Annotated in this window: 41 protein-coding genes and 1 tRNA gene (1 of these 42 cut by a window edge); 21 read left to right on the top strand and 21 right to left on the bottom strand. The window is 66.7% G+C overall.

Translation table 11 applies throughout. The features are described 5' to 3' along the window. Positions 1–229: 229 nt before the first annotated feature. The 4 genes from AC3WLD_RS04080 to AC3WLD_RS04065 form a co-directional block, all read right to left on the bottom strand. Positions 230–2,143 carry a DUF262 domain-containing protein gene (locus AC3WLD_RS04080; protein WP_492555642.1) on the bottom strand — a complete coding sequence of 638 codons (1,914 nt, stop codon included), beginning with the start codon at positions 2,141–2,143 and terminating at the stop codon, positions 230–232. Between the two features lie 292 nt (positions 2,144–2,435). Further along, positions 2,436–3,266 carry a protein NO VEIN domain-containing protein gene (locus tag AC3WLD_RS04075; RefSeq protein ID WP_492555641.1) on the bottom strand — a complete coding sequence of 277 codons (831 nt, stop codon included), beginning with the start codon at positions 3,264–3,266 and terminating at the stop codon, positions 2,436–2,438. Between the two features lie 55 nt (positions 3,267–3,321). Further along, positions 3,322–4,632 (bottom strand): type II toxin-antitoxin system HipA family toxin, encoded by a 1,311-nt coding sequence (locus AC3WLD_RS04070; protein WP_492555640.1) that lies wholly within the window; start codon positions 4,630–4,632, stop codon positions 3,322–3,324. Positions 4,633–4,634: 2 nt separating this feature from the next. Next, entirely contained in the window at positions 4,635–4,898 is a 264-nt protein-coding gene (locus AC3WLD_RS04065; protein ID WP_492555639.1) for a helix-turn-helix domain-containing protein, read from the bottom strand. 139 nt (positions 4,899–5,037) lie between these two features. Here AC3WLD_RS04065 and AC3WLD_RS04060 point away from each other — a divergent pair, with 139 nt between their 5' ends. Next, positions 5,038–5,355, top strand: a complete 318-nt coding sequence (locus AC3WLD_RS04060) for an MbcA/ParS/Xre antitoxin family protein (RefSeq protein ID WP_492555638.1) — start codon at positions 5,038–5,040, stop codon at positions 5,353–5,355. 37 nt (positions 5,356–5,392) lie between these two features. On the opposite strand, the gene AC3WLD_RS04055 is transcribed toward AC3WLD_RS04060, so the two are convergent. Continuing rightward, a complete protein-coding gene (locus tag AC3WLD_RS04055; RefSeq protein WP_492555637.1) occupies positions 5,393–6,637 on the bottom strand; it encodes a tyrosine-type recombinase/integrase in 1,245 nt (414 codons plus the stop codon). A gap of 157 nt (positions 6,638–6,794) precedes the next feature. Further along, a tRNA-Leu gene (locus AC3WLD_RS04050) sits at positions 6,795–6,881 on the bottom strand. A 186-nt stretch (positions 6,882–7,067) separates the two neighbouring features. Here AC3WLD_RS04050 and AC3WLD_RS04045 point away from each other — a divergent pair. After that, positions 7,068–7,688 (top strand): TetR/AcrR family transcriptional regulator, encoded by a 621-nt coding sequence (locus tag AC3WLD_RS04045; protein ID WP_492555636.1) that lies wholly within the window; start codon positions 7,068–7,070, stop codon positions 7,686–7,688. A 3-nt stretch (positions 7,689–7,691) separates the two neighbouring features. Here AC3WLD_RS04045 and AC3WLD_RS04040 read toward each other — a convergent pair whose 3' ends face one another. The 3 genes from AC3WLD_RS04040 to AC3WLD_RS04030 form a co-directional block, all read right to left on the bottom strand. Next, positions 7,692–9,299, bottom strand: coding sequence for an acyl-CoA synthetase (locus tag AC3WLD_RS04040; RefSeq protein WP_492555635.1), 1,608 nt, complete (start codon positions 9,297–9,299; stop codon positions 7,692–7,694). A gap of 70 nt (positions 9,300–9,369) precedes the next feature. Then, the gene (locus tag AC3WLD_RS04035; RefSeq protein WP_492555634.1) at positions 9,370–10,803 is read right to left on the bottom strand and encodes an aldehyde dehydrogenase family protein; all 1,434 of its coding nucleotides are present in this window, start codon (positions 10,801–10,803) and stop codon (positions 9,370–9,372) included. A 52-nt stretch (positions 10,804–10,855) separates the two neighbouring features. Continuing rightward, positions 10,856–11,968: an NAD(P)-dependent alcohol dehydrogenase gene (locus tag AC3WLD_RS04030; protein ID WP_492555633.1), complete on the bottom strand. Its 1,113-nt coding sequence runs from the start codon at positions 11,966–11,968 to the stop codon at positions 10,856–10,858. Positions 11,969–12,164: 196 nt separating this feature from the next. Here AC3WLD_RS04030 and AC3WLD_RS04025 point away from each other — a divergent pair, with 196 nt between their 5' ends. Then, positions 12,165–13,691, top strand: a complete 1,527-nt coding sequence (locus tag AC3WLD_RS04025) for an acetyl-CoA acetyltransferase (RefSeq protein WP_492555632.1) — start codon at positions 12,165–12,167, stop codon at positions 13,689–13,691. A gap of 24 nt (positions 13,692–13,715) precedes the next feature. Here AC3WLD_RS04025 and AC3WLD_RS04020 read toward each other — a convergent pair whose 3' ends face one another. Both AC3WLD_RS04020 and AC3WLD_RS04015 read right to left on the bottom strand, forming a co-directional pair. Next, positions 13,716–14,108: an acyl-CoA thioesterase gene (locus AC3WLD_RS04020; protein ID WP_492555631.1), complete on the bottom strand. Its 393-nt coding sequence runs from the start codon at positions 14,106–14,108 to the stop codon at positions 13,716–13,718. 37 nt (positions 14,109–14,145) lie between these two features. Next, a complete protein-coding gene (locus AC3WLD_RS04015; RefSeq protein ID WP_492555630.1) occupies positions 14,146–16,209 on the bottom strand; it encodes a S9 family peptidase in 2,064 nt (687 codons plus the stop codon). Between the two features lie 64 nt (positions 16,210–16,273). Here AC3WLD_RS04015 and AC3WLD_RS04010 point away from each other — a divergent pair, with 64 nt between their 5' ends. From AC3WLD_RS04010 to AC3WLD_RS03980, 7 genes are all read left to right on the top strand, one after another. Beyond that, entirely contained in the window at positions 16,274–18,073 is a 1,800-nt protein-coding gene (locus tag AC3WLD_RS04010; RefSeq protein WP_492555654.1) for an aminopeptidase P family protein, read from the top strand. 54 nt (positions 18,074–18,127) lie between these two features. After that, positions 18,128–18,496: a VOC family protein gene (locus AC3WLD_RS04005; RefSeq protein ID WP_492555629.1), complete on the top strand. Its 369-nt coding sequence runs from the start codon at positions 18,128–18,130 to the stop codon at positions 18,494–18,496. Positions 18,497–18,500: 4 nt separating this feature from the next. Further along, positions 18,501–18,890, top strand: a complete 390-nt coding sequence (locus AC3WLD_RS04000) for a cupin (protein ID WP_492555628.1) — start codon at positions 18,501–18,503, stop codon at positions 18,888–18,890. A 243-nt stretch (positions 18,891–19,133) separates the two neighbouring features. Beyond that, on the top strand, positions 19,134–19,721 hold the full coding sequence (locus tag AC3WLD_RS03995; protein WP_492555627.1) for an EF-hand domain-containing protein: 588 nt from the start codon (positions 19,134–19,136) through the stop codon (positions 19,719–19,721). Positions 19,722–19,756: 35 nt separating this feature from the next. Further along, positions 19,757–20,485, top strand: a complete 729-nt coding sequence (locus tag AC3WLD_RS03990) for a response regulator (RefSeq protein ID WP_492555626.1) — start codon at positions 19,757–19,759, stop codon at positions 20,483–20,485. A 1-nt stretch (position 20,486) separates the two neighbouring features. Beyond that, positions 20,487–21,899, top strand: a complete 1,413-nt coding sequence (locus tag AC3WLD_RS03985; protein WP_492555625.1) for a sensor histidine kinase — start codon at positions 20,487–20,489, stop codon at positions 21,897–21,899. Between the two features lie 120 nt (positions 21,900–22,019). Continuing rightward, a complete protein-coding gene (locus AC3WLD_RS03980) occupies positions 22,020–24,689 on the top strand; it encodes a M1 family metallopeptidase (RefSeq protein WP_492555624.1) in 2,670 nt (889 codons plus the stop codon). Between the two features lie 45 nt (positions 24,690–24,734). Here the strand turns inward: AC3WLD_RS03980 and AC3WLD_RS03975 are convergent, their stop codons facing one another. Beyond that, positions 24,735–26,321, bottom strand: a complete 1,587-nt coding sequence (locus AC3WLD_RS03975; protein WP_492555653.1) for a helicase HerA-like domain-containing protein — start codon at positions 26,319–26,321, stop codon at positions 24,735–24,737. 175 nt (positions 26,322–26,496) lie between these two features. Here AC3WLD_RS03975 and pabB point away from each other — a divergent pair, with 175 nt between their 5' ends. From pabB to arfB, 4 genes are read left to right on the top strand one after another with little or no spacing between them, the layout of a single operon-like run. Further along, the gene (gene pabB, locus AC3WLD_RS03970; protein ID WP_492555623.1) at positions 26,497–28,266 is read left to right on the top strand and encodes an aminodeoxychorismate synthase component I; all 1,770 of its coding nucleotides are present in this window, start codon (positions 26,497–26,499) and stop codon (positions 28,264–28,266) included. After that, positions 28,263–29,429 carry a pyridoxal phosphate-dependent aminotransferase gene (locus AC3WLD_RS03965; protein ID WP_492555622.1) on the top strand — a complete coding sequence of 389 codons (1,167 nt, stop codon included), beginning with the start codon at positions 28,263–28,265 and terminating at the stop codon, positions 29,427–29,429. The genes pabB and AC3WLD_RS03965 overlap by 4 nt, the downstream gene beginning before the upstream one ends. Further along, entirely contained in the window at positions 29,426–30,082 is a 657-nt protein-coding gene (locus AC3WLD_RS03960) for an RluA family pseudouridine synthase (protein ID WP_492555621.1), read from the top strand. Before AC3WLD_RS03965 ends, AC3WLD_RS03960 begins: the two co-directional genes overlap by 4 nt. Continuing rightward, complete coding sequence (gene arfB, locus AC3WLD_RS03955) at positions 30,075–30,494, top strand: alternative ribosome rescue aminoacyl-tRNA hydrolase ArfB (protein ID WP_492555620.1); 420 nt, start codon at positions 30,075–30,077, stop codon at positions 30,492–30,494. Before AC3WLD_RS03960 ends, arfB begins: the two co-directional genes overlap by 8 nt. Positions 30,495–30,532: 38 nt before the next feature. On the opposite strand, the gene AC3WLD_RS03950 is transcribed toward arfB, so the two are convergent. From AC3WLD_RS03950 to AC3WLD_RS03925, 6 genes are read right to left on the bottom strand one after another with little or no spacing between them, the layout of a single operon-like run. Continuing rightward, positions 30,533–31,396, bottom strand: coding sequence for an HTD2 family dehydratase (locus tag AC3WLD_RS03950; RefSeq protein ID WP_492555619.1), 864 nt, complete (start codon positions 31,394–31,396; stop codon positions 30,533–30,535). Beyond that, on the bottom strand, positions 31,396–32,991 hold the full coding sequence (locus tag AC3WLD_RS03945) for an acyl-CoA dehydrogenase family protein (protein ID WP_492555618.1): 1,596 nt from the start codon (positions 32,989–32,991) through the stop codon (positions 31,396–31,398). Before AC3WLD_RS03945 ends, AC3WLD_RS03950 begins: the two co-directional genes overlap by 1 nt. Positions 32,992–32,996: 5 nt before the next feature. Beyond that, the gene (locus AC3WLD_RS03940) at positions 32,997–34,208 is read right to left on the bottom strand and encodes an acetyl-CoA C-acetyltransferase (protein WP_492555617.1); all 1,212 of its coding nucleotides are present in this window, start codon (positions 34,206–34,208) and stop codon (positions 32,997–32,999) included. 4 nt (positions 34,209–34,212) lie between these two features. Continuing rightward, entirely contained in the window at positions 34,213–35,418 is a 1,206-nt protein-coding gene (locus AC3WLD_RS03935; protein WP_492555616.1) for a CoA transferase, read from the bottom strand. Beyond that, positions 35,418–36,584 (bottom strand): acyl-CoA dehydrogenase family protein, encoded by a 1,167-nt coding sequence (locus tag AC3WLD_RS03930; RefSeq protein ID WP_492555615.1) that lies wholly within the window; start codon positions 36,582–36,584, stop codon positions 35,418–35,420. Before AC3WLD_RS03930 ends, AC3WLD_RS03935 begins: the two co-directional genes overlap by 1 nt. Before the next feature lie 11 nt (positions 36,585–36,595). After that, positions 36,596–37,504, bottom strand: a complete 909-nt coding sequence (locus AC3WLD_RS03925; protein WP_492555652.1) for an SDR family NAD(P)-dependent oxidoreductase — start codon at positions 37,502–37,504, stop codon at positions 36,596–36,598. A gap of 108 nt (positions 37,505–37,612) precedes the next feature. Between AC3WLD_RS03925 and AC3WLD_RS03920 the strand changes: the two genes are divergently transcribed. After that, the gene (locus tag AC3WLD_RS03920; RefSeq protein ID WP_492555614.1) at positions 37,613–38,359 is read left to right on the top strand and encodes an IclR family transcriptional regulator; all 747 of its coding nucleotides are present in this window, start codon (positions 37,613–37,615) and stop codon (positions 38,357–38,359) included. On the opposite strand, the gene AC3WLD_RS03915 is transcribed toward AC3WLD_RS03920, so the two are convergent. Both AC3WLD_RS03915 and AC3WLD_RS03910 read right to left on the bottom strand, forming a co-directional pair. Then, a complete protein-coding gene (locus tag AC3WLD_RS03915; protein WP_492555613.1) occupies positions 38,356–38,568 on the bottom strand; it encodes a hypothetical protein in 213 nt (70 codons plus the stop codon). The two genes, AC3WLD_RS03920 and AC3WLD_RS03915, sit on opposite strands and share 4 nt — an antisense overlap. Positions 38,569–38,640: 72 nt before the next feature. Continuing rightward, the gene (locus AC3WLD_RS03910; protein ID WP_492555612.1) at positions 38,641–38,979 is read right to left on the bottom strand and encodes a hypothetical protein; all 339 of its coding nucleotides are present in this window, start codon (positions 38,977–38,979) and stop codon (positions 38,641–38,643) included. 158 nt (positions 38,980–39,137) lie between these two features. Here AC3WLD_RS03910 and AC3WLD_RS03905 point away from each other — a divergent pair, with 158 nt between their 5' ends. From AC3WLD_RS03905 to metH, 4 genes are all read left to right on the top strand, one after another. After that, positions 39,138–40,145, top strand: a complete 1,008-nt coding sequence (locus AC3WLD_RS03905) for an ArsR/SmtB family transcription factor (protein WP_492555651.1) — start codon at positions 39,138–39,140, stop codon at positions 40,143–40,145. Next, positions 40,142–41,023, top strand: a complete 882-nt coding sequence (metF, locus tag AC3WLD_RS03900) for a methylenetetrahydrofolate reductase [NAD(P)H] (RefSeq protein WP_492555611.1) — start codon at positions 40,142–40,144, stop codon at positions 41,021–41,023. Before AC3WLD_RS03905 ends, metF begins: the two co-directional genes overlap by 4 nt. After that, on the top strand, positions 41,020–42,066 hold the full coding sequence (locus tag AC3WLD_RS03895; protein WP_492555610.1) for a homocysteine S-methyltransferase family protein: 1,047 nt from the start codon (positions 41,020–41,022) through the stop codon (positions 42,064–42,066). The genes metF and AC3WLD_RS03895 overlap by 4 nt, the downstream gene beginning before the upstream one ends. Positions 42,067–42,182: 116 nt before the next feature. Further along, the gene (gene metH, locus AC3WLD_RS03890; protein WP_492555609.1) at positions 42,183–44,819 is read left to right on the top strand and encodes a methionine synthase; all 2,637 of its coding nucleotides are present in this window, start codon (positions 42,183–42,185) and stop codon (positions 44,817–44,819) included. Between the two features lie 32 nt (positions 44,820–44,851). On the opposite strand, the gene AC3WLD_RS03885 is transcribed toward metH, so the two are convergent. Then, on the bottom strand, positions 44,852–45,157 hold the full coding sequence (locus AC3WLD_RS03885) for a hypothetical protein (RefSeq protein WP_492555608.1): 306 nt from the start codon (positions 45,155–45,157) through the stop codon (positions 44,852–44,854). An 87-nt stretch (positions 45,158–45,244) separates the two neighbouring features. Between AC3WLD_RS03885 and AC3WLD_RS03880 the strand changes: the two genes are divergently transcribed. After that, entirely contained in the window at positions 45,245–45,697 is a 453-nt protein-coding gene (locus AC3WLD_RS03880; RefSeq protein WP_492555607.1) for a DUF2231 domain-containing protein, read from the top strand. After that, positions 45,694–46,264, top strand: partial view of a PQQ-dependent sugar dehydrogenase gene (locus AC3WLD_RS03875; protein ID WP_492555606.1) — the 5' portion only. Its footprint extends 737 nt past the window's final position; 571 of the gene's 1,308 nt are visible here — the first part of the coding sequence; its start codon is at positions 45,694–45,696; its stop codon lies beyond the right edge, outside the window. The genes AC3WLD_RS03880 and AC3WLD_RS03875 overlap by 4 nt, the downstream gene beginning before the upstream one ends.

Below are 46,264 nucleotides of genomic sequence, written 5' to 3'. Positions count from 1 at the left end.
TAAACCATCGAAATGAGGGGTCCCTTTTAGACGCCGATCACCCCGCTAACGGGGTCCTTTTTGCACGCCGATCCACACAATAGGAGAACATATAGTGATCAAATTATTCTATGGCGTGGTGGCGTCAAGGGTAGTTTCGTCCGCTCTCAAAGGAGCATCAATCTCGAGTCCGGATTGTCGGCAAGTTATGGATTGAGATGAAAGATCGGGATGGAGCTCGTAGGCAGCTTCAGATGATGCTCACATCATCGCCCTCGGCTGCGGGGCGCGGATAGAGCCTGCAGAAGAGCTCGGCCAATTCCCGACTTCGCCTCCCTATGGCCGCCTCGTCCCATTGCTGGACCTTGTCGAAGTAGCGGTTCAAGCGCAGCACGGAGTGGCCGTATTCCGCCAGCTTCAAGTTGAACGGCCCGTTGCTGGCGGCGGGGTTGGCATATTTGTTCAGCAAGCTGAGGTTGCCGAGGGTCTGGGCAGCCGCAGAACGCGCGCGGGCGGCTTCCACCAGCGGCTTTTCCTCTTCCGTCGGCGTAATCCACCAATCCGAAATGTCGCGCTTCAGGGTCTGGCCATCGAGCGGCCAGTGCGTCCACCACTTTTGCGGCATGACATGCTCGATTTGCAATCCGTCCGCCATCTCCTCGTCTTCGCTCTTCTTGCCCCGCAAGCCGAGCTCAAGCCGTTCCAGGACCAGCCGCAGGGCAGGCTGCTTCATGTCCTTGTAGATCGGCTTTCGCATGGCGGCTTCATTCACCCGCTTGTCTGAAGGCCAGGCGCGCGTGGTACCGCGTCCCAACAACAACTTTGCGGTCAGGGCCGGGAGCACGTCGGCACCGCGTCGCGTCGCAATATCGCCGATCACCTCAAGGAACATCTTGTTGTATTCCTTGGTCTCCTCCCCGAGAAACGCCCGCCGCACGATATAGGATTGCATCACGCTCAGGCATTCTTCCAACTGCTCGGGGGTCAGCCCTGCTTCAAGCCGCAGGAAAAGGAGCAACGGGATCGCCGTCGAAACGTCGAAGTCACGGATGACGCGAACGATACTGGTGCTCTTTAGCTTCTGGCCTGTGGCGCTTTCGCATTCCTGGAACACGTCTGCGTATCGGCTGAAGTCTGCCAGCTCATCCCGAACCGAAGCGTAGCGCGGCGGATTAACCCCGATCCAGCGCTTATATTCTTCGTTCACGCGCCGGGCGTCTACCAGTTCGGCTTTCTTGACCGAGAGGAAATGACGGAGAGCAAGGTCGAGGCGGGAATATGTTCTGCCGCCTCGTTTGACCTCGAAGCTCCAGAAGCCGGTTTCGAACTTGCCCCAGAAGTCAGCGAAAAGCTTATCGCGGTCGGCCTGTTCTTTCTCGGCCCGCATAAAGATTAAGCTGCGCAGCAAGTCGGATTGCGAGAGTGGTCGCCCTTGCGAATTCAGGGAATAGAAAATCTCCTGGCTGTCGTCGCCGTCCGACAGAGAAATTTCGACGACACAAAAATCCTGCTTAATGGCCTGTAACAGGGAGAACGCGCAGTCTTCCTCGGATTTCGGCTCACGCTTTGCTGCCTCGGCGGCGATCCAGTTCGAAACCTCGCGGTAGAAGTACAGATATCCTTCAACGAGGTTTGAGCGTGGTTCCGGCTTTCGCTTTCGCGGTAAGCGGATCAGCGGGTATTTCTTCTCAACTTCAGCTTTGCTACCTGCCTTGATGATATCAGAAAATACCTCCCGATTGAGCTGGGTCGGCCAGAGTTTGAAAACCTCCTCGTCCGGTTTTTCCATGACATCGGCGTCGGCGTTTTCGAGATATCGCGTGGTTGTACGGTCGAGCGTTTTCCATTCCTTGCTGCGCGCAAAATCCCGGAAAGCACAGAGCATTAGCTGCAATGTGGTCAGTCGCTGCTGCCCATCGATGACGAGGAGACGTTTCACCTCTCTGGAGGAAGTCGGCTTGACCCCTTCGATAATCAATGCGCCAAGGTAGTGAGCATTGGTCTTGGTCCCGTCCAGTTGGAGGCATGCCTTTTCGGCGATGTCCTCCCACAGGGTTTTCCATTGAGGGTCCTCGTTCCAAACGTAGAGGCGCTGGAACATGGGCACGATGTACCGCGACTGTGCATTGAATAGATCATCGATTGTACGCGGATTTGCTTGCATGCCCCACACTCCGTAACTTCTCGCAACTATGCTGAAATTGTTCTGTCAGGGGAAGGAGCAGATTGAAATTCTATCCAAGCGGTACCGGCCGCAACACGTGGTCGACGCGGACTACGGCCGCAGGGGATGACGTAGATCACCATCGTGCTTGGGCTAAGATGATCGGCTCAGTCCTGGCTCACCCTTTCGTAAACCTTTAGTTTGGCGCGAGAGCCTGAGCCAGCACTGAAACGTTTCGAAGCAGCAATGTCGATCGCTTGGTTTACGAGGAAATGCCAGTCTGAACCGTCGGCTATCTGAGCGCCGCAAGAAAGCTTGTTGGCGTCAGTTCGATGTGCGCCGATAGTGGGGGGCGAAGGCTGAAGGCTTTTGGGCGGCGAGCAAAATTCCATACCCTTACGAGGTGCCATTCATCACGGCGGGTTTCTGCGACCGCGATTTCATTCTGGCTGATGTGAAAAGGAGTGCGTTCCCAACCGTTGGTCGTCTTCACTTCGATCAGGCGCTCACGGCCATCGGGTTCGAAGCTGGCAATGTCGAAGCCATAGCCATCGCCGTCCTGCACGGCGGTCCAGCGCACTTTATCGGCAAGATCGTCTCTTCCAGCCTGCAAGAGCGATTGGCGCTCGTGATGCAGGATCAACTCTTCACCAGCCTTGCCCAGCCGCCTGTTCCGGGCATCGCGTTCCGCCACATCATACTTCTTGCCGATTGCGGCCATGACGGTCGGATCTATCAATGGTGGTTCATTCTGATGCGTCGGCGGAGGCCCAATCCACAGAGATGGCATTTCACGGACATGGCGGGCTTCGTCAGATTGAACCTTTGGTTCAAGCCAATCGGGTCGTTGATCAAGCCAGCGCAACACTCCATCTGCCAACGCATTCTGATAATGCTTGGCTGGCTTAAGGCCTGTAACCCATGGCTGACCAAAGCCAATCATGATCGCGCTGATGTTCTGGTGCTTGCGCTCGATCGATTTGATGTTTCGCGGGATTCGTTCGGCAAGGCTGCGATAGCGCGCGAGCTTTACAAAAGGACGACCCGCAAGCTCGTCGCCAAGCATTCCGAAGTAGTCGGCGACAACCGCGTCAATTTCGGATTCGGTCCAATCTTCAGCCACCTTATCTCAGCTAACCGATATCGCAGGGCCTGACCAGGACGCGGGTAGCCAGATATTATTGACCATATGCCGAGCCTCCCAATGCAGGTGCCTCATCCACGGCGCCGCTTGCTTCTGGTGCACCTTCCTGTCCTGCATGCACTCGGACCTCTGTTGCCCGTTCCTCAATCTCCTTTGCGAAGACTTCCAGCATCGAGGAACCAGCTGGCATCGCCGCCACCTCCTCGACCGCTAAAGTCAGTTCGCGCAGCAACCGTGCCGTCACCTGCTCCACCCTCTGCACCGTTCCCCGCGCTGCAAGGCCTGCGGCTTCGGCCATGCGGCGCCAGTGGCGGCCGTAGATGTGCCGACAGCGGCGTTGCCCGCCGATGGCCTGGGCGTGGTTCTGGGTGATGTTGGTCCAGGCGAGGCCCGACATCAGGTCGTAGAGCGGGGCAAGCTGCGGGGCACCTGGGCCGAGCAGGATCGAGTAGTTCTTCGCGTGGGAGTCCACGTTGCCGATTGCGATATTGAAGATCACGGCGTCCAGCAGCCGGGTGATGTCGCGCGCCGTCATATGTTGGCGGACAACCGCGAACATGTCTGCGATCGAGGGGCCGCGCGTTCCGGTGCCGTTGAATTCATACTTGGCGGCAGGCGGGCGGCCGAGTGCCTGACAGAAATCCTCCTGATGCAGGCGGCGCACATTGTTGCCGGTACCCGCCCGGTCATAGCGCTCGACCAGCAGGTAGCTGTGCTCCCCCGCAACGCCTGTGGTCACCGGCGCGACATTGAGACCGATCCTGCGAGCGAGAACCATGCACAGCGCCTCATTCTGGACGCTGCCGGGCAGGCGTGGATTGTCGGGCTTGAGGATGTGGGTGGATGGCGCGCCGTTGATCGGCACCGCGATCTGGCTGTCGATGACTGCTACCGGCAGCTTTTCCTGCGCGCCGGCAAGGCTCATCGAGACGCCGTCCTCGCCGACCAGGAATGGCCGCGCTGGCAGTTCCTCGATGATCCGCTCCAGTGCGTCGGCATCCGGGATCGTGCGATAGCCGGGCTTGCCGCGCGGCTGCTGCGGAGCGATGCTGAGCGCACCTGCCAGATCGTTGCCGGTCTGCGCGATCAGGCCCAGTGCGTCCTCCGGTGCAGCGCCTAGTGCTCGCGTCATTGCGCGCAGCGGTTCGCCCTCCGGCAGGAGGTTCATCAGCCAGGGAAGGACCTGGTCCCCGTCATAGGGTTCTGGCCTGATCGGCATGGCCAGCGAGATCGGGAAGCTCTCAGCGGATGAACGCCACGCATCCGCATAGGCAAGGCGGGTGGCCTGCGCGTCGGCGCTGATCCTGGCAACCAGGCGGTCTTCGTAATGAACCGGAAGGTCCACCGTCAGGCCTGCGAAATGCCGGTTGCGGTGAGCCGCAGGCCGACTGCCTTTGCGGCGGCGAGTGCCTTGCCGAGCTGGGCGGTGGGCTTCCCAGCTTCCAGATCGACGATGAAGCGTTCGCCGCTATTGATCGCGAGCGCCAGCTCCCGCTGGGTAAGACCAAGGGCCTTGCGGGCCGAGGCGACGGCTGCGCCGAATTGGGTTGCGTTTTCGATCATGTCAGTCTTACCGATCGGGAAGTTCTCATATGTGCTGTAGAGTTTCAAGGGCATTTCTTCCCGATCGGGAAGGAAGCTCCTTGATCTTGAGGCCCATCCGAATATTCTTACCGCTCGGTAAGTTGATTGGTGGCCAGGGCGGACGTTCCGTGCTATCGAGGGCGCGTCGAAGTCAGTGGATCTGTCCATGTCGATCGCCAGCGCTCAATACGACGATGACGAAATACTGGCCATGACGCGGGCGGCCGCTGTATTGGTCGCGCGCTGGGGCGTTCAAGATGAAGCAGCCGAGCGGCTTCTCAACGGCGAAGGGCGGGCCGCAGCGCTACTCGGCATCCATTACGCATTGCGAAGCATATTCGCTGACAGCGATAGAGCCGCGCGGTGGATAGGTGCACATAACGAGGCCTTTGATGGAGCCAGCGCACTTGATCTCATGCTGGCAGATGGCCTCGCAGGTATGCGGCGCGTCAAGGCCTACCTTGATGCGGAATTCGCTAGCTGAGCAGATAGGCGACCAGATCCTGAGCGATACAGCAGGATCAACCAAGGCCCGCGCTCGAGGCAGCAGGCGGCTTGCGAAAGCTGCCTTGCAGCACCTTTGCACCGGACCTGAGCTGGTCGAGGTAGTCCGCCCAGCTCTGCATCATCCTGATCCGCTCATCCCAGTGCTCACCGCGCGCATAGGCGCGGCGGACGTCATCGGTCTCGGCATGGCCAAGCTGGCGCTCGATTGCGTCGGGATTCCAGCGGCCCTGTTCGTTCAGAAGCGTGCTGGCCATGGCGCGGAAGCCGTGCGCGGTCATCGTGGTGCCATCGAATCCCATACGACGCAGCGCGAGGTTGATCGTGTTTTCACACATCGGCCGGTCGCGCTTGCCTTGGGCGGGGAACAGGTAGCGGCGGTTGCCGCTGATCTCGCGCAGCTCTTCCAGTATGGCAAGGACCTGACGGCTGAGCGGCACACGGTGCGCGACGCGCATCTTGGTCTTGTCGGCGGCGATGGTCCATATGTTGCGGGTGAAGTCGAACTCGCTCCATTCGGCCTGCCGCAGTTCGCCAGGGCGCACGAAGACATAGGGAGCCAGCCGCAGCGCTGCGTGAGTGACCGGATAGCCTGAATAGGCGTCGATCGCGCGCAGCAGTTCGCCCGCTTCCTTCGGTGTGGTGATGGCGGCACGGTGCGTCACCTTGGGCACGATCAGTGCGCCGCGCAGGTCTGCTGAAACGTCCCGGTCGGCGCGGCCGGTGGCGATGGCATAGCGGAATACCTGCCCGCAGGTGCTGCGCAGCCTTCGTGCGGTTTCGTAATGGCCGCGCTTTTCGACAGCGCGCAGGACGGCGAGCAGTTCGGGCGCCTTGATCTCGCCGACCTTGCGGTCTCCGATAATGGGGTAGGCGAATTCGAGCAGCCAGGTCAGCTTGCCGACGGTCACATCGGCACGACCCTCACGTCGGACCTTGTCGAGCCACTCTTCGGCCACGGCCCTGAAGCTGTTCACATTGGCAAGCGGGCCGGTGATCTTGTCGATCTTGCGCTTGGCGGCGGGATTGATGCCCTCTGCGATCTGTTTCTTGATCTCCAGCCGTTTGGCGCGCGCCTCGGCGAGGGTGACGGTCGGATAGACGCCCAGCGCGGCTGTCGCTCGCTTTTCTCCAAAGCGATAGTCGACCCGCCAGCACCGCTGACCGGCCTTGGTGACCAGCAGGTACAGGCCGCCCCCGTCAGAGAGCTTGTAGGGCTTGTCGCGCGCGACTGCCTTTCGGACTGCCAGATCGGTAAGCATGAAGCCACCTTTTGCCGGTTTCGATACCGTCAAAAATACCGTCGGATACCGTCAATTGCAACGATTTCAGCCGGATGGCGGTGGACGCCAGATCCGCGAAAAGCCTTTGATTTCTTGGATTTTTCCGGACGCTTGCGGATGCGTCCGGAAAGAAAAATGGTGCCCAGAAGAGGACTCGAACCTCCACGCCGTTACCAGCGCCGCCACCTGAAGACGGTGCGTCTACCAATTCCGCCATCTGGGCACGGGAGCGCGGGGCAAAGGGCCTCGCGCCGGGTAGGAGCGCGCGATTAGCCGGGGGGCGGGGCGGTGTCAACGCCGGACGTAAGCCTTCCGCGCGAATTATACTGGCCAGTTTGCAACTCGCGCAAAGCCCGATTATTGAGATGCCGTAGCGGCACCATGGCCGAACCAGGGGAAACCAATTCCGATGAGCCAAGCGATTGCCGAAACCGGGGCGACAACCGCGACGGAGATCGACGACAACGCCGAAGCGATCCTCGCCAAGGCGGCGCAGCTGTTCAGCGAGCTCGGCTACAAGGGTTGCTCGATGGAACGCGTGGCGGCCAGCCTCGGCGCGACCAAGCCGTTCGTCTATTATCGGTACAAGGACAAGGCGGACCTGCTGGCCGCCATCTGCGAACGCAGCCTCACCCTGACCGAGGCGGCGCTCGAGGCGGCCCTGGCCGGCCCCGGCAGCGCGACCGAGCGGTTGGCCGATTACGTCCGCCGGTTCGCAGCGGTGGTGATCGACCAGGGCCCCTATGTTAAGGTGTACCAGTACGAGGGCGCACACCTGCGCGAGGCCGACGTGGTGCGCCTTGCCGAATACCGCGCCCAGCTCGACAAACGGCTCCGCGCCCTGATCAAGGAGGGCACTGCGGCAGGCGAATTCCAGCTCGAGGATCCCGCGATCGCCGCCAGTTCGGTCAACGGGCTCATCGTGTTCATCACCTTCTGGTACAAGCGCGCCACGCCCGAGAGTCGCGCCCACGCGATTGAAACGCTCGAGGAGTATGCGCTGCGGCTGGTCGGGGCGCGGCGCGCCTGACGGTCAGGCCGCGGCCATTTTCCGGGCGAACTCGCCGGCTGTCTTGTAGTCCGCCTTGCCATTGGGTGCGCGCAGCGCGATTCCGTCGGCCACGAACACCCGCTTCGGCGCCTTGTAGGGGGCAAGCCGTTCGCGGACGTGACTGCGCAGGGCGGACTCGTCGAAGGCCGCGCCCGGTGAAGGGACGATGACGGCGACGACCGCGCTGCCGAATTTCTCGTCCGGAACACCAATGACCAGCGCGTCGTCCACGGCGGGGTGCGCCTTCAGCGCCTCCTCGACTTCCTCGGGATGAATCTTCTCGCCCGCCGAGTTGATGGTGGTGCTGCCGCGGCCCATCAGCGTCAGCGTGCCGTCAGCTTCCACCCGGCACCAGTCGCCCGGCAGCGCGTAGCGTACGCCGCGGATGGTGCGGAATGTCGAGGCGGTCTTGGCCGGGTCCTTGTAATAGCCAAGCGGGATCGGCGGGGCGATGCCGATGATGCCGGCTTGGCCGCTGCCCGGGGCGATCTCATCGTCGTTCTCGTCGAAGATCTTGCAACGCTCGCCGATCTCGAAGCGGGCGGTCTGGACCTCGCCGTCGGCGGTCATGACCGAACTGCCGAAGCCGACCGCCTCCGAGGAACCGAACCCGTCGGACAGCATCGCCTGCGGCATGTAGCGGAGCAACGCGCGCTTGGTCTCCACGCTCCACATCACCCCCGAAGAGCAGATCGCGATCACGCTGGACAAGTCGTAGTGGTCAGGGCGTTCTTCCAGTGCGCGCAGCATTGGCTTGGCGAAGGCATCGCCGACGATGGCGATCGTGCCGACCTTGTGGCGATCGACCGCTGCCCAAAGTTCGTGCGGATCGAAGGACGGGTGTTCCAGCGTCACCACCGCCGAGCCGGTGGTCATCGCGCCGACGGCCAGGAAATAACCGGTGCCGTGCATCAGCGGACAGGCCGGGAGGAACGGCGCGGAAGGACCATTGGCGCGCAGCGCGGCGACCAGTTCCTCCAGCGACTCGCAGTTCGTGCCCGTCTTGCGCTGGGCCTCGAGCTGCGCGGCGCGCAGTTCCTTGTGCGGCCACATCACGCCCTTGGGCATGCCGGTGGTGCCGCCGGTGTAGAGGAAGAAGAGGTCGTCGCCGGACCGCTCGATGCCGAGCGCCGTGCCCTCGCCGGAATTTGCCAGTTCTTCGTAATCGGCCGCGAAAGGCGCGCGCAAGTCGCCGCCGCCCACCTCGACGTAGAGCTTCACCAGCGGCAGGCGCCCGCGGATCTCGGCGACCGTTTCGCGGAAGGCAGCATCATAGACGAGGATCGCCGCGTCGGAATTCTCGACGATGTAGGCGACTTCGTCGGGCCGGTAGCGGTAGTTGACGTTGACGTGCGCCAGCCGGGCTTTGAAGCACGCGGTCGCGGTCTCCATGTAGGCCGGCTGGTTACGCATGTAGAAGCCGACCTTGTCGCCGATCTGCGCGGCTGCGAGGAAGGCGCGGGCGAGCCGGTTCGACCGGGCGGCGCTTTCGCCCCAGGTAATGCGCCGGTGGCCATGGGCATAGGCAAGGGCATCGGGATCGATGGCGGCGTCGATTGCGTCGGCAATGTCGCCGAAATTCCAGTCCATGGCATCCTCCACCGGGTCAGTTCGGCCGTGGCGGGACGCGCGGGCTTTCCCGCTGCGTCCCCGGCACGATTCAGGCGCTGGCGGCAGCCTTCTTGCGCCGCACCAGCGTCTGCGCGCTGGTGTATTCAAGCAGCCCTTCCAGACCGCCTTCGACGCCGACGCCCGACTGCTTCATCCCGCCGAACGCCGCGAGCGGCGAAAGATGCTGGGTTTCGTTGACCCAGACCGTGCCGGACTGGACCCGCTCGGCGAGGGCGAAGGCCTTGTCGTCGTCAGCGCTCCAGATCGAACCGCCGAGGCCATAGTCGGTGGCGTTGGCGCGGGCGATGACATCGTCGAAATCGTCGTACCGGATCAGCGGCAGAACCGGGCCGAACTGCTCTTCCTGGACGATCCGCGAATCTTCCGGCGGGTTGTCGAGGATCGTGATCGGAATGAAATAGCCCGGCACGTCGGCCTTCTCGCCGCCCATCAGGAACTTGTAGCCCTTGTCCCTGGCGTCCTGGATCAGGTCGAGGACACGGTCGTACTGCTGCTTGTTGTTGATCGGCCCGATCTGGGTCCCCTGCTGCGAGCCGTCGCCGACCTTGACCGTCTTCGCATAGGCGACGATCGCGTCGCGCAGCGGCTCGTAGACATCCTTGTGAATGTACATCCGCTTGGTCGCGATGCAGATCTGGCCGTTGTTGGTGAAGGCTGCCCAGAACAGCTTCTCGGCCACTTCCTCCACGTTGACGTCGGGCAGGACGATTGCGGCGTCGTTGCCGCCGAGCTCGAGCGTGACGCGCTTCAGCGTCGGCGCGGCCGAGGCCATGACCCGGCGACCGGTGGCGGAAGAGCCAGTGAAGCTGATCTTGTCGAACCCTGGATGGCTGGTCATCCAGGGGCCCAGCGCATCGCCGCCGGTGATGACGTTGAGCACGCCGGCCGGGAGGATTTCGTTCGCCAGTTCGGCGAACTTAAGCGTGCACAGCGGCGTGAACGGCGACGGCTTGAGCACCATCGTGTTCCCGGCAAGGAGCCCCGGCGCGACCTTGAACATCGCCAGGATCATCGGGAAGTTCCACGGCGCGATGGCCCCGACCACCCCCAGCGGCACGTGGCGGGTGATCGAATAGCGCTCGTCGCTGTCTTCGTTGACGTGGACCGGCAGGTCGAGGCTGGTGCTGGCCTGCAGCCAGAAGCCCGCGCCCATGATCTCTCCCTGGGCCTCGGCGACCGGCTTGCCCTGCTCCTGGGTGAGCAGCCGGGCGAACGCCTCGGCATTGCCCCAGATCGCATTGGCGAGCGCCACCAGCTTTTCCTTGCGCTGCTCGATCGGCGTGGCCGCCCAGCCGGGGAACGCGGTGCGTGCGGCGGCCACCGCCCGATCAAGGTCCTCCGGCGAGGCGTCGGGAACGCTGGCGATCACTTCCTCGGTCGCGGGGTTGAGCACGTCGAAGCTGGCGGCAGCTCCGACCAGTTCACCGTCGATGAGCATGCGATAGTTGCCGTCGAAATCCATGTTGCCTCTCCTGCCGGTGTGTCCAGCCTACGGTGATTCTCTTGTTGCCCGATCAGGGCACGAGCACGACCTTGATGCAATCCCCCCGGGCCTGCGCGGCGATCGCCTCGTTGATCTGGTTCAGCGGGAAGGTGCGGATCAGCCGGTCGAACGGGAAGCGCCCAGCGGCGTGATGGGCCAGCAGTTCGGGGATGAACTCCTGCGGCACGCTGTCGCCTTCGATGATCCCGATGATCCGGTGGCCGAAGGTCATGACCTGGCTGATGCTGAAGGTGATCGACGCGGCGGGATCGCGCGGAACCCCGACCAGCCCGATCACCCCGTGCGGCGAGAGACTGGCCAGCCCCGCATCGATCACCGCAACCACGCCGGAGGTATCGAGGATCGCATCGGCGCCCACGGGCACCACCGCACGGATGGCCTCGGCGACCGGGCCGGCGACCGGGTCGATCACGTGGGTCGCCCCCAGTTCCAGTGCGACCTGCCGCCGCTCGGCCAGCGGCTCGACAAGGATGACCTGCGCGCACTCGCGGATGCGCCCGGCCATGATCGCGGCGAGACCGACCGGCCCGCCGCCGAATACTACGAGGCTGGAACCGGCTTTGCAGTCCATCGAATGCATCACCGCGCCCGCTCCGGTCATCAGCCCACAGCCGAGCGGACCAAGCAGTTCGAGCGGCAGGTCGGTCGCGCCCCCGACCTTGACCACGTTGCGCGCCCGCGTGATCGCGTGCGTCGCGAACGAGGACTGGCCGAAAAAGTGCGAGGCGATCCGCTCGCCGTCCTTCGAAAGCGCGGTCGAACCATCCTCCAGCCGCATTCCCGCGTAATTGAGCGGAGGGAAGTGGTGGCAATAAGTCGGCAGGTCCTCGGCGCAGCGCGGACATCCCCCGCAACTGGAGAAGCCGACCACCACCGCGTCGCCGACGGCAAGCCCCTCGACGCCCTCGCCGACCGCCTCGATAGTCCCCGCGCCCTCGTGACCAAGCACGACCGGCTTGGGAAATTCGGCAACCTGGTCACGGAAGACGAGGTCGGTATGGCACAGGCCGACGCCCGCAATCCGCACAAGCACCTCGCCTGCGCGAGGCTGCTCGATCTGCAGTTCCTCGATCGTGAAGTCCGCGTCGGCAGCACGCGCGACCGCGGCGGTGCAGTTTGTCATCGCTCTCTCCGCCATACTCTCTGGTATCGAGGCGGGAGCTAACGACAATCGCGGTGAGCCGTCCAGTACGATCTTGCGTTGCGCAAGGTTGTTGTCGTCAGTCGTCAACCTGCGTCGTCGCCGCTCTGATCGCAGCTTGCGCCCTCCTGCCCGCGTCAATATACCACAGGGTATAATAATGCGGAGATGCGCTGGCATGATACTGGACCCGCGGACCCCGATCATCGTCGGTGTCGGGCAGTCGGTCGAACGGATCGACGAGGCCGGCTATCGCGGTTTGTCCCCGGCAGATCTCGCCGCACTGGCGGCGCAGCGGGCGATTGCCGATGCCGGGGACTCCGTGGCCATTCTGCCGCTGATCGGCATCGCCGCCGCGGTCCGGACGTTCGAAGATTCGAAGGCGATGAAGGTTCCGTTCGGCCGACCCGACAAGTTTCCGCTCGCTGTGACCAGGCGACTCGGCATCACGCCTCCGCGCGCGATTCTCGACAAGCTGGGCGGGCAATCTCCGCTGGCGATGATCATGGAGATCGGCGAGCGGATCATGGCGGGCGAGGCCGAGGGCGGCATAGCCTTCGGGGCCGAGGCGATCTCGACCGTGCGCCACCTCACCACCAGCGGGGAAAGCCGCGACTGGGCGGAGACCCTCGAGGGCGAAATCGACGACCGCGGGCTCGGGGGCGCAGGCCTGCTTTCGCCGCTCTCGGCCTCGCACGGGATCGTCACCCCGCCGATCGCCTATGCCATCATGGAGAACGCGCGGCGCGGCCGGCTGGGCCTGTCGCGCGCCGCCTACGCCGCCGAGATGGGACGGCTGTTCGCGCCGTTCAGCGCGGTCGCCGCGGCCAACCCCCATTCCGCGACGGTCGCCCCGGCGATGAGCGCGGAGGAGATCGCGACCGTCAGCGAGCGCAACCGCCTGGTCGTCGATCCCTTCCCGCTCAAGGTCATTGCCCGCGACCAGGTCAACCAGGGGGCAGCGGTGCTAGTCCTCTCGGTCGCCGCGGCGGAACGGGCGCGGGTGCCGCGCGACAAGTGGATTTTCGTCCACGGCGCGGCGCTGGCGCAGGAACGCGAGATCCTCGAACGGCCGGACGTGGGCGCCTACCCTGCCGCCAACGCGGCCATCGCCAGTGCCCTTGAGACGGCCGAACAGACCGCCGATGCAATGGCGGCGTTCGAATTCTATTCGTGCTTCCCGGTCCCGGTGTTCAACGCCGCCATCGACGGGCTCGGGCTATCGCCCGAAGACCCGCGCGGGCTGACCACGACGGGCGGGCTGCCGTACTTCGGCGGGCCCGGTAACAACTATTCGATGCACGGCATCGCCGCGATGGTGGAGCGCCTGCGCGACGTCGGCGGACATGGCCTGATCGGCGTCAACGGCGGGTTCCAGTCCAAGTACGGCGCGGCGGTGCTCTCCGCCGAGCCGCGGGCGTGGCCGGGCTTCGACACGCGGGACACGCAGGCCTGGCTCGACGCCGCAGCCAAGGCCGAGGTCGCCACTCGCGCCGAGGGACCGGGCCGCATTTCGGGCTATACCGTGGTCTGGGCCAAGGGCGCGCCGGTCAAGGGCATCGCTCTCGGCGAACTCGCCGATGGCCGCCGGTTCATCGCCAATCCGGCGGACGATGCCACGCTGGCGCGGATGGTCGAAACCGATCCCGCAGGCGCGGCGGTGATCCTGCGGCCCGGCGAACCGAACCTCTTCACCTTTCCCTGAGACCTGCCAGCACACTGGGCCGCTTCAGGGCAGGAACGGCGCGGCGACGTCCTTCGGCACACGCAGGATCCGGCCGCTGGCCCGGTCGAGGATCGCCCAGGTGGTCCGCGCCGCGACGATTACCTTGCCCGCCGCGTTGCGGAACTCGACGCAGCGATCGAAGCGCGCGCCGGTCGGCGGTTCGGGGATGAAGGTCTCGGCGGTAACGCTCTCGCCCTCGGCGATGTTGCCGCGATAATCGATCTCGTGCCGGGTCACGACCCAGACGTAGGCCGCCTTGTGCCCGGGCGCGGCGACCGCCTCCCAGTGCGCAACGGCAATGTCCTGCACCCACTGGAGCCACACCGCGTTGTTGACGTGGCCAAGCTCGTCGATGTGCTCGGGCCGCGCGGTGAAGGTCAGCGTGTGGCGGTTCATATCTCCCCTCCCGCATGCGGGAGGGGAATTGGCAGTGTCATGCTTCCCCCCCCAGCTGCCACAGGATGAATGCGAACTCTTCCGCCGTTTCCTTGAGGCTCTCGAACCGGCCCGACTTGCCGCCGTGGCCCGCGCCCATGTTGGTCTTGAGCAGCAATTCGGCGTCGTTGGTCCGCAGCTCTCGCAGCTTCGCGACCCACTTGGCCGGCTCCCAGTACGTCACCCGCGGGTCGTTGAGCCCCGCCGTCACCAGCAGCGGCGGATAGGGCTGCGCGCACACCTGGTCGTACGGCGAGTAAGAGCGGATCAGCTCGAACGCCGCCTTGTCCTCGATCGGATTGCCCCATTCGGGCCATTCGCCGGGGGTGAGCGGCAGGCTTTCGTCGAGCATGGTGTTGAGCACGTCGACGAACGGCACATGCGCGACCACCGCGCCCCACAGCTCCGGGTCGGAATTGATCACCGCGCCCATCAGCTCGCCGCCGGCCGAGCCGCCTGAAATGCTGATACGCCCCGGCGCGGTGTAGCCCTTCTCCACCAGCGCCTTCGCCACGTCGACGAAGTCGTTGAAGGTGTTAGTCCGCCGCTCGAGCTTGCCGGCCTTGTACCAGGCCCGGCCCATGTCGTCGCCGCCGCGGATATGGGCGATGGCATAGACGAAGCCGCGGTCCACCAGGCTCAGCCGCGAGGTCGAGAAGCCCGGCTCGATGGAGATGCCGTAAGCGCCATAGCCATAAAGATGCAGCGGCCCGCCGGGTGCGCGGTCCTTGCGCCAGACCAGCGAAACCGGAACCATCGTCCCGTCGCGCGCGATCACGTCTAGCCGCTCGGTCGCATAGAGAGCGGAGTCGTAACCCGAGGGGATTTCCTGGACCTTCAGGGTTTCGAGCCGCTTGTCGGCGACGTGGTAGTCCAGCACCGATGCCGGGCTAACCATGCTTTCGTAGCTCAGGCGCAGCTTGGTGACCGCCCATTCGGGGTTGTCCGCAAGGCCCGCGTCGTAACTCGCTTCGGGAAATGCGATCGGCTCGACCTGCGCTGGATCGTCGTAATAGCGCACCTCGATCCGGTCGAGCCCGCGGACCTTGCCCTCGGTCACGTAGAAGTCGCGGAACAGCTCGAACCCGGTCAGGTAGAATTCGTCGGTGCCTTCGATCAGGGTCGTCCACTCGGCCGGATCGCCCAGCGAGGCGGTGGCGAGACGGAAGTTCTCGTGCGTGTCGTTGGCGTGGATGAACAGCGTGCCGCCGCGTTCGTCCACGTCGTATTCGACGCCTTCCGTGCGCGGCTTGACCAGCAGCGGTGCGGCCAGCGGATCGGCGGCGGGGATCAGGCGGACTTCGCTCGTCTCATGGTCGCCGGTCGAGACGATCAGCCACTTTTCGTTGGCCGAGAGCGAGGACGACACGCGGAAGCCTTCGTCGTCCTCGTGGTACAGCTCGATATCCTCGGCGACAGGCTTGCCCAGCCAGTGCAGCCGGGCGTTGTCCGTCCGCCACTGCTCGTTGGCGAGCGAGTAGACGATGCCCGCGTCGTTCGCGACCCAGACGAGGCCGGAAAGCGTGCCGGGGATTTCGTCGGGCAGGACTTCGCCGGTGGCGATGACCTTGATCCGCGCGGTGAACCGTTCGGAGCCGTTGTCGTCGACCGACCACGCCAGCTTCGTCCCGTCGGCCGATACGGAGATTGCGCCCAGCCGGAAGTATTCCTTGCCCTCGGCCAGCGCCACTTCGTCGAGGATCAGTTCGTCTGCGCCGCCGGCGACAGGCCTGCGCCACCATTTCTTGTACTCGGCGCCTTCCTCGTATTCGATCCAGTAGAGCCAGTCGCCGTCCTTCTGGGGGACCGACCTGTCGGCTTCCTTGATCCGGGCGCGCATCTCCTTGAACAGCGTGTCGATCAGCGGCTGGTGCGGTTTCATCCGAGCCTCGAACCAGGCGTTTTCCGCTTCGAGGTGCGCCAGCACCTCCGCGTCCGTCACCTCCGGGTAGCCGGGATCGCGCAGCCACGCATAGTCGTCGGAAACGGTAAGGCCGTGGTGGGAGAAGCTGTGGGGTTTCTTCAGGGCGACAGGAGGTGTGGTCAGGTCCATCGCCCGCATCTATGTTGTGGTCACGCACCCCGCAAGGCGGGCATCCGGTTTCAAGGACAACCAACCCATGCTGATGCACACCCATGAGGCCCGGCTCGACGCGCTCCGCAAGGAACTCGCGCGGGCTGGACTCGACGGCTTCGTGATCCCGATCTCCGACGAACACATGAGCGAATATGTCGGCGGCTATGCCCAGCGGCTGGCATGGCTGACCGGCTTCGGCGGCTCCGCCGGGACAGCCGTGGTGCTGAAGGACAAGGCCGCGATCTTTGTCGACGGGCGCTACACCCTGCAGGTCCGCGACCAGGTCGATGGGCGATTCTGGGAGTACCAGTCGGTCCCCCAGACGAGCGTGGCGAAGTGGCTCGCCGCGAACGCGCCCGAAGGCGGGCGGATCGGTTACGATGCGTGGCTGCACGGCAAGCCTTGGGCAAGTGCGGTGGCGAAGGCGCTGGAAGAGCGCGGCGGAGAGCTCATCGCGGTCGAGACGAACCCGGTCGATGCGGTGTGGCAGGACCGGCCCGAACCCTCGGCGGCCCCGGCGACGATCCAGCCCACCGAACTCGCCGGCCGCTCGAGCCAGGACAAGCGCGGCGCGGTTGGCGAATGGCTGGCGGCGCGCAAGCTCGACGCCGCTGTCATTTCCGCGCTCGATTCGCTGGCGTGGCTGTTCAACCTGCGCGGAAGCGACGTGGAGCGCACGCCGGTCGCGCTGGCCTTTGCGCTGGTTCACGCCGATGGCACCGCCGACCTGTTCATGGCGCAGGAAAAGGTCACCGCCGACCTGCGCGCCCATCTCGGCAACGCGGTGCGGCTGCATGAGCGGACCGGGTTCGTCCCCGCGCTGCAGGGCCTCGCCGGCAAGCGGGTGGCCGTGGATCCCGAGCGCAGTGTCGCCGCGATCTTCGCCGCGCTGGAGGATGCGGGCGCGGAGATCGTCGAACTGCGCGATCCCTGCGTCCTGCCAAAGGCGATCAAGAACGCCGCCGAACAGGCGGGTCACCGCGCCGCCCAGTCCCGCGATGGTGCCGCCGTCAGCCGCTTCCTGCGCTGGCTCGGCGAGGAGGCGCCGCGAGGCACGGTCGACGAACTCGGCGCAGCGGAGCGGCTCGAGGCGTTCCGGGCCGAGGGCGGTCTGCTGAAAGACCTATCGTTCGACACGATCAGCGGAGCCGGCCCCAACGGCGCGGTCGTCCACTACCGGGTGAGCGAGGAGACCAACCGCAAGCTCGAACCGAACAGCGTCTATCTCGTCGATTCGGGCGGTCAGTACGCCGACGGGACCACCGACATCACCCGCACGGTCTGGGTCGGCCCAGGCGAGCCCCCGCCTGAGGTCAAGGACCGCTTCACCCGCGTTCTCAAGGGTCACATCGCGCTCGCCCGCGCGGTCTTTCCGAAGGGGACTGCGGGCAGCCAGCTCGACAGCTTCGCCCGCCAATTCCTGTGGGCGGCGGGGCTCGACTACGCGCACGGCACCGGCCACGGGGTCGGCAGCTTCCTCTCGGTCCACGAAGGTCCGCAGCGCATCGCCAAGTCGGCAGGCGGGCAGGCCGGGACCGACCAGGAACTGCTCGCGGGCATGATCCTTTCGAACGAACCGGGCTACTACAAGACCGGCGAATACGGCATCCGTATCGAGAATCTCGTGCTCGTCGAACCCCGCGAAATCGCCGGGGCGGAGGGCGAATTCCTTGGCTTCGAGACGCTGACCCACGTGCCGATCGACCGCAACCTGGTCGAGACGGCTCTCCTGTCGCCCGAGGAGCGCGACTGGTGGAACGCATACCACACGAAGGTGCTGGAGGTACTCGGCGCCCAGCTTTCAGGCGCGGACCGGGCGTGGCTTGACGCCGCCTGCTCGCCCTTGTGAGTCACTTGATGTTCCTGTAATGTTCTCATCACGAGTCGAAAGGGAGAGACTGCGATGATCGGATACGTGACGCTTGGCACCAACGACCTGCCCCGCGCGGCAAAGTTCTATGACGCGATCTGCGGCGAACTCGGCGTCGGACGGATGATGGACTTCGATGGCTTCATCGCCTGGGGCATTCCCGATGGCGGCGCGGGCATCGGGATCACCAAGCCTTTCGATGGCAACGCCGCCACGGTCGGCAACGGCGTGATGGTGGCGCTGGAAGCCAAGGACAAGGAGCAGGTCCACCGCATCTACGATCTCGCCATGGCGATGGGCGCGACCGACGAAGGCGCGCCGGGGCCGCGCGGCGATTCCTTCTACGCCGGATATTTCCGCGATCCCGACGGCAACAAGCTCAATGCTTTCGTCATGGGCTGAGGGCGTGCCCAGCCTTGAAGAACAGCCCGTCCATCTCGGCCTCGGCGCAACCGCCGGGGCCGAGCCTGTGTTCACCGGAATGGACTGGTACGAGGGCTACGTTGCCCGGCATGCGGGCGACGGGGCGGAGGGACGGCTGGTTTCGCTCCACCGCTTCACCGAAGACTGGACCATGTGGGAGATGCACCCGCATGGCGAGGAAGTGGTGGTCTGCGTCGCGGGGACGATGACCTTGCATCAGGAACCGGCAGACGGCACGCGGACCAGTGCCGTGCTGCAGGCGGGCGAGTACGCGATCAACCCTCGCGGATGCTGGCACACCGCGGACGTCGCCGGAGAGGCCGCGGCGCTGTTCATCACCGCAGGCCTCGGCACCGAACACCGCCCCCGCTGAGCGCCCCTTGCGCCGCGATGAACCGCGTGCGGCCGGAGCGACAAATTGCGACACAAAACCCCGCATCCGGCATAGGACTGCGACAACGCCCGCCTATATCGCTTCTTACGGAAGCCGCGGTGCCAGCCGTTGATACAGTCCCTTGCCGGGGGTTTTTCCCTCCCCTTCCCCCCGGCGGTCCTCTCCCCCTGGAGGACGGCGTCGCGGCTTCCACGTTTTTTTGCATTTGCCGGAGTCACCCTGATGAAGAAACTGACCCTTGCCGCCGCTGTGTCGATACTCGCGATGAGCGGCACGGCGATCTACGCTGCCGCCCCCAAGGACGCGAACGGCGATGGCAACGTCACCCGCGCCGAGGCCGTCGCCAAGGCGAACGAGATGTGGACCAAGCTAGACGTCAACAACGACGGAACGCTCAACCAGGCCGACCGCGACGCCAAGCGCGGACAGATGTTCGACCGCCTCGACGCCAACAAGGACGGCTCGATCAGCCGCGACGAGTTCATGGCGGCCCATGGCCCACGCGGCGACCATGCCGGGATGGGACACGATCGTGGACCCGGCGAAGGCCGCAAGGGCGGCATGCGCCACGGTCGCCATGGCGGCGGCATGGGCATGAAGATGGTCCGCATGGCCGACGCGAACAAGGACGGCAACGTCACCCGCGCCGAGTATGACGCGGCCGTGACCCGTCACTTCGACATGGTCGACACCAACAAGGACGGCACCATCACCAAGGCCGAGCGCCAGGCCGCGCACGCCAGGATGAAGGGTATGCGCCATGGCGGGATGGACCACGGCGACATGCCGCCGCCCGCTCCCGGCGCGTGATCGCCAAGGCGATCATCCTCGGCTAGAACATCGGCATGAGCGACACGCCCGTCCGGATCCTGCTGGTCGATGACGAACCTGCCCTGCGCGAACCCCTGGGGGACTACCTTGTCCGCCAGGGGTTTGCCGTGACCCAGTCCGGCACGGCTGCGGAAGCCCGCAGCCGGCTGGCGGAAAGCGGATTCGACCTCGTCCTCCTCGACATCATGATGCCCGGTGAGGACGGCCTGTCGCTGTGCCGCCACCTTGTCGAGGCGCGCCAGATTCCGGTCATCTTCATCACCGCCAAGGGCGAGGCGACCGACCGGATCGTCGGTCTGGAGATCGGCGCCGACGATTATGTGGTGAAGCCGTTCGATCCGCGCGAGCTCGTGGCCCGCATCCGCTCGGTCTTGCGCCGGGCGGGCCGCCAGCCCAGCGAGGCGGGCGAAAACGTGGTCTTCGAATTCGAGGGCTGGAAGCTCGACCCGCTCAAGCGCCGGCTCACAGACCCCGAAGGCGCGCTCGTGGCGATTTCCTCGGCCGAGTTCCGCCTGCTCATGGCCTTCCTCGAACACCCGCGCCAGGTGCTGGACCGCGACCGCCTGCTCGACATGGTTCAGGGCCGCGAGGCCCACTTGTTCGACCGTGCGGTCGACAATCAGATCAGCCGCCTGCGCCGCAAGGTAGAAGTCGACAGCCGCAACCCGCAATTGATCCAGACCGTGTGGGGCGGCGGCTACATGCTCGCCGCCGAAGTGCGCAAGCTGGCCGCCACCGCCTGACATGAGCCGACCGCGCCTGACGCTCTGGCCGCGCAGCCTGCAAGGGCAGATGCTGCTGGCGATCGCCCTGGCGTTGCTAGTCGCGCAGGGGCTGTCTGCCGCGCTGATCTGGCGCGCCCAGCATGAGCGCCGCGAGGCCGCGCTGGTCAACACCGCCGCGTTCCGGCTTGTCGCCGGAAGCCGGGGCGACTTGCCCGCGCCGCGCCGGCCGATCCGGCCCATCCGCCCGGACGACGACGGCGCACGCGGTCCGCGGGTCATGATCGAGGACCACTCGCCGCAGCTGCCCGGCGAAACCCGCAACGTCGAAGCCGAAAAGGCGATCGCCGAGCAGCTTGCAGACCAGGGCATCCGGGTCTCGGAAATCGTGGTGGTCGAGCGTGATCCGCAGCGTGACCATTACGCGCGGCGCTGGATGGCGCGCCATCACCGCTTCGACCACGCGGATCCGCCGCCGCGGCTGCGGATGCTGGTCGCCGCGGTGCGGCGCGACGACGGCGCCTGGCTGTCCGCCCGCGTGCTTGCGCCCGATGGCGAGCGCGCCCTCATTGCCTCGATCGCACTGCAGACGGTGGTGCTGTACATCGTCCTCGTCGGTGCGGTGGCGCTGATCCTGGGTCGCATCGCCCGGCCGCTCAAGGCGCTGACCGCCCGGGTCGAGGAATTCGCCCGCGCTCGAACCATCGACGGCCAGCTCGAGCCCGAAGGTCCGGACGACATCCAGCGCCTTATCGTCGCGCACAACGCGATGGAGGGCCGCATCGCCGCGCTGCTCGACGAGAAAGACGTGATGCTCGGCGCGATCGGCCACGACCTCAAAACCCCGCTCGCCGCGCTACGCGTCCGCATCGAGGCGGTCGACGACGATGCCGAACGTGCGCGCATGGCGAGCGTGATCGACGACATCAATCACTCACTTGACGATATCCTCTCGCTCGCCCGCGTCGGTCGGCCGTCCGACCCGCTCGAGCCGACCGAACTATCCGCGCTGGTCGCCGCGGTGGTCGAGGAATACGAGGATATGGGCGAGCCGGTGGAACTGGGCGACACCGTCCGAATTGTGATGCCGCTGCGCGCCACCTGGCTGCGCCGGGCCCTGCGCAACCTCGTGTCGAACGCGGTCCGCTATGGCCAGCGCGCTCGCGTCTCGCTCGCCCGCGAAGGCCGCGAGGCGGTGCTCCGCATCGAAGACGATGGCCCCGGCATCCCCGATGGCGAGATTGCCCGGATGATGGAGCCGTTCACCAGGCTCGAGCCCTCGCGCAACACCGGGACGGGCGGCTCGGGCCTTGGCCTCACGCTCGCCCGCGCGATTGCCGAGCAGCACGGCGGCTCTCTGGTGCTGGCCAATCGCCGCGGCCTCGACGGTGCCAGCGCGGGCCTGTTGGCGACGCTCCGCCTGCCGCTGGCCTGAACCGCCACGCCGTTCATCGAGCTGCAATCGACATTGGTCGATGGGAGCCGAAACTGGTTGGCAATGAAACCAGTGACTGATAGCGCCCCCGCAATCTTGCTGCGCCGGAGAGATACGATCATGCGCCTTCGCCGATTTTCCGCCCCCCTCCTGTCCCTTGCTGCGCTGGCCCTCGCCGGCACCGCGCTCGCCCCGCTCCACGCTGCCGAGACCACCACGACCGCCGCGGCCGAAGTGCCCAGCGACTTGCCGCGCAGCGCCAAGCCCAGCCATTACGCGATCAGCGTGGCCCCCGATGCGGACAAGCTGACCTTCGACGGAACGGTCGCCATTGACCTGGAGGTCACCGAGCAGACCCCGGCGCTGGTGCTCCACGCGGTCGACCTGACCATCGCCAAGGCGACCCTCACCCCGGCAGCCGGCGGCAAGCCGATCCCGCTCACCGTGACGATGGACGAAGCCAAACAAACCGCCAGCTTCGCCGCCACCGCCCCGATCACCCCGGGCCAGTACCGCTTCGACGCGACGTATGCGGGCAAGATCAACGAGCAGGCCAATGGCCTGTTCGCGCTCAACTACCCCGACAAGGTCACCGGCAAGGACGTCCGCGCACTGTTCACCCAGTTCGAGGCGCCCGACGCGCGCCGCTTCGCGCCGATGTTCGACGAGCCGATCTACAAGGCGACGTTCGATCTGTCCGCGACCGTACCGGCCGCGCAGATGGCGCTCAGCAACATGCCGGTCGCGAGTGAAAAAGATCTCGGTGGCGGCAAGAAGCTCGTCACATTCCAGACCAGCCCGAAGATGAGCTCCTACCTGCTGTTCTTCGGCCTCGGCGACTTCGAGCGAATGAGCCAGCCGACCAGCAGCGGCACCGTCGCCGGGATCGTCGGCCCCAAAGGCAGCGGCGAGCAGGCGCGCTACGCGCTGAACGAGCTGGTGCCGCTGGTGCCCTATTACGAGGAATACTTCGGCCAGAAGTTCCCGCTGCCCAAGCTCGACAACATTGCCGGTCCCGGCCAGTCGCAGTTCTTCGGCGCGATGGAGAACTGGGGCGCTATCTTCACCTTCGAGAGCATCCTGCTCAACGACCCGGCGATCACCAGCCCGGCCCGCCGCCAGCAGATCACCGCGACCCAGAACCACGAAGTCGCCCACCAGTGGTTCGGCGACCTCGTCACCATGGCGTGGTGGGACGACCTGTGGCTGAACGAGGGCTTCGCCAGCTGGATGGAACGCAAGGCGACCGACCACTTCCACCCCGAATGGTCGTGGCTGCTCGGCCGCGTTGATGGCCGCGAGCAGGCGATGGCGCAGGACGCGTACAAGACCACGCACCCGATCGTGCAGACCATTCGCACCGTCGAGGAAACCAACCAGGCCTTCGACGACATCACGTATGACAAGGGCGAGGCGGTCATCGCCATGCTCGAGGCCTATGCCGGCGAGGACGTGTGGCGCAGCGGCATCCGCAGCTACATGGCCGAGCACAGGTTCGGCAACAGCCGCACCGAGGACCTGTGGCGTGCGGTCGAGCAGGCCGGCGCACCGGGTCTTTCCGCCATCGCCCGCGACTTCACCTCGCAGCCGGGCATCCCGCTGGTCAGCGTGACCTCGAGCGTGTGCAAGGCGGGGACGACCACCGTCTCGCTGACCCAGGGCGAATTCACCCGCGACCGGGTCGGCCAGCCTTCGACCATGCGCTGGCGCGTACCCCTGCTGGTCAGCGCCGGCGGCGAGCCGGTCCGCTCGATCCTCGAAGGCGGCAAGGGCACCGTCACCGTCAAGGGCTGCGGCCCGGTGGTGATCAACGCCGGCCAGCTCGGGTATTACCGCTCGCTTTATCAGCCCAAGCAGCTGACCGCGCTGGCCAAGGGCCTGAAGTCGCTCAAGCCGATCGACCAGATGGGCCTGCTCGACGACCAGATGGCGCTGTCGGTGGCCGGCTACCAGCCGCTCGCCCCGGCGCTGAACCTTGTTGCGGCGGTTCCGGTGAACGCCAACCCGGTCGTCGCGCAGGATGCCGCGGGCATCCTCGACGGGCTCAACAACCGCCTCAACGACGATCCCAGGACCCGCGCCGCGCTGGCGAAGTTCGCGACCAAGGCCTGGAAGCCGCGGCTCGACATGCTCGGCCTCGACGCCAAGGCGGACGAACCCGTGACCGACGCCAACCTGCGTTCGGCGCTGATCGCGATGTTCGGGCGGATGAACGACCCGGCCGTTGTCGCCGCGGCGCGCGAACGCTTCGCCCGCCTCGAAAGCAATCCCAAGGCGCTCGACGGGCCGCTGAAGACGACCTGGCTCGGCGTGCTCGCGCGCAACGCCAGCCCGGCGGAGTGGGACGCGCTGCTCAAGATGGCACAGTCCTCGACCTCGGCGGTGGAGAAGACGACGTACTTCACCCTGCTTGGCCGTACCAACGATCCGGTGCTGGCGCAGAAGGCGCTCGATCTCGCGCTGTCGAGCGTGCCCGGCAAGACCGACGCCGCCGGGATCATCACCGCGGTCGCCGGGCTGCACCCGGACATGGCGTTCGACTTCGTCCGCGCCAACCAGGCCAAGGTCGATCCGCTGGTGGATTCGTCGGGCCGGGCGCGCTTCATCGCCCGCGTCACCGGCCAGTCGCGCGATCCGAAGATGATCGAGAAGCTCGAAGCCTATGGCGCGACCCTCGCGCCCGATGTCCGCAAGCCGATCGACGAGGTACTCGCGGTGCTGCGGGACCGCCAGCAGAGCGAACCGCGCGTCAAGCGGGAGCTTTCCGCCTGGCTCGCCAAGCGCAAGTGAACCGAAAAGGCCCTCGCAATTGCGGGGGCCTTTTTCGTTGGACGGTCAGCGCAGCAAGCCGCCCAGCAACCCGCGCGCGAACCGGCCGAGCGCCGCGCCGCCCAGCGACGTCGCGAGCGTTCCGACCGCCGCCGTCACGCCCGAGGCCACCGGCGAGGCGCGCGACTTCTTGCCGGTCATCTGCGCCGCGATCACCGCACCCGCCGACGAAGCCACGGCGCCGACCGCGGCCTTGCCCGCCTTGCCCCACAGCGACGGCGACTGGCGCGGCGAGGCGCGCTGCGCTTCGGTACCCTGCTCTTCCACCTGCTGCGCGGCGGCGGCGGCATCGGCGGCCTTCTGCTGCAGCACTTCCGAGGCGGATTCGCGGTTCACGGCCGTGTCGTACTTGCCCTCGGCCGGGCTGATCGACTGGATGATCGCGCGCTCCTTCGGGGTGATCGGCCCGAGCCGCGACCGCGGCGGGGCGACCAGCGTGCGCTGGACCACCGAGGGTGCGCCGTCGTCGTCGAGCGTCGAGACCAGCGCCTCGCCCACCTTCAGTTCGGTAATCACGGTCTCGACGTCGAGGTCCTTGTTGATCCGGAACGTCTCCGCCGCCGCACGAATCGCCTTCTGGTCGCGCGGGGTGAAGGCGCGCAGGGCATGCTGGACCCGGTTGCCGAGCTGCCCGGCGATCTTCTCGGGGATGTCGATCGGGTTTTGCGTGACGAAATAGACCCCGACGCCCTTCGAGCGGATCAGGCGGACGACCTGCTCGACCTTGTCGAACAGCGCCTGCGGGGCTTCGTCGAACAGCAGGTGGGCTTCATCGAAGAAGAACACCAGCACCGGCTTTTCCGGATCGCCAACTTCGGGCAGCGCCTCGAACAGCTCCGACAGCAGCCACAGCAGGAAGGTCGCGTAGAGCTTCGGGCTCTGCATCAGCCTGTCGGCGGCGAGGACGTTGACGTAGCCGCGGCCCTGCTCGTCGGTCTTGAGGAAGTCGTTGATCTCGAACGCCGGCTCGCCGAAGAACCGGTCCGCGCCCTGGCTTTCGAAGGCCAGCAGCTGGCGCTGGATCGTGCCGACGCTGGCCCGGGAAATATTGCCATAGCGCGTCGCCAGTTCGCTCGCCGCCTCGGCGCAGGCGACCAGCGTCGACTGCAGGTCGGCGAGGTCGATCAGCAGCAGGCCGTTGTCGTCGGCATAGCGGAAGGCAATGTTGAGCACGCCTTCCTGGGTCTCGTTGAGCCCCAGCAGCCGCGCCAGCAGCAGCGGACCCATTTCCGAGATCGTGGTGCGGATGGGATGACCGCTGTCGCCATAGAGATCCCAGAACACCGCCGGATTGTCGGAATAGGTGAAGGGATCGATGCCGAGCTCCTTCGCCCGCCCCTCGATCTTGTCGGCGTTCTTGAACTCGGGACTGCCGGGCATCGACACACCGGAGAGGTCGCCCTTCACGTCGGCCATGAAAACCGGCACCCCGCGCGCCGAGAACTGCTCGGCGATGGTCTGGAGCGTGACCGTCTTGCCGGTGCCGGTTGCGCCGGCGATCAACCCATGGCGGTTGGCCCGGCCCAGCCTGAGCACCTGCCGTTCGCCGTTCGAGGCCAGTCCGATGTAGATATCGTCGCTCACCAAGCTGATCCTTCCAAATACCGTTCGTCCTGAGCTTGTCGAAGGACAGTCCTTCGTCCGGAGCGACGGTTCACGAAAAAGCGGCCCTTCGACAAGCTCAGGGCGAACGGTGAGGGATAATCCTGGCTTGCTGCTGGCGCGAGGGGTTTTTGCATCCGCCGCGGACGGCGGCTAAAGCGCCGCCATGGTCGCCCCGTTCATCCTGCTCGACGATGCCCGCAGCGAGGGCGCGAGCGATGCGCGGCTCTACCGCGATCCGCTGGAGATCGTCGTGGCGCGGCGACCTGGGGAGGTGGCGCACGCGCTCGACCGGATTGGCACCGGCGAGGGGGAATGGGCAGGATACGTCGCCTATGAGGCCGGCCTGGCGCTGGAAGCGCGGCTTGAGCCGCTGGCTGCGGCGCGGACCGGGGCCGCCGGGCCGCTGGTGTGGTTCGCCCGCTTTGCCGGACACGAGGCGATCCCGGCAGGCGAAGTCCCGTGCTGGCTGGCGGGGCAGGCGAGCGGCCCTGCGCGGATCGGCCCGCTCGATCCGCAGCTATCGACCGGAGGCTACGCCCGCGCGTTCGGCGCTATGGCCGAGGCGATCCGCGCCGGAGACATCTACCAGGCGAACCTGACCTTCCCCCTGTCGGGCACGTACGCCGGGGACCCGCTGGCGCTCTACGCAGCGATCCGCGGCGATGCCGGAGCGGGCTATGGCGGCGTGGTCTGGGACGGCTCGCACTGGCTGCTGAGCTTCTCGCCGGAACTGTTCTTCGCGCTGAAGGAGGGCGAGGCCACCGTCCGGCCGATGAAAGGGACTGCACCGCGCGGGCGCACGGCGAGCGAGGACGACGCGCTGCGCAAGGCGCTTGCCGCCAGCGCCAAGGATCGCGCCGAAAACCTGATGATCGTCGACCTGATGCGCAACGATCTCAGCCGGGTGGCGGTGCCGGGCTCGGTTCGCGTGACCGCCCCGTTTTCGGTCGAGAGCTATCCGACGGTGCATCAGATGGTGTCGACGGTGCGCGCACGTCTGCGTGAAGGGGCGACTGCCCGAGACCTCATCCGCGCGATCTTCCCGTGCGGCTCGATCACCGGTGCGCCCAAGATCCGGGCGATGGAACTGATCGCGCAGCATGAGCGCGACGCGCGGGGGCCCTATTGCGGCGCGATCGGGCGCGTCGATCCCTCTGGAGAAGCCGCGTTCAATGTGGCAATCCGCACGCTGAGGCTCGACCCGGCGACGGGGCGGGCGGCGATGGGGGTTGGATCGGCGGTCGTGGCGGATTCCGATGCCCTGGGGGAATGGCGCGAAGACGTGATCAAGGGGGATTTCTTGCGCCAGGCGGCAAACGGCTGCGACCTGATCGAGACCATGGCTTTCGACCCTGCCCAAGGCGTGCCACTGCTCGATCTGCACCTCGAACGGCTGAAGGCGAGCGCCGCCGAACTCGGTTTCGCGTTCGATCGCCATGCAGTGCGAAACCAGATCCAGGCGCTGAGCTTCGAGATCGACCATCCGGCCAAGCTGCGGCTGGTGCTGGCCCGTAGCGGGGCGACCGCACTGGAGGCCGCGCCCCTGCCAGCGCCGCTGGACCTTGCGACTTGCGCGGTCCTGCCGCTGCCGGTGTCGAACGGCGACTGGCGCCTGCGCCACAAGACCAGCGACCGGGGCTTTTACGAGGCGGCGCTGTCGGTCGCGAGGCGCGCGGGTGCGGACGAGGCGCTGTTGCTGCGCGATGACGAACTGCTGACCGAGGGCAGCTTCACCAACCTTTTTGTCGAGCGCGGCGGCAAGCTGCTCACCCCGCCGCTCGCGCTGGGGCTGCTGCCCGGCGTGCTGCGCCGCTCGCTGATCGACGACGGCCGCGCCGAAGAAGCAGAATTGCGGATCGACGACCTTGCAGGCGGCTTCTGGATCGGCAATGCGCTGCGCGGACTGATCCCCGCCAGACTGCTCGGACAATGACCCACGACCTTTCGGCGGCGCTCGGCCGCATCTCCCCCTCGCGGACCACCGCGATGACCGACCGCGCCACCGAACTGCGCGCGAGCGGCCGCGACATCATCTCGCTGTCAGTGGGCGAGCCGGACTTCGCGACGCCTGCGCATGTCGTCGCGGCGGCGAAGGCGGCGCTGGACGCGGGTGATACGAGGTACACACCGGTGGGCGGGACGGCCCGGCTGAAGGCGGCGGCGCGGCTCCATTTCCGGCGCGACCTCGGGATCGAGGCTGAATCGGTCACGGTCAGCGCCGGGGGCAAGCAGGCAATCTTTCACGCGCTGCTGGCGACGCTCGATCCGGGCGATGACGTGCTCATCCCCAGCCCGTGGTGGGTATCCTATCCGGAGATCGTGCGCTTCGCCGGGGCCGACGTGATCGACTTGCCGACCGACGCGGCTGGAGGCTTCCGGATCACGCCGGGGCAGCTCGAGGCGGCGATCACCCCGGACACCCGCTGGCTCCTGCTCAACAGCCCGGGCAACCCCACCGGCGCGACGTATCCGGCAGACGAACTCCGCGCGCTCGGCGAAGTGCTCCGCCGCCATCCGCGCGTGCTGGTGATGAGCGACGATATCTACGCACCGCTGCGCTACACTGGCAGGAGCCACGCGACACTGGCGGTGGAATGCCCGGATCTGGCGGGCCGTATCCTGACCGTCTCGGGCGTGTCGAAGAGTCACGCCATGACCGGCTTCCGCATCGGCGTTGCCGCCGGCCCGGCATGGCTGGTCTCGCCGATGGAAAAGCTCCAGTCGCACAGCTCGGGCAATCCCGCCTCGATCAGCCAGGCCGCTGCGGTCGCCGCGTTCGAGGGGCCGCAGGACTTCCTGCTCGACTGGCGCGAGCGGTTCCGCGCGCGGCGTGATATGGTGGTCGCGGCGATCAACAGGATCCCCGGCCTCTCGACGCCGGTGCCCGAAGGCGCGTTCTACTGCATGGTCGATGCCGCGCCGCTGATGGCCCGCTTCGGCGACGATGAGGCGCTGTGCCTCCACCTGCTCGACCATGGCGTGGCGGTGGTCGCGGCCTCGGCGTTCGGCGGGCGGGACGGTTTCCGGATCAGCTTCGCCGCCGACGAGGCGCGCCTCGAAGAGGCGCTGCGCCGCATCGCGAGGGCCGTGGCATGAACGACATCCCCATCGTGTTCGAAGACGGCGAAGCGCTGGTGATCGACAAGCCCGCAGGCCTTCCGCTCGACGCGCCGCGCGCTGGTGGGGCGAGCCTCGACGACCGGCTCGACGAGCTGAAGCTCGGCTTCCAGCGCCCCCCGCAGCCGGTTCACCGGCTCGACCGCGACACCTCGGGCTGCCTCCTGCTGGCGCGCAACCCCAAGGCGCTCAAGCGCTTCGCCGCCGCGTTCGAAGCGCGGCAGGTGGAGAAGGTCTATCTCGGCATCGTCGCCGGGCTGCTCGCAGAGGACGCGGGCACCATCGCGCTGTCGCTCGCCAAGATCAGCAGCGCCGAAAAGGGCTGGCGGATGATCGCGGCGAAGAAGGGCAAGCCCGCCGTCACGCGCTGGCGCAAGCTGGCGGTCAACGGCGGCCACACTCTCGTCGAGTTCCGGCCCGAGACCGGCCGCACGCACCAGATCCGCGTCCATGCCCTGTCCGGGCTCGGTGCGCCGCTGGTCGGCGACCCGGTCTATGGCACCGGCAAGGGCGGCCCCAGGACGATGCTCCACGCCAGCCGGCTCGTCGTGCCGCGCGAAGGCAAGCCGCCGGTCGAGGCGTTCGCCCCGCTGCCGGAGGATTTTCGCGCGCTGGGCTTCAGCGATGGCTGACGATCCCGACGAGGTGGTCGCCCGCGCGCTTTCCCTGATCGAGGAAAGCTTCATCGCGGCAGCGGGTCCTGGCGGGCAGAACGTCAACAAGGTCGCGACCGCAGTGCAGGTGCGGCTCGACGTGTTCGCGCTGCGCTTGTCCCCGCCAGTGTTCCACCGACTGAAGACGCTCGCCGGGAGCAAGATGACGGCGAAAGGCGAACTCGTCTTTACCGCGCGCAAGTACCGCACGCAGGAACAGAACCGCGCCGATGCGCGGGCGCGGCTGGGCGATTTGCTGCGCGAAGCGTGCAAGCTGCCGGAGAAGCGCGCGAAGAGCCGGCTGAACCGCGTCGGCAAGGAGCAGCGGCTCGCGGGCAAGAAGCTTCGCGGCGCGGTAAAAGCCGGAAGAGGCAAGGTTTCTTTCGACTGAGAACGAAAGAGAGAACCAACAATCTCGTCATTTTTGCGTCAGACGCTCGCAGTGGCGCTCATCACCTGGCGTCCGTCCGCAGCAAACGCGCCCAGTTCCAATGCTGCACCGTCCTGCCGCAGCACGAGGTGCAGCATTTCGCCACAGATCGCTGGTGATACGCCGCGGAATGCAAAGCTCTTCAGCGCATTGTCGCCCAGCTCACGCCGCGCCAGATCGAGCAGCAGCGTGGCGGTCAGCGGGCCGTGCACCACCAGTCCGCGATACCCTTCTTCCTGCGTTGCATAGGGCAGGTCGTAATGGATGCGGTGGCTGTTGAAGGTCAGCGCGGAGAAGCGGAACAGCAGAGGCTCGGACGGCACGACCGATCGCACCGCACCCCATCCCGAAGCATCGAACACGCCATCACCCGGCGCAGGCGGAACCGGGGCAGCACCGGCCGGCGCGGGCTCGCGGTAGACGATCGATTGGACCTCGCGCACGGCGGTCCCGGCCTCGCCGCTGGTGTCGTGCGCCACTTCGACGAACACGAGATGGCCCGATCCCCCCTGCTTGGAAGTGACCGACCGGACCGTCGAGACCCGGCTCACCGTATCGCCGATACGAAGCGGCTGGACGAACTCGACCTTGCTCGAGGCCCACATTCGGCGCGGCAGGGGGACCGGGGGGAGGAAGCTGTCCGGGCCGTCGTCGCGCAGCGGGTGGCCGTCGGGACCGAGCCGCGCCGTCGCCGCGTCGGGCACGCCAAGGCACCAGTGCAGTCCCTGCGGCACCGTGCCGTCATCCGGCGCAGCGCGGTCGAGCGTCGCCAGCCAGCGTGCCGCGAGGCCTTCGTCGATGCGGTCGGTGCGCGTCTCGCTGCGGCCGATCCAGGCGTCCCACATGTTCGGCGTTTCCGGCATCAGTTGCGTCCGCCGACCAGGCCGCGCGCGATCACCTGCGCCTGGATTTCCGCCGCGCCTTCGAAGATGTTGAGGATGCGTGCGTCGCACAGCACGCGGCTGATCTCGTACTCGAGCGCATAGCCGTTTCCGCCATGGACCTGCAGCGCCGCGTCGGCATTGGCCCACGCGGCCCGCGCGGCGAGGAGCTTGGCCATGCCCGCCTCGATATCGCAGCGCTTGCCCGAATCCTTCGCCCGCGCCGCCGCGTAGGACAGCTCGCGCGAGAGAACGAAGTCGACCAGGCTCATCGCGATCTTGTCCGACACCCGGGGGAAGTCGAGTATCGCCTTGCCGAACTGCTTGCGGCTGGTCGCATAGTCGAGCGCGAGTTCCAGCGCGCGCTTGGCGACGCCCACCGCTCGTGCCGCGGTCTGGATCCGGGCACCCTCGAAGGTGCGCATCAGCTGCTTGAAGCCCTGCCCCTGCTCGCCGCCCAGCAGAGCGTCGGCGGGCGCGGTCATGCCGTCGAACTGCAACGCGTATTCGCGCATCCCGCGGTAGCCGAGCACTTCGATCTCGCTGCCGGTCATGCCTTCGGCCGGGAACGGCTCGGACTCGGTCCCGCGCGGCTTGGGCACCAGCAGCATCGAAAGTCCGGCATAGCCTTTCGCGTCGGGCAGGGTGCGGCACAGCAGGGTCATAAGGTCGGAGCGGCTGGCATGGGTGATCCAGTTCTTGGCTCCGTCGATCACCCAGTGGCCACCCTCCAGGCGCGCCCTCGTCTGCAGCGAGCCGAGGTCGGAGCCGACGTCGGGCTCGGTGAACACCGCGGTCGGCAGCACCTCGCCACTCGCGATCTTCGGCAGCCATTCGGCCTTCTGCGCTTCGGTCCCGCCCATCGCGATCAGTTCGCCGGCGATCTCCGAACGGGTGCCGAGCGAGCCTGCGCCGATCCAGCCGCGCGACAGCTCCTCGGTGACCAGGCACATCACCAGCTTCGACAGGCCGAGCCCGCCGAATTCCTCCGGGATGCACACGCCGAACGTGCCGAGCTCGGCCATGGCCGCCACGGTGGCATCGGGCACGAGGTCGTTGGCGAGGTGCCACTTGTGCGCATGCGGCAGGATTTCCGCCTCGGTAAAGCGGCGGAACTGTTCGCGGATCGCGTCGAGATCGGAATCGTGGAGAGTCTCGCTCGGCCACTCGCCCGCCGCCAGCCGCTCGGCCAGCTCCTTGCGGACATCGGCGAGATCGGCACCGAGCAGGTCGGCGCAGGCATGGGCCAGGTCGCGTGCCGCATAGTGCAGGCCAAGGTCGGCCGGACGGAACAGCTCGTTCTGGCCCATCGGCAGGCCGCCGACGAGCTGCCCCAGCGTCTCGGCAAAGGCGAGCCGGCGAACGAGGTCATCGACCTGGTTGGTACCGCCGCCAGTTTCCGCCCACTCCTGCACGGCTTCGAGCGCGGCGACGCTGGTCGCCACCCAGGCGAAGCCATGGGCGGCCCGCTGCTCCTGGTCCACGTGACGCTCGGCCAGCCGCGATGCCAGCGCGGTCTGCGCCTCGGCCCGATATGCTTGAGCCGAAGCGAGGACCCTCGAGTAGTCGACGTCCATGGCCATCAGGCCTTTTCGAACACTGCGGCGATGCCCTGCCCGCCGCCGATGCACATCGTCTCGAGCCCGTACTTCACGTCGCGGCGCTGCATTTCGCGAGACAGGTTCGCAAGGATGCGCCCGCCGGTCGCGCCGATCGGATGGCCGAGCGAAATGCCCGAGCCGTTGACGTTGAGGATCTCGTGGCGGCTGTCGTCGTCCGACCAGCCCCAGCCCTTGAGACAGGCGAGGACCTGCGGCGCGAAGGCTTCGTTGAGTTCGATCAGGCCGATGTCGTCCCACGACAGGCCATTGCGCTGGAACAGACGCTCGGTCGCGGGGACCGGTCCGATACCCATGCGGCTGGGGTCGCAGCCTGCGGCCGCCCACGAGTGGAAGAACGCGATCGGTTCGAGGCCCAGTTCCTCCAGCTTGTCCTCGGCGACGACGAGGCAGGCTGCACCGGCATCGTTCTGCTGGCTGGCGTTGCCGGCGGTGACCACCCCGCCTTCGAGCGGGCGCAGCTTGCCCAGCGTTTCCATGGTGGCGTCGGCGCGGTAGCCTTCGTCGTGATCGAACAGGACCGGATCACCCTTCTTCTGGGGGACCGGCACAGGGACCAGTTCGTCGTCGAACAGGCTGTTCTGCCACGCCGCGGCGGCACGCTGGTGACTGCGCACGGCATAGGCATCGCAGGCCTCGCGGCTGATGTTCCAGTCCTTGGCGAGGTTCTCGGCCGTCTCGATCATCCCGGTGATGATGCCGTAACGCTCGATCGGCTGGCTCATCACCCGGCCGCGGGTGAGGCGGTCATGCAGGGTCAGGTTGCCGGCGCGGACGCCCTTGCGCACGTCGGTGGTGTAGTGCTCGACGTTCGACATGCTCTCGCAGCCGCCGGCGATGACCACGTCGGACACGCCGGTCTGGACCATCATCGCGGCATTGACGATCGCCTGGAGGCCCGAGCCGCAGCGGCGGTCGAGCTGGTAGCCAGGCACCTCCTCGGGGAAACCGGCGAGCAGCCACGACCAGTGCGCGATGCACGGGGCCTCGCCGTTGCCATAGCCCTGCGCGAAAATGACGTCGTCGACCCGGGCGGGGTCGATCTTCGTGCGCTCGACAAGCGCCTTCAGGATGACAGCGCCGAGCTGGCCGGCCGTCATGCCGGAAAGCGAGCCGCCGAACTTGCCGACGGCGGTGCGGATCGGGGCGACAATGGCGGCGCGACGGAGGGTCATGGGTTCAGGTCCTTGCTTGGCCGACGATGCCGGCGTCGATGAGGCGGGCGATCTCGCCCGATGAGAGGTTGAGGCGCGAGGCGAGCACTTCCTCGCTGTGCTGGCCGTTGACCGGGGCCGGCAGCGGCGCGCCCCGGTCAAGCTGCGGGATCGTGCCGAACGGGCCGGCGGCGGGGTAGGAAAAGCCGCTGGGGTTGGTGCTTTCGGCCGCGAACATGGGATTGTCGGCAACGAGGCGCGGATCGTTCGCGGCGTCGCGCATGGTCCGGTAGGCCGAGTGGACGATACCCGCTGCATCGAACGCGGCGGCGAGGTCGGCGTGGGTCCGCGCGGCAATCGCTGCCTCGAACAAGGGGTATAGCGCGTCGCGGTGGGTGAAGCGCAGGCCGTCGTCCTTGGCGAAGGAGACCCCACGCTCAGCCTCAACCGCGGCGATAGCGTCACCCAGAGCGAGGGCGGCGATGAGGTTGGCCCATTGGCGGTGGGTGACGACAACGATCATCGTCCGCTGCCCGTCGGCGGTCACAAAATCGCGCCCGAACAGGCCATAAACCGCGTTGCCGAGCCGTGGGCGGTTCTCGCCCGAGTAGAGCACTTCGGCGATTCCGCCGAGATTGGCGACCGTGCCGATGGCGACGTCGGACAGCGGAATGCGCACCTCGCTTCCCGCGCCGCTCGCCTCGCGGCGGCGGATCGCGGCGAGCATCGCGAAGGCCGCATAGGCGCCCGAGAGGAGGTCCCATGCCGGCAGGACATGATTGACCGGCTCTGGTCCCGGGCCCGTCATCATCGGGTAGCCGACCGCGTTGTTCACGGTGTAGTCGAGCGCGGGCGAACCATCGGCCCAGCCCATGACACGCACGGTGACGAGGCCCGGGCAGCCCTTGCTCAGCTTGGCGTGGGAGAGAAAGCCCTCGGCCGGAAAGTTGGTGATGAACTGGCCGACGCTGCGCACGAGCGCCTGCAGCAGCTCGCGGCCCTCGGGCCGGCCGAGGTCGAGGGCGACCGACTTCTTCGCCCGGTTGAGGTTCTCCCAGTAGAGCGAATTGTTTTCCGCCGTGACCGGCCAGCGCCGGTAGTCCGGTCCGCCGCCCGCCTGGTCTACGCGAATGACCTCTGCGCCCATCTGCGCGCAGTAGAGCCCGGCAGTGGGCGAGGCGACGAACGATGACGCCTCGATCACCGACAGGCCGGAGAGCAGGTCGTACATTACTGCCCCGCCGCCCACTCGCGCAGCATGTGCTTGGCGATCTGGAGCTGGAGGATCTGGGTGGTGCCTTCGTAGATCCGGTAGATGCGCGAATCGCGGAAGAACCGCTCGGCGTCGTATTCGGCAAGGTAGCCGGCACCGCCATAGACCTGGACCACCCGATCGACCACGCGGCCGCACATTTCGGATGCGAAGACCTTGAACGCCGCCGCCTTGCGCAGGACGTTCTCGCCGCGGTCGGCGCGGGCGGTGACGTCGGCCATCATCGCTTCGGCCGCGTAGATCTCGATCTCGCTTTCGGCGAGCATCTGCTGGATCAGCTGGAAGTTCGCGATCGGCTCGCCGAAGGCCTTGCGTTCGTTGGCGTAGCGCAGCGCCGAATCGAGCGCGCGGCGGGCATAGCCGGTGGAGGCCGCGCCGACCGAGATACGCCCGTTGTCGAGGCTCTTCATCGCGGTGACGAAGCCCTTGCCTTCCTCCAGCCCGAGCAGCGCGTCGGCGGGGAGGTGGACGTCCTCCATGATGATGTCGGCGATGGCGCTGCCGGCCTGGCCCATCTTCTTGTCCTTCTTGCCGACCGACACGCCCGGCGTATCCATCGGCACGAGGAATGCGGAAACGTGGGCGTTCTTGGGCAAGGCTTCCTTGCTGGTGCGCGCCATGATCAGCGCGACCTTCGCGTAGGGCGAATTGGTGATGTAACGCTTGGTCCCGTTCAGCACCCAGCCGTTGCCGCTCTTCACCGCCATCGTCTGCATCGCGGCGGAGTCGGACCCCGAGCCGGGCTCGGTCAGCCCGAACGCGGCGATCTCGCCGGCGGCAAGGCGGGGCAGCCATTCCGCCTTCTGCGCCTCGGTCCCGCCGTTCTTGAGCGCCGAACAGACCATCCCGATGTTGATCGAGATGATCGAGCGGAATGCCGGCATGGCATAGGCGAGCGTACGGATCGTCTCCGCATATTGCGAAACGCTCATCCCGGCGCCGCCGAACTCCTCGGGCATGGTCAGCCCGAACAGCCCCATGTCGCGCATTTCCTGGAGGATGTCGGCGGGGATCTCATCCGTCTCGATGATCTCGCGCTCGGCCGGGATCATCCGTTCGCGGACGTAGCGGTGCAGCTGTTCGATGAACTGGTCGAAGACCTCGGGGTCCATTCCGGTGCTCATGGCTTGGGTCCTCAGATCGGGTCGTAGGGGAAGACGTGGGCACTGACTTCGTCGGCACGGGCGAAGCTGGGGCGGAACGACGGGATCAGCTCGTCGGCGATCGCCTCGGGCGTCCAGCCTTCGACCTTGGTCATCGAGCGGACCGGGCGCGGCTTGTCGAACAGGACGATCTCGTTCTTGCGGACCGAGAAGATCTGGTTGGTGACCTCCTTCGCGGCATCCGACGCGAGGTAGACCACCAGCGGCGCGATCTTGTCCGCGCTCATCGACTTCATCCGCTCGACCCTGGCCTTCTGCTCAGGCGTTTCAGCGGGGATCGAGGCGGTCATCCGGCTCCACGCGAACGGCGCGATGCAGTTCGACCGCACCCCGGCGCGGGCCATGTCGAGCGCGATCGACTGCGACAGTCCGACGATGCCGAGCTTGGCCGCCGAGTAGTTGGCCTGGCCGATGTTGCCGATCAGGCCGCTGGTCGAGGTGAAGTGGATGAAGCTGCCCGACTGCTGCTCGCGGAAATAGGGTGTCGCCGCCTTCGAGACGTTGAAGGTGCCGTTGAGGTGGACGTCGATCACCGCGCGCCAGTCCTCGTGGCTCATCTTGTGCCAGATGGTGTCGCGCAGGATGCCGGCGTTATTGACCACTGCGTCGATCCGCCCGAAGCGCTGGACGGCATCCTCGATGATCGAGGTCGCGCCCGCCGGGTCGGCCACGCTGGCGAGGTTGGCGTGCGCCTTGCCGCCTGCCGCGACGATGTCGTTGACGGTTTCCTGCGCCGGACCGGCGTCGCCGCCGTCTCCGCCGCCGCCGACGCCCGGGTCGTTGACCACGACGGCCGCGCCATGACGCGCGCAAAGCAGCGCAATCTCGCGCCCGACGCCGCGACCGGCGCCCGTGACGGCAACGACCTTGCCTTCCAGCATACCCATTCGACTCTCCCTTTGAGCAACCCGGAAATGCCGCAAACGCCGCTCGCTTTCAATTCATCATCTGGAATTGCTTTTCATGATCATGAAAATTATGGTTGCGGCATGCCCGGTCCAGTCCGATCAGTCTCCCAGGCCCTCGCCATCCTGCGCCTGGTTGCCGCACGCCCGCGCGGGATGACGCTGTCGGACATCGCCCGCGCCACCGAACTCAGTCCTTCGAGCACGCTGAACCTGCTGCGCACGCTGGTTGCCGAGGGCGCGCTGGAACGCTCGGACGACGACCGCCGCTATCGCCTCGTCGCGGGCTGGAGCGCGACCGCTCCGCCGCGCGGCAAGATCGAGCGGCTGATCGAACGCGCGCAGGGACCGATGCGAATCTTCGCCGATTCGCACGAATGCACGGTCGGGCTGTGGCAAGTCGTCTCGAGCGACCGCTTTTCGCTCATCGCACTGGGTGAAAACGAAGCGTCGACGCGGATCCACATGGTGGTCGGACAGCGCCAGCCGATCGGCGGCGGTTCGATCGGCCGCGCGCTCGCCGCGGCGGAAGCGATCGAGGAGCCGGAGATGCGACGGCGCTACGCGATGGTCCGCTGGCAGCAGCCGGTCCCGTTCGAGACTTACGCCGCACAAGTCGCAAGGGCGCGCCGGGTCGGTTTCGCGATCGACGACGGCTTCGGCCATGCGGGAATCTGCTCGATCGGCGCGGCCATCCCCGCGCTGAAAGCCCCGCGCTTCTGCGTTACCGCCTCGATCTTCGCGCGCTCGCGCGACACGGTGACGATCGATGCGCTGGGCCAGGCGCTGGTAGCGCTGGCCCGTCACCCGGCGCTTGAGGTTCCGGCCTAGGGAGCGGGAGTCTCGCCGGCCTCTGGCATATCCCCGGTCACGTCGGGGTGCGGGTCGGGCAACGGCTGCTGCTTGCGCGCGTCGAGCATTTCCGCCGCCTCGTCGAGCGCCTTCGCCTCGCCCTGCGTGACCCCGCCGGGACCGGGATCGTTGTCGGTGCTGCCGCAGGCGGCGAGCAGCAGGACGGCGGGAAGCAGCGCGAGACGCATCGGGAGTCTCCGTAAAAGGAAAGGGCGGGAAGCCGCAGCCCCCGCCCCCTTTGTTCCAGTAGCGTCCTGCGCTTACTGCGCGCCGGCGGCGTCGGCCTTCTGTTCCGCGGCGGCGGCGGCGGCCTGCGCGGCGGCACGGGCGGCTTCGACCTTCTTGGCGGTGTCGGCCGCAGCGGCGGCGGCATCGTTGGCCGACTGCACGGCCTCAGCCGCACCCGCCGAAGCATCGGCAGCCGGGTTGGCCAGCGCATCGGCGGCGGGCTCAGCCGACGGCGGCGCGGCGGGCATCAGGTCATCGGGCTGCTCGACCGATTCCGGCGTCGCGGCATCGGAGGCATCGTCGGACTTCCCGCAGGCGGCCAGCGAAAGCGCGGCGGCGGCGGCGAAGGCGGCAATGGCGAATTTCTTCATGGACAGGTCCTCATTCATTCCGTTGCTGCAGGGTGATGCAGCTTGCGCGGGTTCTATCCCGCGCCCCCCGCAAAGGCAAACCGCGAATAGAAATGCTTCGCCGCGTCCAAGCCGGTTGCGGTTGACCATATAAAGATTTCTTTATATCCGCCTTGGACGTGATCACCCTCGACGCCTTGCGCGCGCTGGCAGACCCGACGCGCCTGCGCATCATGCGCCTCCTCGCCAGCATGGAGCTGGCGGTGGGCGAACTCGCGCAAGTCCTGGGACAAAGCCAGCCACGCGTATCGCGCCACGTCAAGATCCTCTGCGATGCGGGCCTGGCCGAGCGCCGCCGCGAGGGCGGCTGGGTGTTTCTCCGCGCCGCGGTCGTCGCCGACCCGGCGACCTCGCGCCATGGCGCTTTGGGCGCGGCAATTGCCCGCCTGCTCGATCTCGCGGAAGCAGAGGACACCGCCTTTGCCCGGCAGGGCGCGGAAGATCGCCAGCACCTCGGCGCAATCCGCGAGGCGCGACAGGCCCATGCGGCAGAGTGGTTCGACCGCCACGCCGAGCACTGGGACGAGCTGCGTTCGCTCCACATCGCCGACGGACCGGTCGAGGCGGCGCTGGGCGATCTGCTTGGAAACGACCTCGGCGACCTGCTCGATATCGGCACCGGCACCGGCCGCATGGCGGAACTGTTCGCCGCCCATGCCCGCCACACCATCGCCTTCGACAAGAGCCCGGAGATGCTGCGCATCGCCCGCGCCCGTCTCCAGCACTTGCCCGCCGATGCCGTGGAACTGGTCCAGGGTGACTTCACCGCGCTGCCGTTCGCCGACGCCAGCTTCGACACGCTCCTGTTCCACCAGGTGCTGCACTATGCGCAGGCCCCCGAACTCGCGCTGGCCGAAGCGGCGCGGGTGACCCGGCCCGGCGGGCGCATCGCCATTGTCGACTTCGCCGCGCATGACCGCGAGGAGCTGCGCGAGCGCCATGCCCACGCCCGTCTCGGTTTCTCCGACGCGCAGGTCCGGGCGCTGTTCGCCGACGCCGGGTTCGCACCCGAGGCCGATCGCGCGCTCGCCGGGCGCGAGCTCATCGTGAAGATCTGGACCGGGGTGCGCCGCGATGCCGCGGCCCAGCCGGTCCCGCTGAAGAACAGGAAGAAGGCCGGGCAATGATCCCCTCTCCCAATCCATTGTTCGCCGGATTGCCGGGCGACATCTCGGTCAGCTTCGAGTTCTTCCCGCCCAAGACCGAGAAGATGGACGCGCAGCTGTGGGACGCGATCACCCAGCTCGCCCCGCTCGATCCTTCGTTCGTTTCCGTGACTTATGGTGCGGGCGGCTCGACGCGTGAACGGACCCACGCCACCGTCGCGCGGATCGTCAACGAAACCGCGCTGATTCCCGCCGCGCACCTGACCTGCGTCGCCGCGAGCAAGGGCGAGATTGCCGATGTGGCCGATCAGTACTGGGACGCCGGCGTGCGTCACATCGTCGCCCTGCGCGGCGACCCGCCGGCGGGCGCGGGGACCGCGTTCGAACCGCATCCCGAAGGCTACGCCAGCGCCGCCGAATTGGTTGCGGGCCTCAAGGCGCGGCACGACTTCGAAATTTCGGTCGCGGCCTATCCCGAAGTCCACCCCGAAGCGGCCAGCGCGGAGAGCGACCTCGACAACCTCAAGCGCAAGCTCGATGCGGGCGCGACGCGGGCGATCAGCCAGTTCTTCTTTTCCACCGATGCCTGGTTCCGCTTCATGGACAAGGTTCTCGCCGCGGGAATCTCCGCGCCGATCCTGCCGGGGATCATGCCGGTGACGAGCTTTGCCGCGATCCGCCGGATGAGCGGCAACACCGAAATCCCGGGGTGGATGGAAACAATGTTCGAAGGGCTCGACGACCGCGCGGGCCCGCGCGGGCTCGTTTCCGCTGTCGTCGCCGCCGACCTGTGCCACCGGCTCTACCAGGGCGGGGTGCGCGACTTCCATTTCTATACGTTGAACCGGGCGGAACAGGCCTATGCCATCTGCCACCTGCTGGGAGTGAGGCCGAAATGAGCGCACGCGAGACACTGCTCGCCGAAGCGGCGAAGCGCATCCTCATCACCGACGGCGCCTTCGGCACCGAGATCCAGAACTGGAAGCTGAGCGAGGCCGACTATGCGGGCGACCTCGGCCTCGCCAAGGACCAGAAGGGCAACAACGACATCCTCGCCCTGACCAAGCCGGAGGTACCCGAGGCGATTCACCGCGCCTATTTCGAGGCCGGGGCCGACATCGCCGAGACCAACACCTTCTCCGCCAACCGCATCAGCCAGGCCGACTATGCCGCCGAACATCTGGTGCGCGAGATCAACCTCGAAAGCGCCCGGCTCGCCCGCCGCATCGCCGACGAGTATCAGGCGAAAGACGGCCGCCCGCGCTTCGTCGCGGGCGCGATCGGGCCGACCAACAAGACCCTTTCCTTGAGCCCCGACGTCAACGACCCCGGCTACCGCGAGATCGACTGGGATACGCTGGTCGACGTCTACAAGGAACAGGCCGCCGCGCTGGTCGAGGGCGGCGTGGACTTCATCCTGATCGAGACGGTGTTCGACACATTGAACGCCAAGGCCGGGATCATGGCGGTCAAGCAGCTCGAGGCGGAGCTGGGGCGCGAAGTGCCGATCATGCTGTCGATGACGCTGACCGACCTGTCGGGCCGCAACCTCTCCGGCCACACGGTCGAGGCGTTCTGGTACGCGGTGCGGCATGCGAAGCCGGTGACGATCGGGCTCAACTGCTCGTTCGGCGCGACCCAGCTGCGCCCGCACGTCCGCGCGCTGTCGGAGATCGCCGACACGCTGATCATGGTCTATCCCAACGCCGGCCTGCCAAACGAGCTCGGCGCATACGACGAGCTGCCGGAAACCACCGCCGGCCTCGTCCGCGAATGGGCCGAGCATGGCCAGGTCAACATCCTGGGCGGCTGCTGCGGCTCGACCCCCGACCATATCGCGGCCATGGCCAAGGCGGTGCAGGGGCTGGAGCCGCGCAAGGTGGCGACGCCCGAGCCGGTCACTCGCCTCGCCGGGCTGGAGCCGTTCGTGATGGCGGCGTGAAAAGTCCCCCTCCCGCATGCGGGAGGGGTTAGGGGTGGGCCTGTTGGTGGCACCATCCAGTAAGTAACAGGCCCACCCCCGACCCCTCCCGCCAGCGGGAGGGGGGAGACAGCGCAGTGACCAGTACCACCCCCTCCTCCGCCCGCTTCGTCAATGTCGGCGAACGCACCAACGTCACCGGTTCGGCCGCGTTCAAGAAGCTGATCCTCGCCGGCGACTATGCCAAGGCGGTCGACGTCGCGCGCCAGCAGGTGGAGAACGGCGCGCAGGTCATCGACGTCAACATGGACGAGGGCCTGCTCGACGCGGTCGAGGCGATGACCACGTTCCTCAAGCTGATCGCCGCGGAGCCCGACATCGCCCGCGTGCCGGTGATGATCGACAGCTCCAAGTGGGAGGTGATCGAGGCCGGCCTGAAGTGCGTGTCGGGCAAGCCGATCGTCAACTCGATCAGCATGAAGGAAGGCGAAGCTCCGTTCCTCGACGCCGCGCGCAAGTGCATGGCCTATGGCGCGGCGGTCGTCGTCATGGCCTTCGACGAGAAGGGCCAGGCCGACACCAAGGCGCGCAAGGTCGAGATTTGCACCCGCGCCTACAACCTTCTCACCGGCATCGGCTTCCCGCCCGAGGACATCATCTTCGACCCCAACGTCTTCGCGGTCGCCACCGGCATCGAGGAGCACAACAACTACGCAGTCGACTTCATCGAGGCGGTGAAGGAGATCCGCATCGCCTGCCCGCACGTCCACTTTTCGGGCGGGCTGTCCAACCTTTCGTTCTCGTTCCGCGGCAACGAGACGGTGCGCCGGGCGATGCACTCGGTGTTCCTCTACCACGCGATCCCGGCCGGGCTCGACATGGCGATCGTCAACGCCGGCCAGCTCGACGTCTACGACACCATCGATCCCGAACTGCGCGATGCCTGTGAAGACGTCATCCTCAATCGGGACGAGGGCGCGACGGACCGGCTGATTGCGCTAGCCGAACGCTACAAGGGCAAGGACGCCGCGCAAGAAAAGGCAGCGGAGGAATGGCGCGGCTGGGAGGTCGTGCGGCGCATCGAGCACGCGCTGGTCAAGGGCATCGATGCCCACATCGTCGACGATACCGAAGAGGCGCGCCAGCAGATATTCGAGCGCGGTGGCCGCCCGATCGAGGTCATCGAAGGCCCGCTGATGGACGGCATGAACACCGTCGGCGACCTGTTCGGCAGCGGCAAGATGTTCCTCCCCCAGGTCGTCAAGTCGGCCCGCGTGATGAAGAAGGCGGTCGCCCACCTGATCCCGTTCATCGAAGCGGAGAAGGAGGAAGGCGCGAAGGCCAAGGGCCGGATCGTCATGGCCACGGTCAAGGGCGACGTCCACGACATCGGCAAGAACATCGTCGGCGTCGTGCTCCAGTGCAATGGCTACGAGGTGATCGACCTTGGCGTCATGGTGCCGTGGGCGACGATCATCGACACGGCTGTCAAGGAGCAGGCGGACATCATCGGACTGTCCGGCCTCATCACGCCGTCACTGGACGAGATGGTCACCGTGGCCGAGGAAATGCAGCGCGCGGGTCTCCAGAAAGGGGACTTCGCCATTCCGCTGCTGATCGGCGGCGCGACCACCAGCAAGGTCCACACCGCGCTGCGCATCGATCCGGCCTATGACGGGCCGGTGATCCACGTGCTCGACGCCAGCCGCGCGGTCGGCGTGGCCAGCCAGCTGCTGTCCGACACCCAGCGGGACGGTTTTGTGGAGAGCACCGCCGCCGATTACCAGCACGTCCGCGACGTCCGCGCCGGCAAGGACGCCTCGATCCTGCTCAGCCTCCAGGACGCGCGCGCCAATGCGTTCAAGCCCGACCTTTCGGAAAAGCCGATGCCGCCCGAGCAGCCCGGACTCCACGTGTTCGAGGACTGGGATCTCGCCGATCTTGTCGCCACGTTCGACTGGACCCCGTTCTTCCGCGCCTGGGAGCTGGCCGGCACGTATCCGGCGATCCTCGAAGACGACGTGGTCGGCGAAAGCGCCCGCAACCTCCACGCCGACGCGCTCGCCATGCTGGACCGGATCGTTTCGGAAAAATGGCTGACCGCCAAGGCGACCTGTGGCTTCTGGCCTTGCGCCCGGGTGGAGGACGACGTCGTGCTCCATCTCGAAGGCAACGTCCCGCCGATCCACCTGCCGTTCCTGCGCCAGCAAATCCGCAAGAGCCGCGACCGCGCCAACTTCTCCCTTGCCGATTTTATCGACCCCCAGGGCGACTGGATCGGCGGGTTCGCGGTGGCGATCCATGGGATCGAGCCGCACCTCGCCCGCTTCCAGGCGGCGCACGACGACTACAACGACATCCTGCTGAAAGCGCTGGCCGACCGCTTTGCCGAGGCGATGGCCGAGCGGCTTCACCAGCACGTCCGCACCACGCTGTGGGGCTATGCCCCGGGCGAGCAGCTGACCAACGAGGCGCTGATCAAGGAGCAGTACCGCGGCATCCGCCCGGCCCCGGGCTATCCTGCCTGCCCCGACCACAGCCTGAAGCCGATCCTGTTCGACCTGCTCCAGGCCGAACAGTCCATCGGCATCACGCTGACCGAAAACTTCGCGATGCTGCCGACCTCGGCGGTCTCGGGCTTCTACTTCGCCCACCCGGAGAGCCAGTATTTCGGCGTAGCCCGCATCGGGCGGGACCAGCTGGAAGATTACGCTACGCGGCGCGGAATTTCGCTGGAGCAGGCGGAACGCTGGCTGCGGCCGAATTTGGACTGACGACCCTCCCCCTCCCCGCATGCGGGGAGGACCTACCCCAGCCGCACCGGCGAGGGGTCGCCGCGTTCCTCGATCAGCTTGGCGCGCGCAATCGCCCGGCAGCGCAGGTAGCGGCCTTCGACCTCGCCCTCGGGCAAGTCGGCGAGCTTCGCCGCCAGCCCCAGCGCTGCGGCCATGCCCTTCTCGCTCATCCGGTCGAGCAGCGGCACCGGGTGCAGTCCCAGCTCCGCGGCGAGCGCCTTCAGCCCGCGCACGGTCTCGGTGAATTCGAACTCGGTCAGTCGGCCGGACTCGAATTCCTCCTTGCGCAGCAGCGCCTTGCTGAGGTCGAAGCTCATGCCGCCAAGATGGCTGCGCTGCGCTCTTCTCGCAACCATCTGCGCGCCCGTACGTTACCCATCCGGGACCTGCGCGGAGAAACAACAATGGATTCCAGGAACTTCCGGCCGCGCGCGCGGATCGGCGGGGTGCCCATCCACGCCATGCTCGTGCCATTCCCGCTCGTCTGCCTGACCGGCGCGATGCTCACGGACCTAGCCTATGCGAGCCAGCCGGAGGTGCAGTGGACCAATTTCTCGCAATGGTTGCTGGCGTTCGGGACGTTCTTCGCCGGGATCGCCGCGCTGTTCGGGCTGGTCGACTGGTTCGGCAACCGCCGCGAGGTGCGACCGAAGATCGGGATCCTGCACCTCTTCGGAAACCTTGTGGTCTTCGTCCTCGCGTTCTTCAACAATTTGGTTCACGCCCGCGACGGATACACCTCGGTCGTGCCGACCGGTCTCACGCTGTCAGTGCTGACCGTCCTCCTGATGGTGGTGACGGGCTTTCTCGGTCACCGCATGGCCTATCTTCACGTCTCGCGCGAGGTGCGGCCATGAAGCGCCTTGTCCTTGCCGCCTCGGTCGCGGCGCTCGCCCTGCTTTCTGCCTGCTCGAAGCCGGAATTCCCGGCAAGCGAGCAGTATGGCTACAACCCCAAGCTGCCTGAGCCGGAGCAGTATCTCATTCCGCCGATGGGCTTGGCCAAGCCGGTCGGATGGGCGCCCAATACCGCCCCCAAGGCGCCCGCCGGGTTCGTGGTCCAGCGCTATGCCGAAAACCTCGCGGGTCCGCGCCGGATCCTCCCGCTTGCCAACGGCGACGTGCTGGTCGCCGAGTCCGGCGATCCCGGATACGAGCCGGTGTTACGGCCCAAGGACATCTTCTTCAAGATCACGCTCGGCCAGGTGCACAGCGACGTCAAACCGGGCAACCGGGTGCTCCTGCTGCGCGACACCAACGGCGATGGCCGGGCAGACCAGCAGACGGTCCTGGTCGACCACCTCGCCTCGCCGTTCGGCCTCGCGATGATCGGCAACACGCTCTACGTCGCCGAAACCGACCAGATCGACGCCTTCCCCTTCACGCCCGGCGCGACCAAGGTCGGAGCAGGCCGGGTGGTGACAG

This window comes from Novosphingobium sp. FW305-C-111, assembly GCF_058783565.1.
This window is presented reverse-complemented; position numbering and strand designations above follow the sequence as displayed.

What these genes read in the sequence shown, in the direction of transcription:
- AC3WLD_RS03950 (WP_492555619.1), bottom strand. Translation starts at nt 31,396, where the DNA reads ATGCCGGAAACGCCGAACATGTGGGACGCCTGGATCGGCCGCAGCGAG.
- AC3WLD_RS03920 (WP_492555614.1), top strand. Translation starts at nt 37,613, where the DNA reads ATGCCCGGTCCAGTCCGATCAGTCTCCCAGGCCCTCGCCATCCTGCGC.
- AC3WLD_RS04035 (WP_492555634.1), bottom strand. Translation starts at nt 10,803, where the DNA reads ATGGATTTCGACGGCAACTATCGCATGCTCATCGACGGTGAACTGGTC.
- AC3WLD_RS03880 (WP_492555607.1), top strand. Translation starts at nt 45,245, where the DNA reads ATGGATTCCAGGAACTTCCGGCCGCGCGCGCGGATCGGCGGGGTGCCC.
- AC3WLD_RS03930 (WP_492555615.1), bottom strand. Translation starts at nt 36,584, where the DNA reads ATGAGCACCGGAATGGACCCCGAGGTCTTCGACCAGTTCATCGAACAG.
- AC3WLD_RS03990 (WP_492555626.1), top strand. Translation starts at nt 19,757, where the DNA reads ATGAGCGACACGCCCGTCCGGATCCTGCTGGTCGATGACGAACCTGCC.
- AC3WLD_RS04005 (WP_492555629.1), top strand. Translation starts at nt 18,128, where the DNA reads ATGATCGGATACGTGACGCTTGGCACCAACGACCTGCCCCGCGCGGCA.
- arfB (WP_492555620.1), top strand. Translation starts at nt 30,075, where the DNA reads ATGGCTGACGATCCCGACGAGGTGGTCGCCCGCGCGCTTTCCCTGATC.
- AC3WLD_RS03935 (WP_492555616.1), bottom strand. Translation starts at nt 35,418, where the DNA reads ATGTACGACCTGCTCTCCGGCCTGTCGGTGATCGAGGCGTCATCGTTC.
- AC3WLD_RS03980 (WP_492555624.1), top strand. Translation starts at nt 22,020, where the DNA reads ATGCGCCTTCGCCGATTTTCCGCCCCCCTCCTGTCCCTTGCTGCGCTG.
- AC3WLD_RS03910 (WP_492555612.1), bottom strand. Translation starts at nt 38,979, where the DNA reads ATGAAGAAATTCGCCATTGCCGCCTTCGCCGCCGCCGCCGCGCTTTCG.
- AC3WLD_RS03915 (WP_492555613.1), bottom strand. Translation starts at nt 38,568, where the DNA reads ATGCGTCTCGCGCTGCTTCCCGCCGTCCTGCTGCTCGCCGCCTGCGGC.
- AC3WLD_RS03940 (WP_492555617.1), bottom strand. Translation starts at nt 34,208, where the DNA reads ATGACCCTCCGTCGCGCCGCCATTGTCGCCCCGATCCGCACCGCCGTC.
- AC3WLD_RS04080 (WP_492555642.1), bottom strand. Translation starts at nt 2,143, where the DNA reads ATGCAAGCAAATCCGCGTACAATCGATGATCTATTCAATGCACAGTCG.
- AC3WLD_RS04010 (WP_492555654.1), top strand. Translation starts at nt 16,274, where the DNA reads ATGCACACCCATGAGGCCCGGCTCGACGCGCTCCGCAAGGAACTCGCG.
- AC3WLD_RS03985 (WP_492555625.1), top strand. Translation starts at nt 20,487, where the DNA reads ATGAGCCGACCGCGCCTGACGCTCTGGCCGCGCAGCCTGCAAGGGCAG.
- AC3WLD_RS03960 (WP_492555621.1), top strand. Translation starts at nt 29,426, where the DNA reads ATGAACGACATCCCCATCGTGTTCGAAGACGGCGAAGCGCTGGTGATC.
- metF (WP_492555611.1), top strand. Translation starts at nt 40,142, where the DNA reads ATGATCCCCTCTCCCAATCCATTGTTCGCCGGATTGCCGGGCGACATC.
- AC3WLD_RS03965 (WP_492555622.1), top strand. Translation starts at nt 28,263, where the DNA reads ATGACCCACGACCTTTCGGCGGCGCTCGGCCGCATCTCCCCCTCGCGG.
- AC3WLD_RS04025 (WP_492555632.1), top strand. Translation starts at nt 12,165, where the DNA reads ATGATACTGGACCCGCGGACCCCGATCATCGTCGGTGTCGGGCAGTCG.
- AC3WLD_RS04060 (WP_492555638.1), top strand. Translation starts at nt 5,038, where the DNA reads ATGTCGATCGCCAGCGCTCAATACGACGATGACGAAATACTGGCCATG.
- AC3WLD_RS03925 (WP_492555652.1), bottom strand. Translation starts at nt 37,504, where the DNA reads ATGCTGGAAGGCAAGGTCGTTGCCGTCACGGGCGCCGGTCGCGGCGTC.
- AC3WLD_RS03895 (WP_492555610.1), top strand. Translation starts at nt 41,020, where the DNA reads ATGAGCGCACGCGAGACACTGCTCGCCGAAGCGGCGAAGCGCATCCTC.
- AC3WLD_RS04015 (WP_492555630.1), bottom strand. Translation starts at nt 16,209, where the DNA reads ATGCGGGCGATGGACCTGACCACACCTCCTGTCGCCCTGAAGAAACCC.
- AC3WLD_RS04045 (WP_492555636.1), top strand. Translation starts at nt 7,068, where the DNA reads ATGAGCCAAGCGATTGCCGAAACCGGGGCGACAACCGCGACGGAGATC.
- AC3WLD_RS03885 (WP_492555608.1), bottom strand. Translation starts at nt 45,157, where the DNA reads ATGAGCTTCGACCTCAGCAAGGCGCTGCTGCGCAAGGAGGAATTCGAG.
- AC3WLD_RS04020 (WP_492555631.1), bottom strand. Translation starts at nt 14,108, where the DNA reads ATGAACCGCCACACGCTGACCTTCACCGCGCGGCCCGAGCACATCGAC.
- AC3WLD_RS04040 (WP_492555635.1), bottom strand. Translation starts at nt 9,299, where the DNA reads ATGGACTGGAATTTCGGCGACATTGCCGACGCAATCGACGCCGCCATC.
- AC3WLD_RS04055 (WP_492555637.1), bottom strand. Translation starts at nt 6,637, where the DNA reads ATGCTTACCGATCTGGCAGTCCGAAAGGCAGTCGCGCGCGACAAGCCC.
- pabB (WP_492555623.1), top strand. Translation starts at nt 26,497, where the DNA reads ATGGTCGCCCCGTTCATCCTGCTCGACGATGCCCGCAGCGAGGGCGCG.
- AC3WLD_RS03995 (WP_492555627.1), top strand. Translation starts at nt 19,134, where the DNA reads ATGAAGAAACTGACCCTTGCCGCCGCTGTGTCGATACTCGCGATGAGC.
- AC3WLD_RS04030 (WP_492555633.1), bottom strand. Translation starts at nt 11,968, where the DNA reads ATGACAAACTGCACCGCCGCGGTCGCGCGTGCTGCCGACGCGGACTTC.
- AC3WLD_RS03945 (WP_492555618.1), bottom strand. Translation starts at nt 32,991, where the DNA reads ATGGACGTCGACTACTCGAGGGTCCTCGCTTCGGCTCAAGCATATCGG.